The 56,314-nt window shown below is 67.1% G+C and carries 52 protein-coding genes (2 of these 52 only partly in view); 33 read left to right on the forward strand and 19 right to left on the reverse strand.

Annotated features, from left to right (window positions below; translation table 11 throughout):
• Both C7411_RS15745 and C7411_RS15750 read left to right on the forward strand, forming a co-directional pair.
• A protein-coding gene (locus tag C7411_RS15745; protein WP_042265159.1) for an NAD(P)-dependent alcohol dehydrogenase crosses the window boundary here: on the forward strand, positions 1-786 show its 3' portion. 267 nt of this gene lie to the left of the window's left edge; the window shows 786 of its 1,053 coding nt (coding positions 268-1,053); its start codon lies beyond the left edge, outside the window; it ends in the stop codon at positions 784-786.
• 301 nt (positions 787-1,087) lie between these two features.
• Positions 1,088-2,050 (forward strand): LysR family transcriptional regulator, encoded by a 963-nt coding sequence (locus C7411_RS15750; protein WP_110385192.1) that lies wholly within the window; start codon positions 1,088-1,090, stop codon positions 2,048-2,050.
• A gap of 11 nt (positions 2,051-2,061) precedes the next feature.
• Here the strand turns inward: C7411_RS15750 and C7411_RS15755 are convergent, their stop codons facing one another.
• Entirely contained in the window at positions 2,062-2,703 is a 642-nt protein-coding gene (locus tag C7411_RS15755) for a C39 family peptidase (RefSeq protein WP_221206965.1), read from the reverse strand.
• 322 nt (positions 2,704-3,025) lie between these two features.
• Between C7411_RS15755 and C7411_RS15760 the strand changes: the two genes are divergently transcribed.
• Positions 3,026-3,880 carry a helix-turn-helix domain-containing protein gene (locus C7411_RS15760; RefSeq protein ID WP_110385193.1) on the forward strand — a complete coding sequence of 285 codons (855 nt, stop codon included), beginning with the start codon at positions 3,026-3,028 and terminating at the stop codon, positions 3,878-3,880.
• A gap of 111 nt (positions 3,881-3,991) precedes the next feature.
• On the opposite strand, the gene C7411_RS15765 is transcribed toward C7411_RS15760, so the two are convergent.
• Positions 3,992-5,833, reverse strand: coding sequence for an ATP-binding response regulator (locus tag C7411_RS15765; RefSeq protein ID WP_181431344.1), 1,842 nt, complete (start codon positions 5,831-5,833; stop codon positions 3,992-3,994).
• A 52-nt stretch (positions 5,834-5,885) separates the two neighbouring features.
• Positions 5,886-6,419 carry a putative pterin-binding protein gene (locus tag C7411_RS15770; RefSeq protein WP_110385194.1) on the reverse strand — a complete coding sequence of 178 codons (534 nt, stop codon included), beginning with the start codon at positions 6,417-6,419 and terminating at the stop codon, positions 5,886-5,888.
• Between the two features lie 286 nt (positions 6,420-6,705).
• On the opposite strand from C7411_RS15770, the gene C7411_RS15775 reads away from it, so the two are divergent.
• Entirely contained in the window at positions 6,706-7,653 is a 948-nt protein-coding gene (locus C7411_RS15775) for a phosphoribosyltransferase (RefSeq protein WP_110385195.1), read from the forward strand.
• Positions 7,654-7,664: 11 nt separating this feature from the next.
• Here the strand turns inward: C7411_RS15775 and C7411_RS15780 are convergent, their stop codons facing one another.
• On the reverse strand, positions 7,665-9,341 hold the full coding sequence (locus C7411_RS15780; protein WP_110385196.1) for an ATP-binding domain-containing protein: 1,677 nt from the start codon (positions 9,339-9,341) through the stop codon (positions 7,665-7,667).
• Positions 9,342-9,557: 216 nt separating this feature from the next.
• On the opposite strand from C7411_RS15780, the gene C7411_RS15785 reads away from it, so the two are divergent.
• Both C7411_RS15785 and C7411_RS15790 read left to right on the forward strand, forming a co-directional pair.
• Positions 9,558-10,184 (forward strand): glutathione S-transferase family protein, encoded by a 627-nt coding sequence (locus C7411_RS15785; protein ID WP_110385197.1) that lies wholly within the window; start codon positions 9,558-9,560, stop codon positions 10,182-10,184.
• 57 nt (positions 10,185-10,241) lie between these two features.
• Positions 10,242-10,871 carry a Fur family transcriptional regulator gene (locus tag C7411_RS15790; RefSeq protein ID WP_110385198.1) on the forward strand — a complete coding sequence of 210 codons (630 nt, stop codon included), beginning with the start codon at positions 10,242-10,244 and terminating at the stop codon, positions 10,869-10,871.
• Positions 10,872-10,984: 113 nt separating this feature from the next.
• On the opposite strand, the gene C7411_RS15795 is transcribed toward C7411_RS15790, so the two are convergent.
• Positions 10,985-11,395 carry a response regulator gene (locus C7411_RS15795; RefSeq protein ID WP_042265144.1) on the reverse strand — a complete coding sequence of 137 codons (411 nt, stop codon included), beginning with the start codon at positions 11,393-11,395 and terminating at the stop codon, positions 10,985-10,987.
• A 622-nt stretch (positions 11,396-12,017) separates the two neighbouring features.
• Positions 12,018-12,746 (reverse strand): TetR/AcrR family transcriptional regulator, encoded by a 729-nt coding sequence (locus tag C7411_RS15800; RefSeq protein WP_110385199.1) that lies wholly within the window; start codon positions 12,744-12,746, stop codon positions 12,018-12,020.
• A 97-nt stretch (positions 12,747-12,843) separates the two neighbouring features.
• On the opposite strand from C7411_RS15800, the gene C7411_RS15805 reads away from it, so the two are divergent.
• Entirely contained in the window at positions 12,844-14,442 is a 1,599-nt protein-coding gene (locus tag C7411_RS15805) for an MDR family MFS transporter (protein WP_110385253.1), read from the forward strand.
• 298 nt (positions 14,443-14,740) lie between these two features.
• A complete protein-coding gene (locus tag C7411_RS15810) occupies positions 14,741-16,045 on the forward strand; it encodes an MFS family transporter (protein WP_110385200.1) in 1,305 nt (434 codons plus the stop codon).
• Between the two features lie 18 nt (positions 16,046-16,063).
• Here the strand turns inward: C7411_RS15810 and C7411_RS15815 are convergent, their stop codons facing one another.
• Entirely contained in the window at positions 16,064-17,482 is a 1,419-nt protein-coding gene (locus C7411_RS15815; RefSeq protein ID WP_110385201.1) for an aminotransferase-like domain-containing protein, read from the reverse strand.
• 122 nt (positions 17,483-17,604) lie between these two features.
• Here C7411_RS15815 and C7411_RS15820 point away from each other — a divergent pair, with 122 nt between their 5' ends.
• The 4 genes from C7411_RS15820 (at position 17,605) to kch (ending at position 21,339) form a co-directional block, all read left to right on the forward strand.
• On the forward strand, positions 17,605-18,528 hold the full coding sequence (locus C7411_RS15820; RefSeq protein ID WP_110385202.1) for a DMT family transporter: 924 nt from the start codon (positions 17,605-17,607) through the stop codon (positions 18,526-18,528).
• Positions 18,529-18,613: 85 nt separating this feature from the next.
• The gene (locus C7411_RS15825; protein ID WP_110385203.1) at positions 18,614-19,150 is read left to right on the forward strand and encodes a GNAT family N-acetyltransferase; all 537 of its coding nucleotides are present in this window, start codon (positions 18,614-18,616) and stop codon (positions 19,148-19,150) included.
• Positions 19,151-19,273: 123 nt separating this feature from the next.
• Positions 19,274-20,161: a mechanosensitive ion channel family protein gene (locus C7411_RS15830; protein WP_110385204.1), complete on the forward strand. Its 888-nt coding sequence runs from the start codon at positions 19,274-19,276 to the stop codon at positions 20,159-20,161.
• The gene (gene kch / locus C7411_RS15835) at positions 20,158-21,339 is read left to right on the forward strand and encodes a voltage-gated potassium channel protein (protein WP_110385205.1); all 1,182 of its coding nucleotides are present in this window, start codon (positions 20,158-20,160) and stop codon (positions 21,337-21,339) included. Before C7411_RS15830 ends, kch begins: the two co-directional genes overlap by 4 nt.
• An 18-nt stretch (positions 21,340-21,357) precedes the next feature.
• Here kch and C7411_RS15840 read toward each other — a convergent pair whose 3' ends face one another.
• Positions 21,358-21,939 carry a putative glycolipid-binding domain-containing protein gene (locus C7411_RS15840; RefSeq protein WP_110385206.1) on the reverse strand — a complete coding sequence of 194 codons (582 nt, stop codon included), beginning with the start codon at positions 21,937-21,939 and terminating at the stop codon, positions 21,358-21,360.
• 531 nt (positions 21,940-22,470) lie between these two features.
• Between C7411_RS15840 and C7411_RS15845 the strand changes: the two genes are divergently transcribed.
• The 4 genes from C7411_RS15845 (at position 22,471) to C7411_RS15855 (ending at position 25,933) form a co-directional block, all read left to right on the forward strand.
• The gene (locus C7411_RS15845) at positions 22,471-23,910 is read left to right on the forward strand and encodes a cytochrome ubiquinol oxidase subunit I (RefSeq protein ID WP_110385254.1); all 1,440 of its coding nucleotides are present in this window, start codon (positions 22,471-22,473) and stop codon (positions 23,908-23,910) included.
• A gap of 36 nt (positions 23,911-23,946) precedes the next feature.
• Entirely contained in the window at positions 23,947-24,951 is a 1,005-nt protein-coding gene (gene cydB / locus C7411_RS15850) for a cytochrome d ubiquinol oxidase subunit II (RefSeq protein ID WP_110385207.1), read from the forward strand.
• Positions 24,926-25,081 (forward strand): hypothetical protein, encoded by a 156-nt coding sequence (locus tag C7411_RS37530; RefSeq protein ID WP_165822818.1) that lies wholly within the window; start codon positions 24,926-24,928, stop codon positions 25,079-25,081. The genes cydB and C7411_RS37530 overlap by 26 nt, the downstream gene beginning before the upstream one ends.
• A gap of 72 nt (positions 25,082-25,153) precedes the next feature.
• Complete coding sequence (locus C7411_RS15855) at positions 25,154-25,933, forward strand: hypothetical protein (protein WP_133253661.1); 780 nt, start codon at positions 25,154-25,156, stop codon at positions 25,931-25,933.
• Positions 25,934-25,949: 16 nt separating this feature from the next.
• Here the strand turns inward: C7411_RS15855 and C7411_RS15860 are convergent, their stop codons facing one another.
• Both C7411_RS15860 and C7411_RS15865 read right to left on the reverse strand, forming a co-directional pair.
• Entirely contained in the window at positions 25,950-26,627 is a 678-nt protein-coding gene (locus C7411_RS15860; RefSeq protein ID WP_110385255.1) for a methyltransferase family protein, read from the reverse strand.
• Between the two features lie 73 nt (positions 26,628-26,700).
• Complete coding sequence (locus C7411_RS15865; RefSeq protein WP_110385256.1) at positions 26,701-27,567, reverse strand: arylamine N-acetyltransferase family protein; 867 nt, start codon at positions 27,565-27,567, stop codon at positions 26,701-26,703.
• Positions 27,568-27,877: 310 nt separating this feature from the next.
• Between C7411_RS15865 and C7411_RS15870 the strand changes: the two genes are divergently transcribed.
• From C7411_RS15870 to C7411_RS15895, 6 genes are all read left to right on the forward strand, one after another.
• Positions 27,878-29,392, forward strand: a complete 1,515-nt coding sequence (locus tag C7411_RS15870; RefSeq protein WP_110385209.1) for a carbohydrate porin — start codon at positions 27,878-27,880, stop codon at positions 29,390-29,392.
• Positions 29,393-29,486: 94 nt separating this feature from the next.
• Positions 29,487-30,647 (forward strand): NHL repeat-containing protein, encoded by a 1,161-nt coding sequence (locus C7411_RS15875; protein ID WP_110385210.1) that lies wholly within the window; start codon positions 29,487-29,489, stop codon positions 30,645-30,647.
• 2 nt (positions 30,648-30,649) lie between these two features.
• Positions 30,650-31,957 carry an iron uptake transporter deferrochelatase/peroxidase subunit gene (gene efeB / locus C7411_RS15880; RefSeq protein ID WP_110385211.1) on the forward strand — a complete coding sequence of 436 codons (1,308 nt, stop codon included), beginning with the start codon at positions 30,650-30,652 and terminating at the stop codon, positions 31,955-31,957.
• Positions 31,958-31,988: 31 nt separating this feature from the next.
• Positions 31,989-33,008 (forward strand): iron ABC transporter substrate-binding protein, encoded by a 1,020-nt coding sequence (locus tag C7411_RS15885; protein ID WP_110385212.1) that lies wholly within the window; start codon positions 31,989-31,991, stop codon positions 33,006-33,008.
• Between the two features lie 25 nt (positions 33,009-33,033).
• Positions 33,034-34,707, forward strand: a complete 1,674-nt coding sequence (locus C7411_RS15890) for an ABC transporter permease (RefSeq protein WP_110385213.1) — start codon at positions 33,034-33,036, stop codon at positions 34,705-34,707.
• Positions 34,708-34,722: 15 nt separating this feature from the next.
• Positions 34,723-35,772 carry an ABC transporter ATP-binding protein gene (locus C7411_RS15895; RefSeq protein ID WP_110385214.1) on the forward strand — a complete coding sequence of 350 codons (1,050 nt, stop codon included), beginning with the start codon at positions 34,723-34,725 and terminating at the stop codon, positions 35,770-35,772.
• Here C7411_RS15895 and C7411_RS15900 read toward each other — a convergent pair.
• Complete coding sequence (locus C7411_RS15900) at positions 35,760-36,629, reverse strand: LysR family transcriptional regulator (protein WP_042265108.1); 870 nt, start codon at positions 36,627-36,629, stop codon at positions 35,760-35,762. The two genes, C7411_RS15895 and C7411_RS15900, sit on opposite strands and share 13 nt — an antisense overlap.
• A 128-nt stretch (positions 36,630-36,757) precedes the next feature.
• Here C7411_RS15900 and C7411_RS15905 point away from each other — a divergent pair, with 128 nt between their 5' ends.
• A complete protein-coding gene (locus tag C7411_RS15905; protein ID WP_110385215.1) occupies positions 36,758-37,684 on the forward strand; it encodes a DMT family transporter in 927 nt (308 codons plus the stop codon).
• A 20-nt stretch (positions 37,685-37,704) separates the two neighbouring features.
• Here C7411_RS15905 and C7411_RS15910 read toward each other — a convergent pair whose 3' ends face one another.
• A complete protein-coding gene (locus C7411_RS15910) occupies positions 37,705-39,006 on the reverse strand; it encodes an MFS transporter (protein WP_110385216.1) in 1,302 nt (433 codons plus the stop codon).
• A 217-nt stretch (positions 39,007-39,223) separates the two neighbouring features.
• Between C7411_RS15910 and C7411_RS15915 the strand changes: the two genes are divergently transcribed.
• The 8 genes from C7411_RS15915 to mdcH are packed head-to-tail and all read left to right on the forward strand — an operon-like array spanning position 39,224 to position 46,226.
• Complete coding sequence (locus tag C7411_RS15915) at positions 39,224-40,015, forward strand: GntR family transcriptional regulator (RefSeq protein ID WP_110385217.1); 792 nt, start codon at positions 39,224-39,226, stop codon at positions 40,013-40,015.
• The gene (gene mdcA, locus C7411_RS15920; protein ID WP_110385218.1) at positions 39,999-41,672 is read left to right on the forward strand and encodes a malonate decarboxylase subunit alpha; all 1,674 of its coding nucleotides are present in this window, start codon (positions 39,999-40,001) and stop codon (positions 41,670-41,672) included. The genes C7411_RS15915 and mdcA overlap by 17 nt, the downstream gene beginning before the upstream one ends.
• Before the next feature lie 5 nt (positions 41,673-41,677).
• Positions 41,678-42,634 (forward strand): triphosphoribosyl-dephospho-CoA synthase, encoded by a 957-nt coding sequence (locus C7411_RS15925; RefSeq protein WP_110385219.1) that lies wholly within the window; start codon positions 41,678-41,680, stop codon positions 42,632-42,634.
• Positions 42,622-42,924: a malonate decarboxylase subunit delta gene (locus C7411_RS15930; RefSeq protein WP_042265098.1), complete on the forward strand. Its 303-nt coding sequence runs from the start codon at positions 42,622-42,624 to the stop codon at positions 42,922-42,924. The genes C7411_RS15925 and C7411_RS15930 overlap by 13 nt, the downstream gene beginning before the upstream one ends.
• Positions 42,921-43,802, forward strand: coding sequence for a biotin-independent malonate decarboxylase subunit beta (locus C7411_RS15935; protein ID WP_110385220.1), 882 nt, complete (start codon positions 42,921-42,923; stop codon positions 43,800-43,802). The genes C7411_RS15930 and C7411_RS15935 overlap by 4 nt, the downstream gene beginning before the upstream one ends.
• Positions 43,799-44,614, forward strand: coding sequence for a biotin-independent malonate decarboxylase subunit gamma (gene mdcE, locus C7411_RS15940; protein ID WP_110385221.1), 816 nt, complete (start codon positions 43,799-43,801; stop codon positions 44,612-44,614). Before C7411_RS15935 ends, mdcE begins: the two co-directional genes overlap by 4 nt.
• Positions 44,614-45,291 carry a malonate decarboxylase holo-ACP synthase gene (locus tag C7411_RS15945; RefSeq protein ID WP_110385257.1) on the forward strand — a complete coding sequence of 226 codons (678 nt, stop codon included), beginning with the start codon at positions 44,614-44,616 and terminating at the stop codon, positions 45,289-45,291. Before mdcE ends, C7411_RS15945 begins: the two co-directional genes overlap by 1 nt.
• Positions 45,288-46,226, forward strand: a complete 939-nt coding sequence (gene mdcH, locus C7411_RS15950; RefSeq protein WP_110385222.1) for a malonate decarboxylase subunit epsilon — start codon at positions 45,288-45,290, stop codon at positions 46,224-46,226. Before C7411_RS15945 ends, mdcH begins: the two co-directional genes overlap by 4 nt.
• Positions 46,227-46,363: 137 nt before the next feature.
• Here mdcH and C7411_RS15955 read toward each other — a convergent pair whose 3' ends face one another.
• Positions 46,364-46,960, reverse strand: coding sequence for an alpha-ketoglutarate-dependent dioxygenase AlkB family protein (locus C7411_RS15955; RefSeq protein ID WP_110385223.1), 597 nt, complete (start codon positions 46,958-46,960; stop codon positions 46,364-46,366).
• A gap of 171 nt (positions 46,961-47,131) precedes the next feature.
• A complete protein-coding gene (locus tag C7411_RS15960; RefSeq protein ID WP_042265088.1) occupies positions 47,132-47,467 on the reverse strand; it encodes a hypothetical protein in 336 nt (111 codons plus the stop codon).
• 446 nt (positions 47,468-47,913) lie between these two features.
• On the opposite strand from C7411_RS15960, the gene C7411_RS15965 reads away from it, so the two are divergent.
• Both C7411_RS15965 and C7411_RS15970 read left to right on the forward strand, forming a co-directional pair.
• Positions 47,914-49,071, forward strand: coding sequence for a metallophosphoesterase (locus tag C7411_RS15965; protein WP_110385224.1), 1,158 nt, complete (start codon positions 47,914-47,916; stop codon positions 49,069-49,071).
• Positions 49,072-49,174: 103 nt separating this feature from the next.
• Positions 49,175-50,266 (forward strand): AI-2E family transporter, encoded by a 1,092-nt coding sequence (locus tag C7411_RS15970; RefSeq protein WP_110385225.1) that lies wholly within the window; start codon positions 49,175-49,177, stop codon positions 50,264-50,266.
• A gap of 30 nt (positions 50,267-50,296) precedes the next feature.
• Here C7411_RS15970 and C7411_RS15975 read toward each other — a convergent pair whose 3' ends face one another.
• The 5 genes from C7411_RS15975 to C7411_RS15995 form a co-directional block, all read right to left on the reverse strand.
• On the reverse strand, positions 50,297-51,736 hold the full coding sequence (locus C7411_RS15975) for a heavy metal sensor histidine kinase (RefSeq protein ID WP_110385226.1): 1,440 nt from the start codon (positions 51,734-51,736) through the stop codon (positions 50,297-50,299).
• Positions 51,733-52,422: a heavy metal response regulator transcription factor gene (locus tag C7411_RS15980; protein WP_042265081.1), complete on the reverse strand. Its 690-nt coding sequence runs from the start codon at positions 52,420-52,422 to the stop codon at positions 51,733-51,735. The genes C7411_RS15975 and C7411_RS15980 overlap by 4 nt, the downstream gene beginning before the upstream one ends.
• 119 nt (positions 52,423-52,541) lie before the next feature.
• Positions 52,542-54,065: an efflux transporter outer membrane subunit gene (locus C7411_RS15985; protein WP_243413183.1), complete on the reverse strand. Its 1,524-nt coding sequence runs from the start codon at positions 54,063-54,065 to the stop codon at positions 52,542-52,544.
• 2 nt (positions 54,066-54,067) lie between these two features.
• The gene (locus C7411_RS15990) at positions 54,068-55,315 is read right to left on the reverse strand and encodes an efflux RND transporter periplasmic adaptor subunit (protein WP_110385227.1); all 1,248 of its coding nucleotides are present in this window, start codon (positions 55,313-55,315) and stop codon (positions 54,068-54,070) included.
• 19 nt (positions 55,316-55,334) lie between these two features.
• Positions 55,335-56,314, reverse strand: partial view of an efflux RND transporter permease subunit gene (locus tag C7411_RS15995; protein WP_110385228.1) — the 3' end only. Its footprint extends 2,230 nt past the window's final position; the window shows 980 of its 3,210 coding nt (coding positions 2,231-3,210); its start codon lies off the right edge, out of view; its stop codon occupies positions 55,335-55,337.

The following is a 56,314-nucleotide window of genomic DNA, read 5'->3' on the forward strand; positions in this document are numbered from 1 at the left end:
CTCGTCGACTCGTGCCGCACCTGCCCGAGCTGCGCCGAAGGCCTCGAACAGTATTGCGAGAACGGCTGGGTCGGCACCTATAACGGCGCCGACCGCGTGAGCGGCGACATCACCTACGGCGGCTACTCCACGCAGCTCGTGGTGGACGAAGCGTTCGTGCTGCGCGTGCCGGAAAACCTCGATGCCGCCGCAGCCGCGCCGCTGCTGTGCGCGGGCATCACCACGTACTCGCCGCTGCGCACGTGGGGCGCGGGCCCCGGCAAGAAAGTCGGCATCGTGGGTCTCGGCGGCCTCGGCCATATGGGCGTGAAGCTCGCGCATGCCATGGGCGCGCACGTGGTGCTGTTCACCACGTCGCCCTCGAAGATCGAAGACGGCAAGCGGCTCGGCGCGGACGAAGTGGTGATCTCGAAAGACCCGGAGCAGATGAAGGCGCACGCCAACAGCTTCGACCTGATCGTGAACACCGTGGCCGCGCAGCACGACCTCAACCCGTTCATCGAGCTGCTGCGCCGTGACGGCACGATGACGCTGGTGGGCGCGCCCGAGCACGATCACCCGTCGCCGCAAGTGTTCAACCTGATCATGAAGCGCCGCCGTCTGGCGGGCTCGCTGATCGGCGGCATTGCAGAAACCCAGGAAATGCTGGACTTCTGCGGCAAGCATGGCATTACGTCGGATATCGAAATGATCAAGATGCAGGACATCAACAACGCCTATGAGCGCATGCTCAAGAGCGATGTGAAGTACCGCTTCGTGATCGACCTCGATTCGCTGCGCAAGTAACGCGCACGCCGCGCAGGCAACAAGACCCGCGCATCCTGACGTAACGCCCTGCCCCGCCGGGCCATCCCCTTCCGGATGGCCCGCCAGCCCTTCCCCTTCGAGGCCTCCTTTTTTGGCCTCCCGTAGTCGAGCCGGCGCCCGCGTGCGCCGCCATCCAATCGTCATCGCCGTTTAACCGCTGAGCGTCGCTTTCCGCGAGACGCCCGCACCGCGAAGCGCTTTCGTCGCGACGCGGCTCACCCTTTTTCTGCAGCAGCGCGGATTTCGTTCAAGCCTCAAGCCCATTCTCAGGAGCTCGCCCGTGATCGACCGCATCCAGGCGATGCGCACGTTCGTGCGCATCGTCGACACCAATAGTTTCACCAAGGCCGCGCAGTCGCTCGATATGCCGCGCGCCAGCGCCACCACGCTGATGCAGAACCTCGAATCGCTGCTCGGCACGCAATTGCTCGTGCGCACGACGCGGCGCCTTTCGCTCACGCCCGAAGGCGCCGCGTACTACGAACGCGCCTCGCAGATCCTCGCCGACATCGACGATGCCGAGGCGAGCGTGCGCCAGTCGCCCGGCGCGATCGGCGGCCGCTTGCGCGTGGAGATGCCGGGCCTCATCGCCAACGCGATCGTGCTACCCGCGCTCGACGCCTTCCACGCGCGCTATCCGCAGATCGAGCTCGCGATCGGCGTGAGCCTGCGCAACGTCGATCTCGTCGGCGAAGGCGTGGATTGCAGCATCCAGCTCGGCGAACTGCCCGACTCGGGACTCGCTGCGCGGCGTCTCGGCGTGCTGGAGCACGTGACCTGCGCGAGCCCCGCGTACCTCGAGCGGCACGGCGCGCCGCAAACGCTCGACGATCTCGCGCAGCATCCGGTCGTCAACTTCCTCTCGCCGCTCACGGGCCGCCCGTTCGAGTTCGACTTCGAGGTGGACGGCAGTCCGACCAAGGTAAAGGTGGATGGGTTCGTGCATGTCTCAGACGAGTTCGCCTACCTTACCTGCGGTCTGCAGGGCTACGGCCTCATCCAGCCGCCGCTGCTCGCGGCGCAGCCGTACCTCGACAGCGGTGCGCTGCAAGAGGTGCTGCCGCAGTGGAAGCCGCTGCCCACGCCAGTATCGGTGGCGTTCGTGAAGTCGCGCCAGCTGTCGCCGCGCGTGCGCGTATTCGTCGACTGGCTCGCGGAGCTGTTCGAGGACGCGGGCGCGATCAACCGCGATCTCTCGCGGGTGAGGCAGCTGCTGGAGGGGCTGCAGCCGGCGACGGCCTGACGCCAGCGCCTTCAGCGCGGCCGGGCAAGCGCCATGCCCCGCCGCGCGTGAAACCGCGCGACCGTCTCATAAGGCAGCCAGGCATCCGCCTGATACGGCGCGATGCCCGACGGATTGTGGAACCAGACGCCGCCGTCGCCGCGCCCGTGCAGCAGGATCAGGTGGCCGCCCTGGCCGGGGTGCGTCCGCTCGGGGTAGCGGATCTCGGGGCTCACGGACACGATGGCGAGCGTATCGGCATTGATGCGCGCGGCGCTCGCCTCGATGCCCTCGTCGGTCATCACCTCCACGCGCACGCCGAACGCGGCCTCCACCCATCCGGCGAACGGGCGGTAGATCAACCCGTCCACGCCGCCATCTTCGCGCACGCGATACACGCCGTGCCGCAACGCCTCTTCGAGCATCTGCGCGCGCGGCGCATGCGCGACGCCCCAGTAGTCGAGCGCCGATTCGAGGCAGGTCAGGCCGCACAGACGCCTGGCCCAGAAGCGATAGGCGTCGGCCTCGGTGAAGCCGCTCGCGCGCCAGTGCGGGTCCTCGCACGGGTCGGCGCCGCGCTCGACGATGGGTGCCACCCAGTCGGCGCTGCCCCACTGGCTGTAATACGGCACGCCTTCATGCCGCCATGTCCCTTCGTTGCGCACATCGTCCAAGCGATACCCCTCTACGCAGTATGGTTGATCTTTCGCGCGCGAGCGCACGGCGTTCAAAATCGTGCATCTTCGCAGCCGCGCGTCGTCCCCGCAATGCCGCGAATATCGCAAGCTGGGTGTAAACGAAGCCGGATAGACGCTTACATTCCCGTTTTTCGGCGCCGCATTACATTTAGCTAAAATAGCGCCGCCATTGGCGTTTTATGCGTTTAGAATATCGTGCTCCCGTGCGCAGGCCGCGCGAGGTCCGGTTGTACCGGCCCCGCGGCGCCACGGCATGATCAATCAGAAACTGAATCCACGAATTCCCCCTTTGAGCAGTATGTCGAACGTTGCATACACAACCGACTCAGCCTCGGTGGCGGAGCGCGTACGCGAGTTGATGAGCCGTCACGGCATCGGCAAGCGTCAGCAAACTACCGAGCTGTGCCGGATTCTTGACCTGAGCTTTTCACAGGGGCACCGCAAGCTGCGCGGCAACAGCCCGTGGACGCTCGCGCAGATCAAGAAAGTGGCCGAAGCGTTCGGCGAACCCGCGGGCCAGTTGTTCGGCGCGCAGTTGCTCGACCCCGGCATGGTCGGGGCGAGCGCTCAGGAGGCGATACTCTGCGTGAGCGCCGCCGAACTGCCATGCACCGCGTGGATCGGCGCGCCGGTCGAGGCGGGCAGCCGCCCCGATTTCGTCGCCTATGAAAAGCAGGGCCAGTGGCGCGTGGTGCGCCCGGACGGCGCGCTCTACCAGAACGCACGGGAAGTCCACAAGATCGAGATCTACCCGCGCCGCGCCGAGTCTGACAAACCGCTCATCGCCGTCGTGGACGACGACCGCTCCTCCGCCGACAACCTGCGCGACTACCTCGAACACAGCGGCTACACGGCGCTCGCGCTCTACGGCCTCGCGGCATTCAACGAAGCGCTCGAGAACAACGTGTTCGACGGCGTGGTGATCGACTGGCTGTTCGGCAGCCAGACCGCCGCCGAGGCGATCCGCAGCGTGCGCGCCTCCGAAAACCCCGACGCGCCTATCTTCGTGCTCACCGGCGAACTGCTGACCGGCAAGGCCAGCGAGTCGGAGATCAGTCTGGTCGTGCGTCATTACAACGTCGCGTGCTATGAAAAACCGGCGCGCATGGCGATTCTTGTCGCTGATCTTTCGAAGCGGCTCAATCGAGGGTGAGGGGTGCCTGGCGCGGGGCGTTGTTGTGCTGGTTTCTTGCCGCTTTGGCCTTTTCTTGAATTCGCGTCCCGACGCGAATTCAAGAAAAGGCCAAAGCGCCAGGAGGCACAGTCAAGCCGCCGCCCGCGGCACACTCAACGCCCGCTGCAGCGCCGCACGCAGCACCTCATAATGCACCGGCTTCGTAAGCCGATCAAAAAACAGCGCACCCTCGCCGCCCAGCGCGTCCTCAGGCAGCGCCGCAAGTCCCGCCACATCGGCGCTCACCGCAATCACGCGCGGCTGCGCAAGCACGTCCTGCGCGGTTTCGAGCCCCGCCACGAAGTCGTAGCCGTCGCGCCCCGGCATATGCAGGTCGAGCAGCACCACGTCGCACGCCTCGCGCGCGAGCAGCGCGAGCGCGCTGTCGGCGTCGCCGGCCGCGAGCGCGCGGTAGCCCATGTGCGCGACCATCTCGCACAGCGAATCGCGCACGAGCGGGTTGTCGTCGACCACCAGCACCTGCGGCACCGTCCGCGCGGACAGCGCCGCTTCGGCCACGGCCGCGGGCGCCGGCGGCTCGACTGGCGTGACAGGGATGCGCACAGTGAAGGTCGTGCCTTTGCCCACGCGGCTTTGCGTCTCGATCGTGCCGCCGAACAGTTCGACGAGGCCGCGCACGATCGCAAGCCCCATCCCCGCGCCCTCGTAGCGCCGCGAGCGCGACGTGTCGAGCTGCGTGAACTCCTTGAAGATGAGCGGAATCTGGTCCGGCGCCACGCCAGGCCCCGTGTCGCCGACGACGATCACGAGCGTGTCGCCGCCACCGGGCTTCGGCGCGCCTTCCTCGTCCTGCGACGGCCGCGCGTCCCTCGCGGGCGCCTGCAGCCAGAACTCGAGCCGCACCTTGCCACGCTCCGTGTAGCGGATCGCATTCGTGACGAGGTTGCCGGCGATCTGGCGAATACGATGCGGGTCGGCCACCACGCGCCGCTGCGCTCCCACCCACGCATGCTCGAACACAAGCCCGCGCGAGCTCGCCGCCTGCTCGTTCTCGTCGACGATCGACTGCAGCAGTTCGCGCGGCTCGAACTCTTCCTGCCGCAATTCGAGCTTGCCCGCGCCGAGACGCGCGTAATCGGTCAAGTCCTTCGTCTGCGCTTCGAGCTGGCGCGCGGCGGTCTCGAGGCGCTGTATCACTTTGCAGTCGGCTTCCGAATGCGAGTTGAAGCCGAGCAGTTCGATCGACGAAACGATCGCGTGCAGCGGCGTGCGCAGTTCGTGGCTGATCATGCCGAGGAAGGCGTCCTTCGCCATGCTCGCCTCGCGCGCGGCGCGGCTCGCCTGGTGCTCGGCTTCGAGCGCCGCGCGCTGCTGGTGCAGCAGGCGCGTGCGCCGGTAGCCGTTCATCACGAGCAGCACGCCCGCTGCCGCCGAAAGCACGAGCAGCACGAGCCCGGACGCGAATAGTTCGCGGCGTTTGGCGATGAAGTCGTGCCGGATCGCTTCGCGCTCGGTCACGTCGGCGAAACGCCGGTTCAGCGCCAGATCGGTCACCTGGGTCCAGTGCAGGTCGAGCGCCATGAGCATCGGCGCCGCGCGTTCCGGGTTGTCCGCGAGCGTGGCGATTTCCGCGTCGAATGGTGCGATCGTCGCGTAGAGAATAGCGAGATCGGCGTCCTGGCGCTGCTTCAGGCCCGGCGTCGAGTCGAGCGAGAGCGTCGAGCCCTTCATCACATTGAGCTTCGACTGCAGCACCTCATAGCGCAGCCGCACCTTGTCGAGATCGCGGTCGATGCCATCAGCGAACATCAGCAACTGGCTCTCGAAGCGCGCATAGGCGATCTGGAGCTGCGCGGCGTCCCAGTACAGGCCGTCGTAATTGCTCGTGATGCGCTGCACGACCTGCGGATTGAGCAGGTTCGCATAGAGCAGGTAGCCGACTGCCACCACGGGCGGCGCGAGCGCCGCCATCCAGATGATCGCCTGCAGCAGGCGTCGCAAGGGACGTTGTATCACCCGCTACTCACCGCTTGATCGTCATCGACTTGATCTGCCACGCGAACTTCGCGTCGCCAGCCGGGCCGTCGAGCTCGAGCGGATGCTGGTCGCGTGGGTAGATCAGAAACAGCGGGCCGAAATCGCTCACCTTCAGCCGCTGGCCGTTCATCGCATAGGCGACCACCACGCCGTAGCGCGCGGCGTCGGCAACGGGCACGACGCAGGTGTAGTCGTCGAGCGTGTGGATCTCGATCTGGCTGCCGTAGGCGCCCACGGCCTTGAGCACGTCCGAAAGCAGCGGGCCCGTGAAGGTCGAGCGCGGCGTCCACGTCGTGGCCGTCGTGATCGAATGGGCGGGCAGCGCGAGCAACTGCGCCTCGCTGAAGTGATATGCCGTGTGGGACGCGTTGTTGGTCACGCGCACCTCGCCATCGACGTCGAGCGAGAGCGAACTCACAGAACCCGCCGCCTGCGCCGAGGGTGCAAAAAACGGCGCCGCGCCCGCCAGCGCGAACCCCGCCACGGCGGCCCAACGCCGCCGCCAGCCTGGCCATCCCATCCAATGCCACATCTTGCCCGAGCCCTTTCGCGCGATGATTCGCGTCGTTGTCGTGTGTCTTCGTGCAGCGGCTGCGCCGCTTTTCCTGCTGCTTTTCCCGCGATTTCCCGCAACCTCCACGCGCCATGCCAGCAGGCGCGGGGGAGCATAGGCATAATATCGTCAAACATTGGACTGACCATAGCCGTCTTTTTCCCGTATTCCGCTATCGGAAACGCGCGTTGCGCATTCGCCGCGCATTCGCCGCGCTTTTGCCGATTACGCGTTTCGTCACCCATTTCAACCCATGGATAAACCTGTCGTTCCGCTCACCTACGAACAGCTCGATCACTGGGTCGAGACGCTGCAACCGGCGCTGATCGCGGAGGAATTCGACCTCGTGGTCGGCATCCTGCGCGGCGGAGCGCCGCTCGCGCTGATGGTTTCGCACGCAACGGGCGCGGGTGTCGCCTTCCTGCGCTACGACCGCGCCACGCGCGAAGTGCGCTGGGACTCCACGTTGCCGCTGCCCGAACCGGGCTCGAAAGTGCTGCTCTGCGAGGACATCGCGGGCCGCGGCCATACCCTTGTGGACTGCATCGCGTTCCTGAGCGAGCACGGGCTCGTCGTGCGCACGCTCACCGGCGCCTACGACGACCTCAGCCGTTTGCGCCCCGATTATTCGATCGACGCAAGCGGTTATTTCGCGCTCTTCCCGTGGGAGCGCCAGGCCTACACCGACCGCTATCGCGCCGACTGGATCCGCGAGGGCGAAGGCGAAGGCACGCGCATGGCCGACGACCACGAGTACGCCGTCTACGCGATCGATCTCGACGGTGTCCTGCTCCCCGATATTCCCGTCTCGCGCTACGACGAAGACCTCGTCGCCGCGCTCGCCGAGCGCGATGAGCTGGTGCCGTTCGAGCGCTTGCCCGGCATCGACATCAAACGCACGCGCGCGATCATCACGGGCCGTCCGGAGATCGACCGCGAACGCACGCTCGCCTGGCTCGAACGCCACGGCTTCGGGCACCTCGAACTGATCATGCGCGCGCCGGACGCGCACGACGACACGGCCGCGGCCGTGGCTGCGCACAAGGCCGCGGCGGCGATCCGCAGCGGCGTCACGCACTTCATCGAGAGCGATCCGGTGCAGGCCATCCTGATCGCCCAGACCGCGCCGCTCCTGCGCGTAATCTGGTGGAACGCCCAGGCGCGCACGGGCACGCTGATCGGCGCCTCGGCCTGGAGCTGAGCGAGCAGCGCTCAGACGCCGCCGCGCTGGCCCTCGATGAACCGCGCGGCGCGCGGCGACGCCACCACGATCAGTTTCATGGCCGCACGCGTCGCGCCGACAAAAAGTTTGCGCGCGGCGCGCTCGTCGAATGACTCGAAGTCCACCTCGGTCAGGATCACGCACGGCGCGGACTGTCCCTTGAAGCGGTAGATCGAATCGAGCAGCACGTCGCCCTCGCGGTACTGCGGATTGCCGAACAGGTCGTATTGACCCGTGAAGCTGCGCAGCCGGTGCGGGCCGAGCTGATCGAGCGCCGTGAACAGCGAATGCTCGCGCCCGCGATAGGAAAGCACGACGATGTCCTGCTTGCGAAAGCCGAGCGAGAGCGCCTGCGTGATCGCGCGTTTGGTCGCCAGAACGACGCCCGGCTCAGCGCCGGGTTCGTTTTCATGCTCGTCCCAGCTCGCCACCGTCACGTCGGAGCCGTCGAACGGACTCCCCGCAGCGAGCTGCGCGATGGCGGGCACGGTCGGTCCGGCCACGTCGCGCAGAAACGCGAGGATGTCGCGCGGGCTGCGGTAGTTCGTGTTCTCGCGCAGCACGGTCCAGCCCGCCAGCGCGAGCGGCTCGCGCACGTACAGGTTTTGCAGCGGATCTTCCAGCCACCACCATGCCGCGTCCGGCCGCAGCAGACGCGCGAGTGCGCCGACCCACGGCTGCTGGAAGTCCTGCCCTTCGTCGATGATCAGCACATCGAACTGCCAGCGCCCGGCAATCGGCATCTCGCCGAAGCGCCGCACGAGGTCGTCGAACGCGCCAGGGCTCCCGAAGTCGGGCACGTGGCCGCCGTCACGCGCGACCCAGTCGCACAGCTGATGATAGGTCGCCACCTTCGCCCCCGGCGGCGCAAGCTGCGCGATGTGATCCGCGAGCGGCCGGTTGAAACACACGTAGAGCGTGCGTGCGCCGCGCGCCACCGCGTCCTTCATGACCTGCACGGCCAGTTGCGTCTTGCCCGAGCCCGCCGTGCCGATCACGCGCAGCCGGAACGGGGCGAATTCGAGCCGCCGCGCCCATGTAGCGAGCCCGCCCGCGAGCCGCGTGACGAGCGTGCCGGCCGCGCCAAGCAGCGCGCTGGTGTCGGGCGTGAGCGACAGCTCGTCGGCGAGGAAGTGATGGATCTTCGCGGCGCACGGCAGGCGCGGCTCGTCGGCGGGCATGGCTTCGAGCACGATGGCGGCGAGCTGCGTCTTGCGCGTGGCGTCGACGATCCGCGCGGGATTCACGCCCGCGATGGCGGGCTCGCGCACCACGTGGTCCGGGCAGTAGAACAGCTCTTCGAGCACATAGGTGCCCGCGCCGAACGTGGCGGTGAAGCGCCGGTGCAGCCCTTCGACCGTGCGCGCCAGCGCGATCGCCACGTTGCGCTCGGTTTGCATGTACGCCTTGACGAGCCCGCCCGGCGTTTCGCGCAAAAAACCCGTTTTCTGTTCGACGATCATCACGCGCCCGGCCGGACTGACGATCACGAAATCGGCCTCGCCGAAGACCGAAAACCCTTCGGAAAGCCGCGTCCAGTGCACGCCGTGATAGACGGTGTAGCCGTTCGGCAAACCGCGCGCGAGCGCGGCGAGCGTTTCGCGCTCGCGCGCGGCGGCGCCGGTGGCTTCGAGATGCTGCCAGTCGTCGGGGACAATACGGGCCATGGGCGAGTCTCGGGCGAAGGTTGAGGTTCGTGGCGGCCGCGCTGGCAATCGAGGGAGCGGTGCCGCACGAAGCGGGCGCGGCGGCGGAACTCCCGGCGCCGCGCAGCGCCTATTCTACGAAATGCCTGGCTGCACAAAAAACCGCGCGAGAATCGTGTATCGTGGCGACCTGCGCCAGGCTTGACCCTTTTTCCCCTTGCAAGGAGTACGCGCCAGATGATCACGATCTGGGGACGCGCCAATTCGGTGAATGTCCAGAAAGTCCTGTGGTGTTGCGATGAGCTCGTGCTGCCGTTCCAGCGCATCGACGCGGGCGGTCCGTTCGGCCATCTCAACGAGCCTTCCTATCTCGCCATGAATCCGAACGGCAAGATCCCGACGATCACCGACGGCACGTTCGTGCTGTGGGAGTCGAACGCGATCCTGCGCTATCTGGCGATGGAGTATGGCCCCTCGAGCCTGCTCTACCCGACCGACCCGAAGGTACGCGCCGCGATCGAGCGCTGGCTCGACTGGTCGATCGGCACGCTCGCGCCCGCCGAGCGCCCCGTGTTCCTCGCGCTCGTGCGCACGCCGCCCGAACAGCGCGACACGGCGAAGATCGCCGCCGATTTCGATCAGTTGACGCCGCTTTGGAGGCTGCTCGACCACCATCTGCAAGGCCGCTTCTTCCTGGAAAACGAGCGCTTCTCGCTCGCCGACATCGTGCTCGGCGCGTACGCGCGGCGTTGGTTCGGGCTCGAAGGCGTGGAGCGCGAGCCGCTGCCGAATCTCGAGCGCTGGTATCAGCGCATCGCGCAGCGCCAGGGTTTCCGCAAGTACATCGATCTGCCGCTCACCTGAGCCGTCGCGCCATGGCGGCGCGGGCGGCCGGGCGGCGCGCCCCGTATAATCGCAGGCATGAAGACAGCAAAACCGTCCCCGGACGCCCCGGGCTTGCACAGCGGCACGCACGGCGAGGTGCACGATCACGGCCACGCCCGCTCGCACGGCGGCGTAGAGCGCGCTTCGGTCGAGTCCGCGCTCGCGATGGCCGAGGCCTATTGCCGCGAGCGCGGCGAAAAGCTCACGCCGATCCGCCGCAAGGTGCTGGAGTTGCTGCTCGCCTCGGGACGCGCGACCAAGGCGTATTCCCTGCTCGACGAAATGCGCCAGATCCATCCGGGTTCGGCGCCGCCCACGGTCTACCGGGCGCTCGACTTCCTGCTGTCGGCGGGACTCATCCACCGCATCGAGTCGATCAACGCGTTCGCCGTGTGCCACGACCTCACGCAGTGTCAGCACGGCATTCTCGTGGTGTGCCAGCAGTGCGGCAACGTCACCGAGCTGCACGAGCCCAAGCTGCGCCAGGCGTTGGTCGCGCAGATCGAGGCCGCGGGCTACCGGCTCGCCGGCGACGGCATCGAACTCAAGGGTCTCTGCGCGCAATGCCAGGAGAGTCAGGCGAATTCGGCCGTCAAGACTGCACAGCCGGGCGCCGCCGGCACGCCCGAAGCCGCCGCGCAGTCCTCGTCCGTTATCGTCCGTTAGCTAGCCGTCTTTGCCCGCCGTTCAGCGCAGGCAACAGTTCCGCATGCGCCGCATGCCGCGGCGCTTCAGTCCATCTGCGCCCGCACCTTTCCCGCCGTGCCACGCGCGCCGCGTCACAGCGACTGGCGCGCGTCGATCGCGTCGCTCAGCAGCGTCACCAGATCTTCCGGCCGGGCCGGCTTGGTCATGAAGTGCTGGAAGCCCTCGCCGATGCTGCGCAAACGCCAGCTTTCGTCGGTATGGCCCGTGAGCGCGACCGCAACGGTCGGGGCGTGATCGCCGCGAATTTCGTAGTCGCGCAGACGCTGGATCAGGTAGAAGCCGTCCATGGCCGGCAGGTCGAGATCGCAGACCACGGCGTCGGGGTGCAGGCTCAGGGCCGCTTCGACGCCCGTTTCGGCGTCTTCGACCGCCACGACATGCGCACCCTCCGCCTCGAGCAGCGAAGTCAGTGACGCCCGGCTGTGCGGGTCGTCTTCGACCAGGACGATGGTCGTCCGGTCGAGCTTGTGTACTGCATTCATTGTTTGCTTACATGCCTTTCTGTCTGTCAGGCCGAGTGCCGCAAGGCTACGAGCCCGGAGTCACGCCGGGCCCACGGCAACGCGGGCCGTCCTGATAGAGCAATCTTGATGCCGTCCGGTTCCTGCGTGCCGCGCGAGCGCTCATCCGCGCCGCGCACGATAGCCGCATCACAAGACAGCCCGATGACGGCCTCGCTCGTGCTTTGCCGCCCTGTTTTGCGCTCTGCTTCGGGCCCTGCCGCGAAGCGCCGAGGCCCTTGACTCTGCCGGTTTGTGCATAGGCTTCGAGTGCGCGCCGGCGCGCCAGTTCATGCTCGACGACAGGGGTGGCCCTGCAGCACCGGATTGAAGATGCGCAAGTACGGCGCGGCTTCCTCGCCTGCGGGCCGGGCGCGCGAGGAGCCAGGCCGAGCGCGTCGAGTTTCGATGCGTGTCGGGTAAGACCTGCTGGCAGCGATTGAAAAATCAACAGAAGCAGGCCGCCGCCGCACGCAGCCTGCGCGAGCGCGGGAAGAAGCAGGAGAAGAACGCAGACCGGACCTCGACCGGGGAACATCCGCGCGGCACAGCGCACGGACCGTGCCGCAAAGGTCACGGAGCGTACCACGGCGCAAGTCGGCCGCTAATCGGTATCGATGCCGGTAGCGGCGCGTGCGTCGATGCGCTTTGGCCCCACGCCCTCGGTGATGAGCGCGACCGCATGGCGCGCGATCGCCTCGACCCCGACGTGAGGCTGCCGCGCATCGCCGCGCCACATCTGGCTGGTGGCGAGCGGGAGCAGCGTGAGACCCATCAGCGACTGGAACAGCAGCGAAGGCTCCAGCGCCGCGTTGAGCCGGCCCTCGCGCTGCCAGCGCGCAATTGCCATGTGAGCCTGTTCCTGGTGCTCGCGGCCGAGGCGCTCGAGCATGCGCTGGCGCAGCACGCCGCCCTCGCTGATGACGTCGCGCACCCACAGCGGCGGAAACCACGGATTGCGCTGCCCCAGCGCCACGAAGCGCTGCACCAGCGCGGTGAGCGCCGCCACGGGATCGTCGGGATGCTCCGCGAAGACGTCGCCAAGCGCCTCGCGCAGCGGCACGAAACGCTCGTCGATCAGCACGTCGATCAGCTGATCGCGCGTCCTGAAGTAGTAATGGACCATCGCGGGCGTCACGCCTGCCTCGCGGGCGATGGCGGCAAGCGAGGTGTCAAGGATGCCCCGGCGCGCAAACAACGCAAGTGCGGCTTCGATCAGACGCGCGCGCTGTTCCGCCCCGCCCACGCCGCCGCTCGGCCGGCCGGGACGACGTCCGGCGCCCCGGCCTGGCGTGCCGCCTGCGCTGTCGAGGGTGGATTCTGGCACTTTCATAGGCGTTTTATCGGGTAACGAAATGAATTTTGACCAACTGGAATAATTATCCTAATATTAACCTCCGAATTAATTAATTTCAAGACAGATGGCCATGATGGAATCCAGCACGAAACACCCTGTGCCCGCTACGGCGAGGGCTGGCGCTCGCGCGAAAGCGGCGGCGCCGGCGTCGGGCCCGGCGGCTGCCGATGCCGGCGGCGACCCGCGGGGCGGCCATCCGCGGGGCGGCCACCCGCCGATCCGGCTGCTGTTTCCGGCGCTCCTGCTCGTCATGCTGCTGGCCGCGCTCGACCAGACCATCGTCTCGACGGCGCTGCCCACCATCGTCGGCGAGCTGGGCGGGCTCGACCGGCTCTCGTGGGTCGTCACGGCCTACCTGCTCACCTCGACGATCGTCGTGCCGCTCTACGGAAAGTTCGGCGACCTGTTCGGGCGCAAGGTCGTGCTGCAGGCCGCCATCGTGATCTTCCTGATCGGTTCGGCACTTTGCGGCGTGGCGCAGGACATGGAGCAGCTCATCGTGCTGCGCGCCCTGCAGGGCATCGGCGGCGGGGGCCTGATGGTCGTGACGATGGCCGCCATCGGCGATGTGATCCCGCCCGCGCAGCGCGGCAAGTATCAGGGCATGTTCGGCGGCGTATTCGGTATCGCCACGGTGATCGGGCCGCTGCTCGGCGGCTTTCTCGTCGAGCATCTGTCGTGGCGCTGGATTTTCTACATCAACTTGCCGTTAGGCGCGATCGCGCTCGTGGTGATCGGCGCGGTGTTCAAGCCGCGCGCCGCGCACGTGAAGCACGTGATCGACTACATGGGCGCGGGCTGGCTCGCCGCCGCCCTCACCTGCCTGATCCTTTTCACGAGCGAGGGCGGCTCGCTGCTGCCGTGGACGTCCCCCACGCTCTGGCTCACGCTGCTGCTCGGCATCGTCGCCGTGGCGGGCTTCATCCACGAGGAAAAGCACGCCGCCGAACCCATCATGCCGCTCGAACTCTTTCGCGAGCGCACTTTCGTGCTCGCGAGCCTGATCGGCTTCATCGTGGGCGTGTCGCTGTTCGGTTCGGTCACCTTCCTGCCGCTCTATCTGCAGGTGGTGAAGGGCTCGACGCCTTCGCAGGCCGGCATGCAGATGCTGCCGATGATGGGCGGCGTACTCGTCATGTCGATCATCACGGGCCGCATCATCAGCAAGGTCGGCAAGTACCGCATGTTCCCGATCGCGGGCACGGCGCTCGTGGCCGTGGCGATGACGCTGCTCGCGCGCCTGCAGATCGATACGCCCATTCACCTCATGTATCTTTACATGGGCCTGCTCGGCTGTGGCCTCGGCATGGTGATGCAGGTGCTGATCCTCGCCGTGCAGAACGCCGTGGAGTTTCGCCACATGGGCGTGGCCACGTCGGGCGCGACGCTGTTCCGCTCGATTGGCGGCTCGGTCGGGGTGGCCGCGTTCGGCGCCGTGTTCTCGCATGGGCTGCACGCGCGGCTAGAAAAGGGGCTTGCCGCCGGCGTGGAGTTGCCCCAACCGCTCACGCCCGACGTGATCCGCCATTTGCCGCCCACGCTGCACGCGCAGTATCTCGATGCATTCGCCGGCGCGCTCCACACGGTTTATCTCGCGGCTGCGGTCGTGGTGGTGTTTTCGTTCGCGCTGTCGTGGCTGTTGCGCGACGTGCCGCTGCGCAAGCAGCATTGAGCGCGTTTCCCCTGCTGTTTCCCCTGCTGTTTTCCCTGCTGTTTTCCCTGCCGTTTCCCCTCCGGCCGGCGGCTCCCCGCTGGCCGTTCCTGTGCCTCGCGAACTGGCGTCACCTCGGCCCGATGTGGCCAGTTCGGAATCTTTTCGCGCCACTATTACATTTTCCACACATTTAATTACAGTTAGCTAAAATCGCGGGCATCGCGCGCCGGGACCCGGCGGCACGCGTTGCAACTCCCACGACGGCTGCGCGACGGCCGCTCGCCACAAAACACACAAACCAGGAGAACACCCGCCCATGGACGTCCAGATCGACCCAACCACGCTATCCGCGCAAGACACGAGGCGACGCGTATTCGCCATCGTCGGCGCCTCGTCGGGCAATCTCGTCGAGTGGTTCGACTTCTACATCTACTCGTTCTGCGCGCTCTATTTCGCGCCCGCGTTCTTCCCGAGCGGCAACACCACCACGCAGTTGCTCAACACCGCCGGCGTGTTCGCCGCAGGCTTCCTCATGCGGCCCATCGGCGGCTGGCTGTTCGGCCGCATCGCCGACCGCCATGGCCGGCGCAGCGCGATGATGATCTCGGTGCTCATGATGTGCGGCGGCTCGCTCGTGATCGCCATGCTGCCCACCTACGCGCAGATCGGCGCGTTCGCCCCGTTCCTGCTACTCGTCGCGCGGCTCTTCCAGGGGCTTTCGGTGGGCGGCGAATACGGCACGAGCGCGACCTACATGAGCGAGGTCGCGCTCAAGGGCCGGCGCGGCTTCTTCGCGTCGTTCCAGTACGTCACGCTGATCGGCGGCCAGCTCTGCGCGCTCCTCGTGCTCGTGATCCTGCAGCAAACGCTGTCCACCGAAGAACTGAAGGCCTGGGGCTGGCGCATTCCGTTCGTGGTCGGCGCATGCGCCGCGCTGATCTCGCTCTATCTGCGCAAATCGCTCGACGAAACCTCGACGAGCGAGTCGCGCCACAAACGCGATGCGGGCACGATACGCGGCGTGTGGCAGCACAAGGGCGCGTTCCTCACGGTGGTCGGCTTCACGGCAGGCGGCTCGCTGATCTTCTACACGTTCACGACCTACATGCAGAAGTACCTCGTGAACACGGCCGGCATGCACGCGAAAACCGCCAGCAACGTGATGACCTGCGCGCTCTTCGTCTACATGCTGATGCAGCCGGTGTTCGGCGCGCTGTCCGACAAGATCGGCCGCCGCACGTCGATGATCCTGTTCGGCGCCTTCGCGGTGATCGGCACGGTGCCGCTCATGCATGCGCTCAAGGACGTATCGAGCCCGGTGGCCGCGTTCGCGCTGATCACGGTGGCGCTCGCGATCGTCAGCTTCTACACGTCGATCAGCGGCCTCATCAAGGCCGAGATGTTTCCGCCCGAAGTGCGCGCGATGGGCGTGGGCCTCTCGTACGCGGTAGCCAACGCGCTGTTCGGCGGCTCGGCCGAATACGTCGCGCTGTGGTTCAAGTCGGCCGGCAGCGAGTCCACGTTCTACTGGTACGTGACCGCCCTGTGCGCGATTTCGCTGATCGTGTCGTGGCGCATGCGCGATCCGTCGAAGGAAGGCTATCTGCGTCACGAACCGTGATACGCGGGCGCGGCGGCTTCATGCAGGCTGCGCCACCCGCTCCATCGCACGCTGCAATGTTTCGTAGACCTTCGGACGATTGCACTGCGAAACATTGAAGCGCAGAAAATCGCTCGCGCTGCGCGACACGCTGAACACGTTGCCCGGCGCGAGCACCACGCCTTCCACCAGCGCCTCGCGCGCGATCTGCGCGGCGTCCAGTCCGTCCGGCAATTGCGCCCATACGAAGAGTCCCGCCTGTGGACGCGTCCACGCGCTCAGGCCCAGCGCCGCGAGCCGTTGCAGCGTTTCGCCCATGGCGTCGGCGAGCTTCGCGCGCAAGCCGTCCAGGTGCCGCCGATACGTGCCGTCCACGAGCAGGCGGTGCACGAGTTCCGCCACCATCTCCCCATTGCCGAACGAGACCGCGAGCTTGAGATCCACGAGCGGCTCGATCCAGTCTGCGCGCGCCGCGATGAAACCGCAGCGCGCGGCTGCCGACATCGTCTTCGAAAAGCTGCCGATCGTCACCACGCGCGCGAGCCCGTCGAAGGCCGCGAGGCGCGGCGCGGGCTCGATCTCGAAGTCGGCGAAGATGTCGTCCTCGACGATCAGGAGGTCGTGTTGCTCCGCGAGCTTGAGCAGGCGATGCGCGACGGCGGGCGCGAGCGTCGCGCCAGTGGGGTTGTGGACCGCCGAGTTCGTCACGTAAAGGCGCGGGCGCGATTCGGCCAGCGCGCGCTCGAACGCGGCGAGATCGGGGCCCGTCGGCGTGTACGGCACGCCGACCACGCGTACGCGATGCGCGCGCAGCAGCGCCTGGAAATTGAAGTAGCACGGATCGTCCACGAGCACGGTGTCGCCCGGCTCCAGCAGAAAGCGGCACAGCAGGTCGAGCGCCTGGGTGCCGCCGTCGGTCAGCACGATCTGCCCGGGCGCGGCCTCCACGCCGTGCTGGCCGAGCCGCCATGCCAGCTGCTGACGCAGCGCCGGCAAGCCGGGAGGCGACGCGTAATCGGTGAGCGGCGCGCGCGGGTCGCGTGCGAGGGCGCGCAGCGCGCGCCGCACGGCGTCCTGCGGCAGCCACGAGGCGGGCAGCCAGCCGCAGCCGGGCCGCAGCGCGTCGGCCTCGGTCTGCAGCGACTGGCGCGTGAGCCAGAGCGGATCGATCTCGCGGTCGAGCTGCGGCCCGAGCGCGGCGAGCGCGAGCGGCGGCGCGTGCCCGGCCACGAAAAATCCAGCGCCGCGCCGCGCGGCGAGCACGCCTTCGGCGACGAGGCGCTCGTAGGCCTCCACCACCGTCGAATTCGACACGCCAAGCTGCTCGCTCATCGCCCGGATGGACGGCACGCGCGCGCCCGCAGCCAGCGAGCGCGCGGCAATGCGCTCGCGCAGCGCCTGCATCACCCGCTCGACACGCGTCATGGGCAGGGCTTGTGTCCTCGCTCTGTCTTTCATCTGTACTGCTCCGTGTTCAATACAGTTTGAACAAATTGTACTGATCTGTAGCTTACCCTCGAGCGGTGCGGCACGCATCATCATGAAGATCGATCCCCGATGTTTTCCCTCGACGAAACCCCATGCGCAAAACGCTCGATTCCACTACCGACGGCTGGCTCTGCGGCCTCGCAGGCGTCCTCATCTTCAGCGGATCGCTGCCCGCCACGCGGCTCGCCGTGCTCGGCCTCGACCCGGTGTTCCTTACCGTCGCGCGGGCGAGCATCGCAGGCGGCCTTGGCGCGCTGCTGCTTCTCGGGCTGCGCGCGGCGCGGCCGGCGCGCGCCGAGTTCTGGCCGCTCGTCATCGTTGCGCTCGGCGTGGTGGTCGGCTTTCCGCTCCTGACGGCGCTCGCGCTCCAGCACGTGAGTTCGGCACACGCCATCGTGTTCGTCGGCCTGCTGCCGCTCGCCACGGCCATATTCGGCGTGCTGCGGGCGAGCGAGCGTCCGCAGCCGGCCTTCTGGATCTTTTCCGCGGTGGGGAGCGCCGCCGTGGTGGCATTCGCGCTGCGCCACGGCATCGACGCCTCGCCGCTTGGCGACACGCTCATGCTCGGCGCGATCGTCGTGTGCGGGCTCGGCTATGCGGAAGGCGCGCGGCTCTCGCGGCGCCTGGGCGGCTGGCAGGTGATCTGCTGGGCACTCGTGATCTCGCTGCCCGTGATGGCGCCGCTCGCGTGGTGGCTGCGGCCCGCGTCGTTCGCCGCGGTGGGCGCGGCCTCGTGGTGGGGGTTCGCCTATGTGTCGCTCTTCAGCATGCTGATCGGCTTCGTCTTCTGGTACCGCGGGCTCGCGCTCGGCGGCATTGCGGGCGTCGGGCAGTTGCAGTTGCTGCAGCCGTTCTTCGGCTTCGTGCTCGCGGCGCTGCTGCTGCACGAGTCCGTGCCGCCCGCGATGATCGCCGTCACCGCCGTGGTGATCGCGTGCGTGGCAGGCGCGCGGCGCTTCGGGCGCGCGAGCGGCGCTTCCGCTGTCGCGAATCGCGCGGGCACGCAGCGCGTCTAGGTCGGGATTTTTGGCGCGCTTCAAAAGCGCGCCGGCGCGAGGCATAGTGAGGGATGCAAACCTCCTTCGTGCCTCGCTTTAATCGATGAACCCGCATTCCGACGCGCACGTGCGCGACGCCACCGCCGACGACTTTCCCGCCATCGCCGCGATCTACGCACACCACGTGCTGCACGGCACGGCGTCGTTCGAGGAGACGCCGCCTTCGCTCGACGAACTCCTGCGCCGCCACGCCGCCGTGCGCGAACACGGCCTGCCCTGGCTCGTCGCCGAAATCGACGGCCGCGTGACGGGCTACTGCTACGCCACGCCCTACCGGCCGCGTCCGGCGTACCGCTTCACGATCGAAGACTCGATTTATATCGACGAGGCTTTTCGCGGCCGCGGGCTCGGCCACACGCTGCTCAACGCGCTGATCGAGCGCTGCGAGGCCGGCCCGTGGCGGCAGATGATCGCCGTGGTCGCCGACCCGCGCGGCGGTTCGCTCAAACTGCACGAGCGGCTGGGCTTCGCGCTGACCGGCACGCTGCGCGGCGTGGGCTTCAAACACGGCGAGTGGCGCGACACCGCGCTCATGCAGCGCACGCTCGGGCCGGGCGCTCATACGCCGCCCAAGGGCTGATGCGTCTCCCTTAAAGGCGATTCGGCGCGGCACGCGCTCGCCGCGCGCGAAACGCCGCTCGTACAATACGTCCTTTCGCCACGGAGCCAGACCCAAGGCTCCGAAGACAAGGACCGATTCGCCATGCAAGCCCTCCTCGAACATCTGCACCCGTCCAACTGGAGCTTCCTGTGGGACGCGCTCTCCGCGCTTGCGCTGCGCTTGTGCGCGGCCTTTGCGATCCTCTGGTTCGGCTGGTGGCTCTCCCGGCGCGTGGGCAACTGGATCAAGCGGCGCGGCGGCGGCATCGACCCCACGCTGCGCCCCATCGTGCGCGACACCGCCGTGTGGGGCGTGCGCCTCGTCGCCGTGATCGGCGCGCTTTCGCAGATCGGCATCCAGACCGCCAGCATCGTCGCAGTGCTCGGCGCGGCCGGTCTCGCCATCGGCCTCGCGCTGCAGGGCACGCTGCAGAACATCGCGGCCGGCATCATGCTGTTGCTGCTGCGGCCGTTCAAGGTGGGCGACTATATCGACGGCAGCGCCGGCGCCAGCGTCGCGGGCACCGTCGAGGAAGTGAACCTCTTCACCACGCGTCTCACGAAACCGGACGGCATTTGCGAATACGTGCCGAACAGCGCGTTGTGGAGCAATTCGATCCGCAACTACAGCCGCAATCCCACGCGCCGGCTCGACCTCGAAGTGGAAGTATCGGTGCGCGACGACGTGACCCGCGCGATCGACGCCCTGCGCGCGCTCGCCGCCGCCGACCCGCGCGTGCTGGCCTCTCCCGCGCCTCAAGTGATGGTGGCGCGCTTCGACGACAGCACCGCCGTGCTCAACATTCGTGTGTGGTCGAACATCGACACATTCTGGGAGATGCGCTGGGAGCTGTCGCGCCAGGTGCGCCAGGTGCTCAACGACGCGCACTGCTCGCTGCCCCTGCGCACGCGCGAGCTGCACATCGTGCAGACGCAACCGGCGGAATCCGAACAACCGGCGCAGCCGACGCAACAAGCGCAGCAGCAATGAACGCGTATGCGCGCCGCCTGCGCGGCTATGCCGGAGGGCTCGCGCCGCACGGCTACCTGGCCGTGCTGCTGGTGATCGACGGCCTGCTGCTGGTGCGCCCGGTCGCGCAGAAAGCGCTCGAACACGCGCGCGGCAGCTGGTTCGACGACTGGATCACGCTCATCAACGCGTTCGGCGTGCTCGCGCTGCCCCAGGCACTCGTTGCGACCGGCCTCACGATGATGTCGTTCGGCATCGCGCTGCGCGCGCGCGTGGCGTGGGTGCTGTCACTGGTGCTGCTCGCCGGCGCTGCCAGCATCTGCCTGTGGGGCGACTATCGCAGCCACGCGCTCGCCGGCTTCTCGCTCGCACTCGCCTGCGCTCTCATCTATTACTGGCGCCACTTCGATCGCGCGAGCGTCGCCGCGGGATCGTTGTTCGCATTCCTGAGCATTGGCTCGTTGGTCGTCTATGCGGTGTTCGGCTCGCTGTATCTCGGCGGCGATTTCGAACCGCCTATCGGCAATCTCGTCACGGCGTTCTACTTCTCGATCGTGTCGATGTCCACGGTCGGCTACGGCGATATCGTGCCGCGCTCGGACACCGCGCGGCTTTTCACGGCCTCGATCATCGTGCTCGGCATCACCGTGTTCGCGACGTCGATCAGCGCCGTGATCGGGCCCGTGATCGGCGGCCATTTGAAACGCATCGTGAAGGGAGGCATTTCCAACGTGACCCGCAAGAACCACTATCTGATCGTCGGCGCGTCGCCGCTCGCGCATAGCGTATACGCGGGGCTCATCAAGCGCGGCTACGCGGCGACCGTGATCGTCGCGCCGAACACCCCGCACAATTATCCGCCGCAGGCCGATCTCATCGTCGGCGATGCGAGCGACACCGCCACGCTGCACAGCGCGGGCGCCGAAACCGCACTCGCCGCGCTCGCGCTGCGCTCGGACGACGCCGAGAACGCCTTCGTGATTCTCGCCATCAAGGAGATTGCGCCGAAGGTGCGCACCGTGGCGCTCGTCAACGACAGCCGCAACCTGCAGCGGCTGCGTCTTTTGCAGCCGGATATGGTGTTCTCGCCGCAGCTGCTCGCGGGCGAACTGCTCGCGCGCACGCTCAACAACGAAACCATCGACAACACGCTGGTCGAGCAATTGCTGTTCGGCAAGAGCGCGGGCGGCGCGGCGTAAGCGTCTTGTCGCCGCGTCCTACCGGTCCGGCGGCGGCAGGCGCCGGAACAGCGTGGGATAGTCGATCACGAGCCCATCTTCGTCCACGCGCAGGTTCGCCGTGAAGTCGCGAAAGATGCCCTCGTAGCGATACTCGCGGTCGCGCTCGATGCACACATAGGCCTGCTCGGCGGGCTTGGGCTCCAGTTCGGGCGCGGCGATGTACGCCACGCGGATCGGCTGGCGCTCGCCGCGCGCGAGACCCAGACGCCGGATCGGCAGCGTGTTCGTATACGGCGTCGCGGCGATGTCGATATCGATGCAGCCGTTGAGCGCTTCCAGCGCGCTCCCCTCGCCGTCGGTCCAATGGCCCTTGCCGTCGCTGTGGAGCACGAGCGAACGGCCGCCCATCACGCGAAACGCCGCCCAACGCACGCGCCAGTGCGCATCGCACTCGATGGCGTAGCACAGGCCGTAAGCATTGCCGTAGCGCTCGCCGATGACCACGCTTTCCGCGCGGATCGTGTCGCCTTCCTCGCCAAACTTCGGGCCGCAATGCGCATCGAACGCCAGATGCTCGATGCCCTCGCCCGTCTCGGATGCCCAACGCACTTCACGCATCGCTCGCCCCCTGTTTCTGGATGACCACCGGAACCGCCGTGCGCATATCGTAACCCGGCGACAAACAGCAACTATCCACTCACGCGCATGCGCGCGACGGTCTGCATCGCCTATGCTCGCACGGGGGCCGCACCCGCACGCCACGCCTTCGTCATGTCGGCCCGATTTTCCGCCGCTTCCGGCGCCACTCCCCGGTCCACCGATACCGCCGCCATTGGCGCGCTTTTGCGCAGCCTCACATTGCCACACCCCATGCGGCTGCGCGGTGTATTGACGCAGCGCAATACCCTGCGCACGCCCCCTCTGCCCAACGAGCGCTTAATCTAAATTGATCTGTATCAATGCGTTAGCGCATGTTTTCGTCTCGTTGATATTGACGGCTGCGACACGCTGGCGCACGTCGCAGCGCAGCAAAACCTTCGCCGTTCCCCTACGCTTACGTCCATCGCACGAGCAGCGCAGCGCCCCCACTGCCACGCCGTGCAACGTTTCTTCCGCGCTTTTCCCGGCAAGCAAGCAACAGGCACGCACATGCACACGTCACTTTCCGCCTTCGACCTGGCCCGGCTGCAGTTCGCCTTCACCGTTTCATTTCATATCGTCTTTCCGGCGCTCTCCATCGGCCTCGCGAGCTTCATCGCCGTGCTCGAAGCCTGCTGGCTCAAATCGCGCCAACCGTTCTACAAGGACCTCTGCCTGTTCTGGTCGAAGGTCTTCGCCGTGGCCTTCGGCATGGGCGTCGTGTCTGGCGTCGTCATGAGCTACGAGTTCGGCACCAACTGGTCGGGCTTTTCGTCGTTCGCGGGCCCCATCACCGGACCGCTGCTGATGTACGAAGTCATGACCGCGTTCTTTCTCGAAGCGGGTTTCCTCGGCATCATGCTGTTCGGCTGGAACCGCGTGAGCCCGCGCGCCCACTTCGGCGCGACGCTGATGGTCGCCATCGGCACGCTCATTTCCACGTTCTGGATCCTCGCCTCGAATAGCTGGATGCAGACGCCGCAAGGCTTCAAGGTCGTCGATGGCCACGTCGTGCCGGTGGACTGGTTCAAGGTCATCTTCAATCCGTCCTTCCCGTACCGTCTCGCGCACATGGCGATCGCCGCGTTCATCGTGGCGGCGCTCGTGGTGGCTGCGAGCGGCGCATGGCATCTGCTCAAGGGACGGCGCGACCCCGCCATCAAGAAGATGTTTTCGATGGCGCTCGGCCTGCTGCTCGTGCTCGCGCCGGTGCAGGCCTTCGTGGGCGATGCGCACGGCCTGAATACGCGCGAATATCAGCCCGCCAAGATCGCCGCGATCGAAGGCATTTGGGACACGGAACAGGGCGGCACTGCGCTCAATCTGTTCGGCATTCCCGACATGCAGGCCGAGACGACGCGCTACGCCGTTTCCATTCCGCACCTGGGCAGCCTGATCCTCACGCATAGCTGGGACGGCGAGATCAAGGGACTCAAGTCCTTCCCCGCCGACGAGCGGCCCAATTCGACGCTGTTGTTCTGGAGCTTCCGCGTCATGGTCGGCTTAGGCATCCTGATGATTCTGCTCGGCGTGACCGGCTGGGTGCTGCGCCGCCGCGGCACGCTCTACGAATCGCGCGGTTTCCAGCGCTTCGTGCTCGCCATGGGACCGACGGGCTTCATCACGCTGCTCGCAGGCTGGGTCACCACCGAAGCCGGCCGTCAGCCCTGGGTGGTCTATGGCGTGATGCGCACGGCGCAAGCGGTGTCGCCGCTCACGACGCAACAGGTGGGCGTTTCGCTGATGGCGTTCGTGGCGGTGTACTTCCTCGTGTTCGGCACGGGCATTTACTACCTGCTCAAGCTTCTGCGCAAAGGTCCTGCGCTGCCCGAGACCCAGGCACATCCTCCCCAGGCGCCGCGTGAACCGCGCGTGGCCCACCCTGCGCTCGCGGCGAGCCAGACCGCGCGCCGCCCCATGTCCGCCGCCGATCAGCTGATCGACGCCTGAGGCTCCCGCATTCATCGTTACGAGGCTAGCAAGCAAATGGATGTCACCGTCATCTGGGCCGCGATTATCGCGCTCGGCGTTCTTCTCTACGTGGTGCTGGACGGCTTCGATCTCGGCATCGGCATCGTGTTTCCGCTCTTTCCCGACGAGGATGAGCGCGATCTCATGATGAATACGGTCGCCCCCGTGTGGGACGGCAACGAGACCTGGCTCGTGCTCGGCGGCGCGGGGCTGTTCGCCGTGTTCCCCGTGGTGTACTCGACCGTGCTTTCCGCGCTCTACCTGCCGCTCGTGTTCATGCTTGCGTGCCTGATCTTCCGCGGCGTGTCATTCGAGATTCGCGCCAAGGCCAATCGCACGAAGCATTTGTGGGACCTCGCGTTCATTGGCGGCTCGACGGGCGCGGCGTTTTTCCAGGGCATCGCGCTCGGCGCGTTCCTGCAAGGCATTCCGATGGACGGCGGCCGGTTCGCCGGCGACGCCTTCGGCTGGCTCACGCCCTTCAGCCTGCTCTCGGGTTTCGGGCTCGTCGCGACCTATGCGCTGCTCGGCTGCTGCTGGCTCGTCGCGAAGACCGAGGGCGACCTGCAGCGCCGCCTGCGCAAGCTCGTCTGGCCGCTCACGGTCATGCTGCTCGGCTTCATCGCGCTCGTGAGCCTGTGGACGCCGCTGCAGGACCCGGCCATCGCCGAACGCTGGTTCCGCTCTGGCCTCTTCTGGCGTCTCGCGCCGGTGCCGATGCTCGTGCTCGCCTGCGCCGCGTGGATGCGCTGGGCCGTGCATGCGCGCCATCACAGGACGCCCTTCATCGCGGCCATCGGGCTCGTGCTGCTCGGCTACGCGGGCCTGCTCGTGAGCCTGTGGCCCTACGCGATTCCGCAGGGCCTCACGCTCTGGGAGGCCGCCGCGCCGCGCGAGAGCCAGATGTTCACGCTCGCGGGCGCAGCGTTCATTCTGCCGATCATCCTCGCCTACACGATGCTCGGTTACTGGGTCTTTAGAGGCAAGGTGCGTCATGGCGACACCCATCACTACCACTAAGACAGCGCGCCGCGCGCTGCCCGGCTGGCTCTGGTTCGGACTCCTCTGGTGTGCGGGCGTGGGCGCGGCCGTGTCGCTCGGGTTCGTGTTCAAGGTCTTCATGAACCTCACGCTGTTCGCCGTGAAGTGAGTTGCACGAGCGTGCCCGATTTCACGGCGCCGCGTTAGACTGTAGGCTCTTTGTTACCCGTGCGAAAACTTCATGCAACAGATGACCTTCATGGAATGCGTCAAGCGCGCATGGGCCAGCGCCTGGCAGGCCGCCGTGCAAATGCCGGTTCTCCTTGCGGGGACGTTTGTGATCTATGCGGCGCTCGGCTGGTTCGGCCTCGCCGGACGGCCCGTGCCGGCCGAAGGCGCGGCGCCCTCCGGCGGGCTCGTTTTGCTCGGCAATCTCGCCTCGCTCCTGAATTCGCTTCTCTACCTCTGGTTCACGCTCAAGATTTCGCGCTTCGTGCTGCTCGGCGAGCGCAGCGCGCCGCTCATGCCGGCCGGAGCCAAACCGTTCCTGCGCATTTTTGCGGTCGGCCTCATTCTGGCGGTCGCGCTCGGCGCATTCGCGCTGTTGCTCTGGGTCGTGCTGCGGCCTCAGTACCAGGGCGGTGCGGCGTTCCTCTTTCTGGTGGTCATTGCGATCTGGATGTTCGTGGCGGTGCGCCTCTCGCTGCTCTTTCCGGCGCTCGCCGTCGGCAGCCCGATCGCCTTCGGCGCCGCCTGGCGCGACAGCCGCGGACACTTCTGGAGCCTTTTTGGTGTCACCTTCGTCGCCGCGCTGCCCATTGCAGTGTGCGGCCTGCTGGTGCTGATCGGGATGGGCCTCGCGGGCGTCACGCCTGAAATCGTGCGGCAGCCGGGTTGGCTCACTGCGCTCGCCATTGCCCAGAGCATCGGCAATATCGTGTTCGCGCTGCTCACCACCACGGCGCTCGCCTGGCTTTATCGACGTTACGCGCAGGCCCTCGTCTCGCCTGCCGCGCGGTAGTCTGCACGACCTCTCGCTACCAGATGCCGGGCACGAAACGATAACGCACGCGCGCCAGATACTCGCGGTAGCCGGGCAAATTCTCCGCGAGCGTGCGCTCCTCCCGCACCGCTCGATAGCCGATCCCCACGACCATAATGGGCACGCAGGCAAGGCCCCACCACGAACCGAGCATGAGCGGCGTGCCGGCGAGAAAGAGCAGCGCGAAACCATACATCGGGTGACGTACATAGGCATACGGGCCGGTGTCGCTGACCGTATGTCCGCGTTCGCTCTGAATCTTCACCACGGGCGCTGCAAAGCGGTTCGCCGCGAAGACGGCGCGCGTCGCGTAGATATCGACGAAGATGAAGACGGCGCCGAGCACGCTGAGCCACAGCGGCACGCGCGACCAGCCCATGCGCACGGCGTCGATTCCCATCAGGCACAGCCACGCGCAAAAGCCCACCGAAACGCACAGCATGAACACGCGGTCCCACGGCTGCTGCGTGCGTTGCGCGAACGGCGCGAGCCGCTCGACGAGGAGCCCCGGATCTTCGCGCCCGAGCCACAGGCCAATCCACACGCCGCACAACGCCCACTCGATGAGCCACAACCACGCCGCCGTCCACGCCAGCGTGCCCGCCGAAACGAACAACAGCACGCCCATCAACCCGAACCAGACCACGACTTGCACGAACAGCTTCGCCATCAGCGCTTTCGTCATTTTCAGCTCAGTCACGATGCCCTCCTTGCGCGCGGGGACGCCGACTCGCGTTTGCTCGCGCCTACTGTGTGGCGCTGTGCGACGTCATGCGCGCATAGAGCGCGTCGGCGTCGATACGCTGCGCCGCGTCGCCGTGCGCGAGATCGATGCCGAAGCGTTCGCACAGACACTGCGCGAGTTCCGCTCCATTTGCGAGCGTACGCTCCTCGCTCACCTGGCCTTGGGCGTCGCGCTCGGTAAAGCGCTCGTTGAACAGGATCGCGCGGCCGCCTTCGCGCGCGATGCACGCGATCAGGCTGAACGTGAAAAAGGACTCGGGCGACGCCGACGTGTACCAGTTCGCCACTTCGTAATCGACCCACTCCGCCGGCGTCAATTCGAAGCGATAGAGATCGAACCACTTCTCGCCATCGTGTAATTGCAGCTTGCGCTCGTTGGCGGACAACGTCACGATGCGCGCCGGTTCGTGCGGCGTCGGCTGCTCCGCATCCGTCGAGAACGAGAGCGGCGCGCGCAGCGTCGCGGCACCGAAGCCCCCGTCGACGAGCCACGCATCGCCCTCCACCTCCACCCGCAGCAGCATATGCGTGCGCGGCGTGCGCGCGTCGGGTTCACGCCCGTACAGCACACGTGCGGCGAGCGGGGTCACCTCAAAGCCCAGTTGCATGAGCACGTGCGCGAGCAAGGTGTTGTGCTCGAAGCAATAGCCGCCGCGGCGCTGCGTCACGAGTTTCGCGACGACGTCCGGGAGCTTGATCGACACACGCCGCCCCGCCAGCGGATCGAGATTCTCGAAGGGAATGGCAAGCGGGTGCAGACGGTGCAGTTCGCGCAGCACGGCGAGCGTCGCGGCGCGCGGACCGTGGTAGCCGATGCGGGCGAAGTACGCATCGAGATCGAGTTCGTAGCGTGTCGTGAGGTCTGTCATGAAGCCTGCTTCTTTGAAGAGTGGTTTGGTGAAACGTAGGCTCACGCCTTTGATGATAAGCGACTTCACTGGTCTGACCGATTAGCCGGAAACTGACTATCTGTAATGTCGCATGGCACCAAAGACAGCAAATCGCAAGCATTGTGCTGACGCAGCGTAAGTCAATTGCGAATCATTCTCGTTTTTGTTGACGCTTGCATTCGCTGTTAGTACGATGGCGCGGTCTGGAGATGTCGGGTATTCAGCGGTTTGCGAATCACAAACGCCAATGCGCTCAATCCAGCAAACCTTTCAATAAGTAAGGAATACGATGAAATCGACCCGAACCGTCCGCGTGCCTGCGCTAGCCTGCTCGCGCAGCGCAGGGCCGGTCCGCCCGGTGCGTCGGCGCACACCGGCGTTGCGCGCCATTGCCGCGCTGGCCGCAAGTGCGACTTTCGCGTGCGGCGCCGCCCGCGCACAGAGCAATGCGAACCCCGACGCCGCCCCTGAAGCACCGGAAGCCGACCTCGCCATTCAGGCGCAGCCGTCGAACTTCTGGACCGGCTTCTGGACGCGCCAGACCCTGCTCGGCGACATGGGCGGACTGCGGCCGTGGCTCGGCAAGTACGGCGTGACCTTCCAGCTCACGGAAACGAGCGAGTACCTCGCGAACCTGCGCGGCGGCCTCAAGACCGGCGGCGCATACGACGGCCTCACGACGGCGACCGTGCAGGTCGACACCAGCAAGGCGCTCGGCATTCCGGGTGGTCTGTTCAACGTGAGCGGCCTGCAGATTCACGGCACCAACCTGAGCACGTCGAACCTCGGCACGCTGAATACCGCAAGCGGCATCGAAGCGACGCCGGCCACGCGCCTCTGGGAACTGTGGTATCAGCAATCGTTCCTCGACAAGCGCCTCGACGTGAAGATCGGTCAGCAGAGTCTCGACCAGGAATTCATCACGAGCCAGTATGCGGCACTCTTCATCAACACGATGTTCGGCTGGCCGGCGCTGCCATCGTACGACATGCCCTCCGGCGGCCCGGCCTATCCGCTCGCCGGTCTTGGCGTGCGCGTGCGCGGGCAGATCACGCCTTCGTTGACGGCGCTCGCAGGCGTGTTCGCGGGCGATCCGCTCGGCAACGATCCGAACAACCTTAGTGGTACGAACTTCAATCTGCACAACGGCACGTTGTGGATCGGCGAACTGCAGTACGCCATCAACCAGCCGTCCGAAGGCCAGCTCGTCAGCGCGGACAATCGCAGCCTGCCTGGCACCTACAAGCTGGGCTTCTGGTACAACACCAACTCGTTCGCCGATCAGCGCTTCGACAACACAGGGCTTTCGCTCGCGAATCCGGCTTCGACCGGCGTCCCGGCGCAGCACCGGGGCAACTACAGCTTCTATGCAGTGGCCGATCAGATGATCTGGCGTCCCGACCCGGACGAGCCGCGCAGCATCGGCGTATTCGCACGCGTGATGGGCGCGCCCGGCGACCGCAATCTCGTGAGCCTCGCAGCCAACGTAGGCATTGTGATGAAGGCGCCGTTCAAGGGCCGCGACAACGACAGCGTGGGGCTCGCCGCCACCTACATCAAGGTCGGCAACAACGTGCACAACCTCGACCTCGACCAGCAGATGTTCACCGGCGGTCCTTACGGCGTGCGCACGCAGGAAACGGCGCTCGAAGCGACCTATCAGTATCAGGTCACGCCGTGGTGGATTCTCCAGGCCGATGCGCAATACACGTTCAACGCGGGCGCCGGCCAGAATCCGCAGGACCCGACCGCGCCGCTGCGCAACACGTTCGTGGTGGGCGTGCGAACCAACATCACGTTCTAAGCCCGACCAGGCGCAACCGACCCATGTACAACCCCAAGTCCTCGCGCGTTCCCTGCCGCACGCGCTGCGGCCGCGCGAGGCACGGAGATTCAGTATGAAACACGCTACGCGCACGCTCCTGCAATGCACGGTCCACGCGGTCCGCTCGGCGCTTGCGCTTGCCGCCGCGGCGGCGCTCGCCGGCGCGCCGCTCGCCGCACACGCCGACCCGCAGGGCCTGCTCGAGACCGTCAAGCACCACACCACGCTCATCAACACCGTGCCCGACAACGGCGACCAGAACCCGTACGCGATCTTCGTTGCGCCGGTTTCCTCCGGCACGGTGAAAGAAGGCGACGTGCTGGTCGACAACTTCAACAACGCGGCCAACCTGCAGGGCACCGGCAGCACCATCATCGACTATCACCCCGATACGAAGCAGATGTCGCTGTTCGCGACGATTCCGCGCGATCTCAAGGAATGCCCGGGCGGCGTCGGCCTTTCGACTGCGATGACGATGCTCAAGTCGGGCTGGGTCATCGTGGGGAGCACGCCGAGCAACGACGGCACCACCGGCACCAAGGGCGCGGGCTGCATGATCGTACTCGACAGCAGCGGCAAGATTGCCAAGGTCATCAGCAGTCCGAACATCAATGACCCGTGGGGCAACATGGCCGTGGTCGACAACGGCGACCACGCCACGCTGTTCGTGAGCAATGCGGGCTTCGGCGTGGGCGGCGCGGACGGCAATCCGCCTGTGTTCAAGCAGGCCACGGTGCTGCGCCTCGATCTCGACATCCCGAGCGGCCAGACGCCGGTCGTGAAGCGCGAAACCGTGGTGGCGAGCGGCTTCGGCGCGCAGGCGGACAAGGGCGTGTTCCTCGTCGGCCCGACTGGCCTCGCGCTTTCGGCGGACAACAAGCGGCTCTACGTGTCCGACGCGATCGGCAACCGCATCAACGTGATCGAAGACCCGCTCACGCGCGACACGAGCGCGGGCGTGGGCCGCCAGCTCACCGCCGACGGCCTGTTGCACCGTCCGCTCGCCATGGTCACCACGCCGCAGGGCCACCTGCTCGTGACGAATGCCCTGAACGGCCAGGTCGTCGAGATCGACCCGGCCGCGGCGAAACAGCTATACGCGCGCTGGATCGATACCGACAAGGCGCAAACTCCCCCGGGCAACGGCGACCTTTTCGGCATCGCGCTGACCCCGGCAGCCGACGGCTTCTACTACGTGGAAGACGACGTGAACACTCTCGTGCTGGCTAAATAATCATGTCCTCCGACAATCCCTCCAGCCCACCCTCGCGCCCCGCGCGGCGCGGCTTTCTGAAAGCCGGTGCCGTGCTTGGTGCGAGCCTCGGCGCAGGCGCGGCTACAAGCGGCCTCGCCCAGGCCGCCGAGGCGAAGCACCATGCGATGCCCGCCGACCCGATGCTCGCCGTCGAGCCGTTCTACGGCGCGCACCAGGGCGGCATCGTGACGCCGCAACAGGCACACACGTATGTCGCGGCCTTCGACCTCACGACGACCTCGCGCGACGACGTCATCGACCTGCTGCGCAAGTGGACCGAGTCCGCGGCGCGCATGAGCCAGGCGCAGCCGGCGGCCTCGCTGGACGGCACGGGCGACGACCACCCCGCGCCCGACTCCGGCGACGTGCTGGGCCTCGGCCCGGCGGGCCTCACGGTCACCTTCGGCTTCGGCCCCGGCCTCTTCGCGTCGCAGGACAAGGACCGCTATGGTCTCGCGCACAAGCGCCCCGCCGCGCTCGTCGATCTGCCGCGTTTCAACGGCGACCAGCTGATCGCGCAAAAGACCGGCGGCGACCTCTTCGTGCAGGCGTGCGCCAACGACGCGCAAGTCGCCTTCCACGCCGTACGCCAGCTCGCGCGCCAGGGCTATGGCATCCTGACGATGCGCTGGGGCCAGGCGGGCTTTCTCTCGGGCCCGCGCGCACAGACGCCGCGCAACCTCATGGGCTTCAAGGACGGCACGAACAACCCGCCGACCACGGACCCGAAGGCGATGAACCAGTTCGTCTGGGCCACCGCCGCCGATGCGCCGTGGATGCAGGGCGGCACCTACACCGTGGTGCGCCGCATCCGTATCACGCTGGAACACTGGGACCAGATGGAACTGGGCTTCCAGGAACAGGTGTTCGGCCGCCACAAGTACAGCGGCGCGCCTCTGGGCCAGAAGAAGGAATTCGACAACGTCGATCTCGACGCGCAAGACAAGGACGGCAATCCGCTGATTCCCGAGAACTCGCACGTACGGCTCTCGAACCGCGCGTCGAACAATGGCGCGCAGATCCTGCGCCGCTCGTATTCGTATAACGACAGCACGGACTTCTATATCGAGCGCTGGCCGCCGTGGCGCCAGGAAACCGAATACGACGCGGGCCTCATCTTCATCGCTCACCAGGGCGACCCGCGTACGGGCTTCATCCCGATCAACGAAAAGCTCGCGAAGTTCGACATGATGAACCAGTTCACGACGCACGTGGGCAGCGCGATCTTCGCGTGCCCGCCCGGTGCGAAGGCGGGCTCGTTCATCGGCGCGGAGCTGTTCAGTGCCTGAAACTCATCGATAACACGGATAACGAAGCAATATGAAAATTTCCCTGATGCGCACACCGCTGCGCGCCGCCGCCCTTTCGCTCGCGCTTTCGAGCATGCTCCCGCTCGCCGCCCACGCCGCGTCGATCACGCTCTACAACGCACAGCACGAGCAGGTCGCGAACCAGCTTGCGAAGGACTTCGAGCAGCAGACCGGCATCGACGTGAAGGTCCGCAGCGGCGAAGGTCCCGCGCTCGCGGCGCAGCTCGTCGCCGAAGGCGGGAAGACGCCCGCCGACGTCTACTTCACGGAGAACTCGCCCGAATTGATGCTGCTGGAAGAAAAGGGCCTGCTCGCCCCCGTGCAGCAAGCGACGCTCGCGGCCGTGCCCGCGCGCTTCAACTCGCCGCAAGGACAATGGGTGGGCGTGACCGCGCGCGAAAACGTGCTCGCGTACAACACGGCCAAGGTGCAGCCCGCGCAATTGCCGAAGTCGATTTTCGATCTCGCCAAACCCGAATGGAAGGGCAAGGTCGGCATCGCGCCGAGCGACGCCGACTTCCTGCCGCTCGTCGACGCCGTGCTCGCCGTGAAGGGCGAAGCCGCCACGCTCGACTGGCTCAAAGGTCTGAAGACCAACTCGCAGATCTTCGACGACGACGAAGGCGTGGTCGCTGCCGTGAACCGCGGCGCGGTCGCCACCGGCATCATCAACAACTATTACTGGGACCGCCTGCATGCCGAAATCGGCGACAAGAAAACACAGAGCGCGGTCGCGCATTTCGCCGATGGCGACGTGGGCGCACTCGTCAATGTTTCGGGTGCCGCCGTGACGAAGTCCGCGCACAATGTGGACGGTGCGCAGAAGTTCCTCGCCTACCTCGTGAGCGAGCGCGCGCAGAAGCTGATGGCGCAGGACCACATCAGCTTCGAGTACCCGCTGCGCCCCGGCGTGGCGAGCGATCCCATCAACAAGCCGTTCGACCAGTTGAAGCCGCCCGCGCTGACCATCCAGCAGCTCGGCGACGACAGCCAGGCGGGCAAGCTGCTGCGCCAGGCCGGCCTGCTGTAACCGGTATGGAGTTCGAAGCAAGATCGTGAGTGAAGCCGTTACTGCGGCGCAGGCCGTGCCGAAGTCTTCTCAAGCGGATGTCGCTGGGGTGCCGCCCCAACGCACGCGGCGGCGTGCGCCTCGCGCGCTTTTCGCCGCCGCCGCGCTCGGCCCGCTGCTGGTGCTGCTGCCGCTCGCTCTGACGTTCTGGCGCGCGCTATCCTTTGGTCTCGCCGACGCCGCCGAGCTGATCTTCCGGCCGCTGGTAGGCGAGCTGCTCGTCAACACGCTTTCGATCACCGTTTCGGCCACGCTCGCTTGCGCGGCGCTTGGCACTGCGGTGGCCTGGCTCGTCGAGCGCACCGACGTGCCGGGGCGGCGCGCCTGGGCGCTCCTCGCCGCCGCGCCGCTCGCCATGCCCGCGTTTGTCACGAGCTACGCGTGGGTCTCCCTGAGCCTCGATTTGCAGGACTTTCTCGGCGCGTTCATTGTCATCACGACGGCCTATTTCCCGCTCGTCTACCTGCCCGTGGCCGCCGCGCTGCGCGGCCTCGACCCCGCGCTGGAAGAATCGGCGCGCGCGCTCGGCTGCAACCGCTGGGCCGTTTTCGTACGCGTCGTGCTGCCGCAATTGCGGCCCGCGCTGTTCGGCTCGATGCTGCTCGTCGCGCTCGGCGTGCTCTCCGAATTCGGCGCATTTACGCTGCTGCGCTTTCGCACGTTCACCACCGAGATCTATGCGGAGTACCGCACGAGCTTCGACGGCGGGGGCGCCTCGCTGCTGGCCTGCGTGCTGATCCTGCTCTGCCTCGTGTGTCTCGTGCTCGAGTTTCGCGTGCGTGGACGTTCGCGCTATGAGCGCGTGGATCGCGGCGCGCGCCGCGCGAGCGCGCGACATGCGCTCGGCCGCTGGCGCTGGCCCGTCGCGGCGGGTTTCGTCGCGCTCAATGTGGCGACGCTCGGCGTGCCGCTCGCGATGATCGGCTACTGGCTCACGCAGCCCGGCGCGGCAGCGATCACGCCCGCCGATGTCTCGCCTGAGTTGCTGGTTTCAACCACCTTCGCCTCGCTGCGCCTCGGCCTCACCGCCGCGTTTTTCACCGTACTGCTCGCGCTGCCGCTCGCGTACCTGCTTGCGCGCTATCCCGGCCGCGCCGCCACCTTTCTCGAACGCACGGCCTTCATCGCGCAGGGCGTGCCCAGTCTCGTCATCGCGCTGGCCATCGTCTCGCTCGCGGTGCGCGCGCTCGAACCGCTCTACCAGGGCACCACCCTGCTGATTACGGCGTACGCGATCCTCTGTCTGCCCCTTGCGCTCGTCAGCGTGCGCGCGGCGCTCATGCAAGCGCAGCAGCGCCTCGAAGAGACGGCGCGCGCGCTCGGCCTGGGATGGTTTGCAACGCTGCGCCGCGTCGTGCTGCCGCTCGCGGGTCCCGGCCTCGGCGCCGCGGCCTCGATGGTGTTCATCTCGGTGGTCACCGAACTGAACGCCACGCTGCTGCTCGCGCCGATCGGCACACACACGCTCGCCACGCAGGTCTGGACCGATACCTCGACCCTCGCATTCGCGGCCGCCGCGCCCTATGCCGCGCTGCTCACCGCGCTTTCGCTCGCCGCTTCCGGCCTGCTGTTCGCGTTTGCCGGCCGTTCCGCGCTCCCGGGCCATGCGACGGTCAACGTGCCGGTCGATACGATCAACGCGCCGCCCGACGACGCCTGAGCCTCACTGAGTCCCATGAGCACACTTCGCATTTCCGGCCTCCAGAAGGCCTTCGACGGCCATCCGGTCCTGCACGGCATCGATCTTTCCGTGCGCTCGGGCTCGCTCGTCGCACTGCTCGGACCTTCGGGCAGCGGCAAGACCACGCTGCTGCGCGTGTTGTGCGGCTTCGAGCGCGCCGACGCCGGCACGATCGAGATCGACGGCCGCCGCGTCGCAGGCGACCGGCTGCATCTGCCGACCGAGCAGCGTCATATCGGCTACGTGCCGCAAGAAGGCGCGCTCTTTCCGCACCTCACTGTCGCCGAGAACATCGTGTTCGGCCTGCCGCGTGCGCAGCGGCGCGCGCGCCATCGCGTGGCCGAATTGCTCGAACTCGTCGGTCTTCCGCAATCCTATGCGTCGCGCGCGCCGCAACAACTCTCGGGTGGCCAGCAGCAACGCGTGGCGCTTGCCCGCGCGCTCGCGCCCTCACCCGGCCTCGTGATGCTCGACGAGCCGTTCTCGTCGCTCGACGCCGCGCTGCGCATCGAAACGCGCGAAGCCGTGGCGCGCGCGCTGGCCGCCGCAGGCGCGACCGCCGTGCTCGTCACGCACGACCAGGCCGAGGCGCTTTCGCTCGGCCACGAGGTCGCCGTGCTGTGGCGAGGCAAGCTGTTGCAGAGCGGGCCGCCGCAAACGCTCTATCGCCGCCCGGCCACGCGCGAACTCGCGGCCTTCATCGGCGAGGCGGTGCTGCTGCCGGGTAACGTCGCCAACGGGCGAGCGCATTGCGTGCTCGGCGCGCTGCCGATCCAGCAAGACCAGCATGCGCAAGAAGGCGCCGTGGACGTGATGCTGCGCCCTGAGCAGATCGACGTGCTGCCCGAATCCGCGCAATCCGGCGGCGCGCTGGAAGCCGTGGTGCGCGCCGTCACCTTCCAGGGTCAGGACGCCGCGCTCACGCTGCAGCTGATCGATGCGCACGCAACGGTCCGCGCGCGCGTGCCAGGCTATCGCACGCCTCGCGAAGGCGAGCGCGTGCGGCTTGCGGTGGGCGGCGAAGTGAGCGTCTACCCGCGCTGACGCGGCACCGAAAGGTCCTGCACCATCTGCTGCGCGAGATAATCGCAAGTCGGCCGGTTCGACTTGACGCTGCGCGCCACCACGATTTCCAGCGGCTCGATCTTCGGCAGGCCCTGCGCCTCGCCGAGGATCGCGAAGCGCGCCGGCACGCTGCAACGCGTGAGCGCGACGATCGCAATGCCCGCCTCCACCGTCGCCGTCAAACCCATCAAACTCGCGCTGCTATACGCGGCGCGGTAGCGGATGTGCGCGCCGTCGAGCGCCGCCACGGTATGCGCGCGCGCCACGCTGCCATGCTCGTAGAGCCCCACCGGCAGCGGCGACATGGCCAGCGGCGCGGGGTCGGTGGCGGACCCGACCCAGACCATCTCCTCGGCGCGCACGAACTCGCCGCGCATCTTGCGGTCGCGCGTGACGAACGCGATATCGATCTTGTTGTCCGCCAGCATCGGCCCAAGCGCGACGCTCTGCGCGCAGACGATCTCGATCTCCACGTGCGGGTAGAGAGTCGAAAAACGCCGCAACACCGGCGAAAGCAGCGACGCCATATAGTCGTCGGGCGCGCCGAGCACCACGCGCCCCGTCACCTCGGGCCGCACGAGCGCGGCCCACGCCTCCTCCTGCAGGTCGAGCGCGCGCCGCGCATATTCGAGCAGCGTGTTGCCGGGGCGCGTGAGCGCGAGATTGCGCGTGTCGCGCGTGAATAGCGTGGTGCCGAGCATCTGCTCGAGCCGCTTGATCTGCATGCTCACGGCCGCCTGCGATCGATGCACGGCCACAGCGCCCTTCGTGAAGCTGCCCGCATCCGCCACGGCGGCGAAGGTGCGCAGCAAATCGATATCGAATTCGGGGTTCATATGCGGCCGGGGAAACGATTTATAAGCTGCGTTGATGGAATTCTTCAATTTAATTCGTTTGCCCGCGCTCCGCAACTGGCGAATACTGAGCCTGTCTCCAACCCGCTTTCGATTCCCCCGCTCCGGCCATGCAACCCGAACATCACGGCAACCGCCAGCAAGGCGTCCTCATGCTCGCGGGCGGCGGCCTCCTGATGGGCACGATCGGCGTGTTCGTCGAGGAGGCGCGCCTCGGCGCCCTCACGCTCGTATTCTTCCGCTGCTTTTTCGGCATGCTCGCGCTCGCCGGGTACTGCGCATACAAAGGCTGGCTCTCGCCGCGGCAGTTCACGCGCCGCACGCTCGCGCTCGCGGTGATTTCAGGTGTGCTGATGGTCACGCAGTGGGTCGCTTTCTTCGACGCGATCCATCGCACGAGCATTGCCGTTTCGACGGTCGTGTTCCATGTGCAGCCGTTCTGGGTCGTGCTGATGGGCGCGGCGCTCTTTCACGAGCGGCTCGGCGCCGACCGGCTGGGCTGGATCGGCATTGCGTTCGTGGGGCTCGTGCTTGCTTCCGGCGTGCTCGTGGAGACCCACGTGGCCGATCGCACGAGCTACATGATCGGCATTGGCGAGTCGCTGGGCGGCTCGGTGCTCTATGCGAGCGTCACGCTGATCGCCAAGAGCCTGCGCAACTTTCGCCCGCATCTGCTCACGCTTACGCAATGTGTGGTGGGTTCCGTGTGCCTGCCGCTCATCGCGCCGCTTTTTGCGCCGCTCGAACTCGCGCATATTTCCGCCACGCAGTGGGGATGGCTAGTCGGCATGGGGGTGTTGCACACCGGGCTTTCTTACGTGCTGATCTATGGCGCGCTGCCGATGTTGACGACACCCGTGATCGCCGTGCTGCTGTTCGTGTATCCGCTCACCGCGATCGCCGTCGACGCGATCGTCTACGGTCGTGCGCTGAGCGTGCCCCAGCTTGCGGGCATGGCGCTGATCGTGGCGGCGAGCCTCGGGGTCAATCTCGGCTGGCGCCTGCTGCCGCCGAGGCTCGTGAAGGCGCGGCGCTAACCGACGCGCCGCATAGGGGGTCAGGAGGGCAGCGTTTGACCCTTCGTTTCCGGCGCGAACGGAATGATCAGGAGCCCGAGCACGAAGGCCAGCGCCGTGAGCGCGACCGGCACGCCGAGCGTGTGCATATGCAGCACGGCCGCGCCCAGCAGGAAGTTCACGCCCGCGCCCACGAAGCGGCCAAACGACGTGCAGAACGCGAACGCCGTCGCGCGTACACGCGTTTCGAACTGTTCGGGCAGCCAGAGGCTGAACAGCGCGAAGTTGCCGCCAAAGAAGCCCAGCACGAAGAGCAGCGCGATGAACGGCACGAGTCCGTTCTCCAGGTAGAACGCCCAGCCGAAGCTCGCCGCGATCGTCACGGCCATGCCCGCGAAATAGACGGCGAGCGTCCACTTGCGGCCGATGCGCTCGGCCATGGGCGGCAGTGCGAGGCACCCAAGAATCGTGCCGATCGACAGGATGCCCGTGGCGATGGAAGCGGTGCGGATCGCCTCGGCCTTGTTCGCGCCCGCCTTCGTCGCCAGCTGGATCACCGCGGACGGCTCATAAACCGCGCCTGCCCACAACCCGATGATCGCGATCGTCAGCAACGCGCACGCAACCACGGTACGCAGGCGATACACGTCGCCGAAGATTTCACGCAGCGGGCTGCCGCGATGCACGTGGCTCGCCTCCGACTTCTGCCACTTGGCCGGTTCCTCCACGCGCGTGAGCACGAGAATGGCCACCACCACCGGCAACGCACCCGTGAGGAACATGGCGCGCCAGCCGAAGTGCACGCCGACCGTGTAGTTGAGCGCGGCCGCAATGAAGAAGCCCGCGTAATACCCGGTCTGCAGGTAGCCCGCGCCCATCTTGCGGCGGTCTTCGGGCCAGGATTCGGCCACGTAAGTGCCCGCGAGCGCCCACTCGCCGCCGATCCCCACGCCCGCCAGAAAGCGGTAGATGCCGAGCGACCACACGCTCTGCGCGGTGGCCGAAAGCCCCGTGAAGATCGCAAACATGAAGATGGTGCCGGCCAGCACGCGCGTGCGGCCGAAGCGGTCTGCGAGCGGCCCCCAGATGAACGACAGCCCCCAGCCCACGAGGAAGAGCGCGAACAGGATCGAGCCGGCAAGCCCGACGTTCGCCGCGCTCGCCTCGTAGCCCGAACGCGGCAACAGTTCCGTGAGCGCGGGCGTGAGCACGAGTGCGTAGATGAACGAGTCCATCCCGTCGAGCGTCCAGCCGGCCCAGGCGCCCCAGAAACCGGCGATCTGCGACCGGTTGAGCGGTGTCTTGGTGCGAGTTCGCCGCGCGGACTCGGTGATCGAATTCATGATGCTCCTCTCTCCTTTGATGCCTCGCCAGCCCGCGCAGCACGATGCGCACGCACGCCGCGAAACGCGGAAATGCAGGCCGCGGCAATGCCGGCCCTCTTCAGGAACTCCCTGTCAGCCCCCGTTCTTCTTACCCGTCTATAGTGAAACCGGTGTTGCTGTGTTGCGGGTTTTCGAGGCTTTCGCCTTGGTCGTTTTATATATAATATTTGATCTCATGAGCGACGCAACGAATGGTTTTCCCCTGGAAGGCGCTGCTGCGCCCCGCACCAGCACCTCGCGCATGATCGCCGACGCCCTGCGCAGCGCGATCGTCGAGGGCAAGCTCGCGCCCGACGCGCCGTTGCGCCAGGACGCGATCGCGCGGCATTTTTCGGTTAGTGCGATCCCCGTGCGCGAGGCGCTGCGCCAGCTCGCGAGCGAGGGCTGGGCGAAGATCGAGGTCAACAAGGGCGCGAGCGTGGCCTCGCTCTCCGCGGACGAGGCGCGCGAAATCTATGAAATCCGCTCCGCGCTCGAAAGCCTCGCGCTCGGCCTCGCCATTCCGAATCACACGGGCGCCACGCTGCGCGACGTGAGCGCGCTGGCCGCCGCCGCGAAGCGCGAGCGCGATCCGTCGCTCTATGTCGCGCGCAACGAGGCCTTTCATATGAGCCTCTACGCGCCCGCCGGCCGCCCGCAGCTGATGGAGATGCTCACCGCGCTGCATCGTCGCGGCGAACGTTATCTGCGCCTGAAATTCGGCTTTCCCGAATACAAGGGCGAATCCGATAGCGAGCACACCGAAATTCTCGCCGCCGTCAAGCGCGGCGACGTGCCCGCCGCGCAAAAGCTCGTGGCCGAGCACCTGCTCGGCACGGGCGAACTCATCTACCGTTTCCTGACCGAGCGCGCCGCGCTGCCCGCGGCGGCAACCTCAGCGCCGTCTTCGGCACACACTGCCGCCGCGAAGCCGCGCGCCGCCTCTTCCCGCTCACGGAGCCGAACTGCCGATGAAGCCTCAAGCTGATACGCCAACCTCGCCCGACCTCGCGCCGCGTTCGTGGACCACGCGCCGCGACGAGAAGGCCCGCCGCCTCGCCGCCGTTTCGGGCTGGCTCGAAGACGGCGTCCTGCCCGCCTCGCGCATGACCGATGCGCTCGAACTGCTGATCCGCCCGGGCGACCGCGTCGCGCTCGAAGGCGACAACCAGAAGCAGGCCGACTTCCTCTCGCGCGCGCTCGCCAAGGCCGATCCGGCCAAGGTCAACAACGTTCATCTGCTGATTTCGAGCATCAGCCGCCCCGAGCACCTCACGCTATTCGAGCGCGGCATTGCGCACCGCGTGGACTTCGCGTTCGCGGGGCCGCAGAGCCTGCGCGTCGCGCAACTGCTCGAAGACGGGCAGCTCGAAGTGGGCGCGATCCATACCTATGTCGAGCTGTACGCGCGCATGTTTGTCGACCTGATTCCCCAGGTCGCGCTGCTGTGCGCCGAAAAAGCCGACCGCCACGGCAATCTCTACACCGGCCCGAACACCGAAGACACCCCGACCATCGCCGAAGCCGCTGCGTTCAGCCAGGGCATCGTGATCGTTCAGGTTAACGAAATTGTCGATGAACTGCCGCGCGTGGACATTCCCGGTTCCTGGGTCGACGTGGTCGTGCAGGCCGACCGGCCGTTCGCGGTCGAGCCGCTGTTTACGCGCGATCCGCGCCACATCGGCGACTTGCAGGTGCTCACCGCGATGATGGTCATCAAGGGCATTTACGCGCCCTATGGCATCGCCGCGCTCAATCACGGTATTGGTTTCGACACCGCCGCGATCGAGTTGCTGCTGCCCACGTACGGTGAGTCGCTCGGCCTGAAAGGCAAGATCTGCCGCAACTGGACGCTCAATCCGCACCCCACGCTCATTCCCGCCATCGAATCGGGCTGGGTGGAAAGCGTGCATTGCTTCGGCAGCGAAGTGGGCATGGAAGCCTATATCGCCGCGCGGCCCGATGTGTTCTTTACCGGCAGCGACGGCAGCCTGCGCTCGAACCGCGTGCTGTGCCAACTCGCGGGGCAATATGCCGTGGATCTCTTCATCGGCTCGACGCTGCAGATCGACGCGGACGCGAATTCGTCCACCGTCACGCGCGGCCGGCTCGCGGGCTTTGGCGGCGCGCCGAACATGGGCCACGATCCGCGCGGCCGGCGCCATGCGAGCGAAGCCTGGCTCAAGCTGCTCAAGGATAACGGCCCCGTTTCGCGCGGCCACAAGCTCGTGGTGCAACTGGCGGAAACGTGGAAGAAAGGCGGCGAGCCGACTTTCGTCGACGAACTCGACGCCATCGCCGTGGGCCAGAAAAGCGGCATGCCCGTCGCGCCCGTGATGATCTACGGCGACGACGTGAGCCATGTCGTGACCGAAGAGGGCATTGCGCACCTGCATCGCGCGGAGGGCATCGACGAGCGCCGCGCCGCGCTCGCGGCCGTGGCGGGGGTGACGCCCATCGGCCTGCGCGCGCAGCAGCAGAAAACCGACGAACTGCGCCGGCGCGGCATCGTGCAGTTCCCCGAGGATCTCGGCATCTTGCGCGGCGAGGCCAAGCGCTCGCTGCTCGCGGCGCGCAGCATCGACGATCTGGTGACGTGGTCGGGTGGGCTTTATACGCCGCCCGCCCGTTTCCGCAGCTGGTAAGCGCGATGCGTACGCTTGCTCTTACGGCGCTTGCCGAGGGCTCGGCGGGTCTCGCGCGGCGTGCCGCGTACGCCGGCGACGCGCGGCTCGCCTCCTCCGACGCGCAGCTCGCCCGCTTCGCCCGCGACGCGCTGATCGAAGAGGCGCGCCTCACGCCCAAGCCCGCGCTCGTGGACGCGCGCGGTAGTGGCGCGCACGACGATCTCGATCTGGCGACGATGCTGCGTTCGGCGCACGCGCTCGAACCCACGTTCGCAGCGCTCGCGCGCGCTTCGCGCGGGGCCGCGCCCGGCACGGCGCTGCGCACCGATCTCGCGCGCATCGGCCGCGCCGGCGAAGCCGCCATGATGCGCGCGACGCAAGGCAGCAACGCGCATCGCGGCGCGATCTGGATTGTCGGGCTGCTGGTGGCGGGCGCAGCGATCGTGCATACACCGCAAGGCAGCGACAGCGAGTGTGTGCACGCGGCGCACATCTGCGAAACGGCCGCGCAGATCGCGCGCTTCGACGACCTGCTCGCGCAGCCCGCGCAGAGCAACGGCGAGCGCGTGCGTCAGCGCTACCACGTAGGCGGCGCGCGCAGCGAAGCGCAAGAAAGCTTTCCGCACGTCGTGCGCGTGGGCCTGCCCGCCCTGCACGCCGCACGCGCGCAAGGCCGCGAAGAAGCCCACGCGCGCGTGGACGCCCTGCTCGCGATCATGGCCTCGCTCGACGACACCTGCGTGCTGCATCGCGCGGGGCTCGCCGGGCGCGAGGCCGCGCAAACGGGCGCGCAGCGCGTGCGCGACGCTGGCGGCCTCGCCACGCAAGCCGGCCGCGCCGCGTTCGACGCGCTCGAACGCGGCCTGCTCGCACTCAACGCATCGCCGGGTGGCGCGGCCGATCTGCTCGCCGCGACGCTTTTCATCGACAGACTGCTTCAGCACCGCATGGGCGGGAGGACGGTTTCATGGAACAACTGACATTCGACTATCCGGCGCAGCGCGCCGTGACGACGCGCGCCCACGTGGGCGTGGTGGGCTCGGGCGATCTCGAAGTGCTGCTGCAGCCCGCGAGCGACATGCAGGCGCGCGTGGTCGTGCATACGAGCGTGGACGGCTATAGCCACATCTGGAAGAGCGTGCTCGACCGTTTCTTCACGCGCTACGACGGCGCGGCGCTCATCGAGATCAACGACTTCGGCGCCACGCCCGGCGTGGTGGCGCTGCGGCTTGCGGAAGCCGTGGAAGCCGCGCAGGAGGCGCAGTCATGAGCAGCACGAATCCCCTGATGCCGGCCACGCTGCTGCGCGAGAGCTTCATCGAATTGAGCGCGCGCGAACGCGCGGCCGCCGTGCTGGACGCGGGCACGTTCCGCGAGCTTCTCGGGCCGTTCGACCGTATCGAATCGCCGTGGCTGCCGTTGCAGGGCATCGTCTGCCAGGCCGACGACGGTGCCGTGATCGCACGCGGCACCATCGACGGCGAGCCCGCCGTCGTCGCCGCGATCGAATCGGCCTTCCAGGGCGGCAGCATCGGCGAAGTGTCGGGCAGCAAGATCGCCGCCGCACTCGAGCTGGCGCTCGCCGACTGCGAGCGCGGCAAGATCGTGCGGCCCGTCATCCTGTTCGAGACCGGTGGCGTGCGCTTGCAGGAGGCCAATCTCGGCCTCGCCGTGATTGCGGAGATCCAGTCGGCCATCGTCGCGTTGCGCGCGCACGTGAACGTGGTCGGCGTGATCGCGGGCATGGTGGGCTGTTTTGGCGGCATGTCGCTCGCGGCCGCCCTGTGTTCGACGCTCGTGATGACGAAGCAGGGCCGCCTCGGCATGAACGGTCCGGAGGTGATCGAGCAGGAAGCCGGCATCGAGGAACTCGATTCGAGCGACCGCCGCCACGTGTGGCAATTGATCGGCGGCGAGCAGCGCGCGCGGACAGGTTTCGCCGATGCGCTCGTCGAAGACGCCGTGGACGACGTGCGCGCTGCCGTGCGCGCAGCGTTTGCACAAGGCGCGCCGCACACGCCGCGCTCGGCGGATGTGGATGCCACACTCGCGAAACTCGCGCAGATCGATCCCGCGAGCGTCACCCCTGAAACGATGCGTGCGGTCTTCACCGCTTCGCCCCTGAACCCGAGCGGAGAAAACGCATGAACGACACGACGACGAGCCGGGGCTCACGCTGGCTGCGCGCCCTCGCGGGCGCGGACATGCAGGGCGCGTGTGTGCAATACGCCGATGCGCCGCTCGGCAACGAAACCGCGCGCTTCATCACCGTCGCCCCCGATCCCGCGAACCGCTTTCCACGCGCGCGAGAGAACGTGGTGGGCCTCGAACAAGGCTGGCGTCTCGCGAAGGCCGTGCGCGAAGCGATGACCGAAGACGCCGCGAGCGGCATGCGCCGCCCCATCATCGCGATCGTGGATGTGAAGAGCCAGGCTTACGGCTATCGGGAGGAGATGCTCGGCATTCACCTCGCCTGCGCCTCGGCCGTGGACGCCTACGCAAGCGCGCGCCTCGCGGGGCATCCCGTCGTGGCGCTGATCGTCGGGCCCGCCATGTCGGGCGCGTTTCTCGCGCACGGCTATCAGGCCAATCGCATCGTCGCGCTCGACGCGCCCGGCACCATGGTCCACGCCATGGGCAAGGAAGCGGCGGCGCGCGTCACGCGGCGCAGCGTCGAGGACCTCGACGAGCTGGGCGAAAAGATCGTGCCGATGTCGTATTCGATGGCATCGTTCGCGAAGCTCGGTCTCCTCGACGAGTTGATCGAGGGCGTCGATGCGGACGCGCCGGGCGAAGCGCAGATCGCACGCGTGCGCGACGTGCTCGCACAGAAGGTGCGGGAAGCACGCGGCGACAGGAGCGGGCTTGCGCATCGACTGCGGGGTGAATCGGCGCAGCGTACGCGCGCGGCGTCGATCGAGGTGCGCAAGCGCCTCGCGCAACAGTGGGACGCCAGCTGATGCACGTGTGCGCCGCCCTGCCGTTCGCTGTCGATGCGCCGCGCGTGGACGATGCGCGCTGGCGCGCGCACGACCTGCTTCGCATCGCGCACCATACACCATCGGGCGACGAACCGGACTGGGTACGCGCAGCGCTTGCCCGCGCGCCCTGGGTGGTCGTGCGGCGCACGCGCGCGGCGGCGGGCTTCGTGGCGGTAGGCGTGCGCGGCAGCGTTCGCCCGGAGCGTTTCGGTACATGGCTCCATACTGAGGACATCGAATCATCCTTCGCTCCGGAGGATTTGCCCGGAGTCGAGCCGCTTCGCACACGGCGCGCACTGCCCGCGTTCATCGCGCTCGCCGCCCTGCGCACAAGCGCTGCGCCGCTGCGCAATTACGTTTGGGGCCCGACGGGCAGCGCCGGCTTCGAACTCGCTACCGGCGTTCCCACACTCACGGCATCGAGCGATCTCGACATCCTGATTCGCCTGCCGCAGCGCGTCTCACGCGCGGCCATCGACGCGCTGGCGCAAACGCTCGCGCAAGCCGCCAGCCGCTGCGGCACACGCATCGATGCACAACTCGAAACGCCCGCAGGCGGCGTCGCGCTCGCCGAGCTCGCGGCGCACAAGCCGCGCGTGCTGGCGCGCGCGTCCAGCGGCGCGCAACTCGTCGCCGACCCGTGGCAAGCGGCATGACGCTCGCCCTGCTCTTTCCAGGCCAGGGCGCGCAAAGCGCTGGCTTCCTCCACAAGCTGCCGCAGCACGACGCCGTGCGGGCGACGCTCGACGAGGCGTCGGCGGCACTCGGCTTCGACGTCCTCACGCTCGACAGCGACGGCGCCTTGCGCTCCACGGTTGCCGTGCAGATCGGCCTCACGGTCGCGGGCGTCGCCGTGGCGCGCGCGCTTGCGCACGAAGGACTCGCGCCGCAATTCAGCGCAGGGCTTTCCGTGGGCGCTTATGCGGCTGCGGTAAGCTGCGAGGCTCTCGCGTTTGGCGACGCGCTGCACATGGTGCGCAAACGCGCCGAGCTGATGGAAAACGCGTGGCCCTCGGGCTATGGCCTCACGGCCGTCGCGGGGCTGACCGAGACGCAGGTGGAAACGATCGCCGATGCGCATGCACGCGAAGGCGGCGAGCGAGTGTACGTGGCGAACGTCAACGCGCCGCGCCAGATCGTCCTGGCCGGCGCCGACAGCGCGCTCGAAGCCTTCGCGGCCCGCGCGCTCGCCGCGGGTGCGCGCAAGGCGCAACGGCTCGCCGTGGCTGTTCCTTCGCATTGCGAACTATTGTCCGACGCCGCCGAAATGCTCACCGAGTGGGCACGCGACATACCACTTCGCGCGCCGCGCGGCGTCTATATCGACAATCGCGGCGGCAGGCCGCTCTACAGCGCCGACGCCATCCGTGCCGATCTCGCCACCAACATGCGCTACACGGTGCGCTGGTACGACGCGCTCACGGTCGTGATCGAGTCGGGCGCGAGCGTGCTGGTCGAAGCGCCGCCCGGCCAGGTGCTCACGGACATCGCGCGCGAGCACTATCCCGAGGTGACCGCGCTCGCGGGCTCGGGTTTGCCGCTGGAGCGCCTCGTCGCGATCGTGCGGCGCCGGCTCGGCGCGGACGCCTGATTGCTGCGCGCCAATGGCGACTTGGCGTTTATGCGCATAAATTCTTATTTGATTTTTAGCGCAAAGTGACTCCCGCGCGCGCGGCAAGCGAATCGAAGATCGGTGATTTATCGTCGATTTGGTAGCGATCTTGCCGCCTATTTCCGCAAAACCGGCGTTATCACACGAAACGTGAGATTCACGCGCTCGCCGCTCACCGCAGGCTCCTTCGGCACGCGATGCCGCCATTGCGCCTGGGTCTTTCCCCGCATCACGAGCAGGCTGCCGCTCGTCAGCCGAAAAGAACGCACCACGCCCGTCGCGTTGTGGCGCAAGTCGAAGCGCCGCGTCGCACCGAGGCTCAGCGAGGCGATCACCGGCTCGGAGCCGAGTTCGGGTTCGTGATCCGCGTGCCAGCCCATGCTGTCCGCGCCCGTGCGGTAGCGGTTGAGCAGCACGCTGTTGAAGCGCACGCCGCAAAGCGTCGAGATGGCGTCACGCAGCGCGGCGACCTGACTGCTCCACGGCTGCGGAATGTTTCGGATGCCTGAATAGACGTACACCGCGCCTTCGTCGCCCTGCCAGGCCGTGAGGCGCGGCTGGTCCACCCAGCCGCCGGGCGTGCGAATGCGTTCCTGGCGCCAGTCGGCCTCGGCGATGATGCGCGCAAGCGCCTCGGCGGCCGCCTCTGGCGCGAGCCACGACGGATGCCAGGCCACGTCTGGGGCAGGCGTATCGTCGAAAAGATCGAACATCGGGAATGCTTCTATCGAGCGGGAAAACACGCAGTTTCGCACGGCGCGGACCCGGCCGCCTCGCGTCCTCGCGTCCTCGCGTCCTCGCGTCCTCGCGTCCTCGCGTCCTCGCGTCCTCGCGTCCTCGCGTCCCGCAGGATAGCGAATCAATCGAAACTGCAGACAAACGAATCAGGTGAGCAGCGCGATGTAGAACACCGCCGCGCCGATGAGCGCGCCGACGAAGCAGAAGCCTTCGGCGGGTTCGTCGGTGGTGCGGGATCGCAGCCAGGCACCCAGCACGCCGAACATGCCCGCAATACCGAGCGCGACGAACACCATCACGACGTCGAATAACGCGCTTCGGCCAATTTCGAGAATATCGATGTGCTTGACCGCGATATACAGCGCGATGGCCATGATCGAGAGAACGACCATCGGCAGCATGACATGGCTGCCCTCGTACCCGACGTGACGACCATGCAAACCCTCATGCAGTCCATGCGCGACCGGCCGGATTCCTTTCATGATCGTCTCCCCCAGAGCGCCCGAAACCGCACGGGCCTCATTTCGAGCATAGTCCATCGCAGGGGCCGATTCAATGGACGTTTAATAGCGTGCGCCCGGCCCCACGAGAACATAGTGCGACGAACAGGATCGCGCTGGCAATCCAGGGAAATGCCGCACCGCCACACGCCTAGCCTGTCAAGCATCGAGGCCTATGCATACACGCATGCATGTATGTCCATGCGTAATCATGCATAATCGCCAGGCTCTTTCATGCCGCATTGCAGCATGCGCATCCGGAAACCGCCGCTGCCGAACGGCACGAAGTCTGCTGCGCCGGTAAAATGCAGCGCAGCCTACCTGTCCTGACCCGTCCACCGGTCGGCTTCGACGGTTGGGTTTTGCTGCGGCGCGCCGTACCCGGCGCGCCAGCCCACGCCGGTCCGCTCCCATCCGTTTGCGCCGCCATGCCCCGACTCTCGTTTCTTGTCCGCTTCATTGCCATCGGCGTGCTCCTGCATGCTTATGTCGGCTTTCGCCTGATTCCCGACCTGCCGGTGCCCGCCGCCGGCAAATGGCTCGCCGTGCTGTGGCTCGTCCTCTCGGTGCTGTTCATTCCGCCCGGCATGCTCGCACGGAGCTTCAGGCGCCAGCCGCTCGGCGACCGCCTCGCCTGGATCGGCATGCTCGCCATGGGCTTCTTCTCGTCGCTGCTGATGCTGACCGTCGCGCGCGACATCGCACTCGCCTCGGCCATGACCGTGGAGGCGCTGTGGCCCAAGGCCATCGATCTCGCCGGCTGGCGCACCGTGAGCGCCGCCGCGGTGATCGTGCTCGCGTTTCTCTCCTCCGGGTTCGGCTTCTTCAACGCCCGGCGGCGCGCGCGCGTGCGCAACGTCGAGGTGCCGATTCGCGGTCTGCCCGCGGCGCTCGACGGCTTCACCATCGTGCAACTGAGCGACATCCACGTCGGGCCGACGATCAAGCACGGTTACGTCGATGCCATCGTGCGCGCCGTGAACCAGCTCGATGCCGACGTGGTCGCCATCACGGGCGACGTGGTGGACGGCAGCGTGGCGCATCTCGCCGACCATACCGCGCCGCTCGGCAAGCTCAACGCGCATCACGGCGTGTATCTCGTGACCGGCAACCACGAGTACTACTCGGGCGCGGACGCCTGGATTGCCGAGTTCCGCCGCATCGGCCTCACGGTGCTGATGAACCAGCATGTGGTGATCGAGCGCGGCGGCGCGCGCCTCGTGCTGGCCGGCGTGACCGACTACACGGGCGGCCAGTTCGATCCCGCGCACCGCAGCGATCCGGCGCAAGCGCTGCGCGGCGCGCCCGCCGACGTCAACACGCGCGTCCTGCTCGCGCACCAGCCGCGCACGGCCCACGCCGCCCTCGACGCGGGCTTCACGCTGCAACTCTCCGGCCACACGCATGGCGGCCAGATCTTCCCGTGGAATTTTCTCGTGCGGCTGCAGCAGCCGTTCACGGCGGGCCTCGAAAAGCTCGGCAGCCTGTGGGTCTACACGAGCCGCGGCACGGGCTACTGGGGGCCGCCCAAGCGCCTTGGCGCGCCTTCGGAAATCACGCGCGTGCGGCTGGTGGGCACACGGTAACCCACCGGGCGCGCCGCGCCCGACGGCCCGCGCCGCCTTGCCGGTATCATCGGACGGTGCCGCCGATTGTCCGTCCCGCCGCTTTAACTGGAATTCATCGCACATGGAAGGCAACAAGCACCTTCACCAGACATCGTTCTATTTGCTGCTGTTCGCGGTGTCCATTGCGCTTTGCTTCATCCTCGCGCCGTTCTTCAGCACGGTGCTCTGGGGCGCCATACTCGCATTGATCTTCCAGCCCGTGCAGCGCCGGCTCGTCGCGCGCCTCGGGCGGCGGCGCAACGTTGCCGCGCTCATTACGCTCACCATCTGCCTCGTCATCGTGATCTTTCCGCTCACGCTGGTGACGGCCACGCTGGTGCAGCAGGTCGCCTTAGCGTATCAGCAGGTGCGCAGCGGCAGCCTCGACTTCGGCGCGTACTTCACGCAGATCGTCCATGCCATGCCCGAGTCGATTCAGAACCTGCTCGCGCGCTACGACCTCATGGATCTTCCGGGACTGCAGCAGCGCCTTTCGGCGGGCGCCGCGCAGATCAGCCAGTTCGTCGCTACGCGTGCGCTCTCCTTCGGGCAGAACACGCTGCAATTCCTGGTGAGCTTCGGCGTGATGCTCTATCTGTTCTTCTTCCTCGTGCGCGACGGCCGCGAAATTTCGCGGCTCGTGCGCGACGCCATTCCGCTCGACGAGCAGCACAAGCTGCATCTCATGCGCAAGTTCACGACAGTGATCCGTGCAACGGTGAAGGGCAACGTGGCGGTGGCGGTCGTGCAGGGCAGCCTGGGCGGCATCGCGCTCTGGGTGCTCGGCATTCAGGGCGCGCTGCTGTGGGGCTTCGTGATGATGCTGCTCTCGCTGTTGCCAGCCGTGGGTGCGGCGCTGGTGTGGGGGCCCATTGCGATCTACTTCCTCTCGACGGGCGCGGTGGCGAAGGGCGTCGGGCTGATCGTCTTCGGCTCCGTCGTGATCGGCACCGTGGACAACGTGCTGCGCCCCGTGCTCGTGGGCAAGGACACGCGGCTGCCCGACTGGGTCGTGCTGATCTCGACGCTCGGCGGCATTTCGCTCATCGGCATCAACGGCTTCGTGATCGGGCCGCTCGTCGCTGCGCTGTTCATCAGTTGCTGGGACTTGCTGCGCAAGGACCAGCACAACATCGAAAACGAAAGCGCGCCCGTGGAAGACGAGCCCGTGTAAGCGCCGCTTCAGGGCTGCCTGATGGCTGCATCAGGGCGATACGTGCAGCGGCAAGCCGGCGCGGCCCTGGCGTGCGATACCGGCAATGGGCGCTTCGGGCGCGTCGGCGCCGTCCACGGCCACCGAAAACCCGAACGTGTTGACGCCGTCCGCACTGCGCACGAACACCGTGCCGCCGTGCATTTCCGCGACGGCCTTGACGATCGAGAGTCCGAGTCCGTGGTTTTCGTGGCTGTTCGAGCGCGCCTCCTGGAGGCGGTAGAAGCGGTCGAAGATGTGCTCGCGCGTCACCGGATCGAGCGGCTCGCCGGGATTCGAAACGGCAATCTCGACGTGACCGTTCTGCGGCGCGACCGTGGCGCGCAGCGTCGTGCCGGGCTGCGAATGCTGGATCGCGTTGACGAACAGGTTGCTCATAGCGCGGCCGATCAGCGACGTATTCACCCATGCGCGCGCATCGCCTTGCACTTGCACGCGCAGCTGCGCCTCTTCGAGCGGCATTTCCAGAAAATCGAGCATGCGTTCGATCTCCGAGCGCAACGACACTTCCGCGAGGTCCGTCGCGCGTTCGCCGCGATCGCTGCGCGAGAGGAACAGCATGTCGTTCACGATCACGCGCAATCGTTCGAATTCCTCAAGATTCGACTGCAGTGTCTGTTGCAGCTGTTCGACCGAACGGTCACGCGTAAGCGCCACCTGGGTCTGGCCGATCAGGATGCTCACCGGTGTGCGCAGCTCGTGCGCCACGTCGGCGTTGAACGATTCGAGGCGCTCGTAGGCCTTGTCGAGACGCTCCAGCGCGCCGTTGAACGACGTGGCGAGTTCGTGCAGCTCCTCGGGCAGTTCGTCCGCGTGCAGACGCTGGCGCCGGTTCGACGGGCTCAACTGCGAGGCCTCGCGCGAGAGGCGCGTGAGCGGCGCAAGTCCGAAGCGCGTCACCGCGCGGCTCAGCAGCGCGACCGCGATGGTGGAAAGCGCGATCAGCACGCCGAGCGCAATGCCGAAGCGCCGCAGCATGCCTTCGGTGCGCACGCAGTCGCTGCCGACCACGAGTTTCACCTGGGGGCGGTCACCGCTCGCGGGCACGATGAAGGTCGTCGTAATGATGTCGTAGCTGCAGCCGGGCGGGCGCACGAGCACATGATTCGGGCCCACATCGCCGGTGACCTTGCCGACGATGGGCGTACCGAAACGAAAGCGCGGATCCGGGCCTTCGACGTAGTAATGCATGCGGCTATCCGCTGGCGAGAGATCGCGCAGCTTTTCCTGCACGAAGGCCCACTTCTGCACGTCCGGTGCATGCGAAACGATCAGGCTCGCAATGCGCGCGCGCGTGTCGAGCGTTTCGCGCAACTCGTTGAAGAGCTGACGCTGCATCAGGAAGAAGAGGCCCGCACCCGTGAGCGTGAACACGATGAGCGACACCGCTGCGAACATCGCCGAAAGCCGCAGCGAGATCGAGCGTTTCATGACGTCTGGCCTCCTTCCTCGCGCACTTCGAGCACGTAGCCCATGCCGCGTATGGTGTGCAGCAGTTTCGCCGCGTGCGGGCCGTCGAGCTTGGCCCGCAGCCGCTTGATCGCCGTTTCCACCACGTTCGCGTTGCTTTCGAAATTCACGTCCCAGACCAGCTCGGTGATGAGCGTCTTGGAGAGAATCTCGCCGCGCCGCCGCGCGAGCACCGAAAGCAGCTGGAACTCCTTCGCCGTGAGATCGAGGCGCACGCCGTCGCGCGTCGCGCGGCGGCTGATGAGGTCCACCTGCAGATCGCCCACCGATATCAGCGTGGATTCCTGCGTGCGTGCGCGCCGCGTGAGCGCGCGCAGCCGCTCGACGAGTTCGAGGAACGAGAACGGCTTGGTGAGATAGTCGTCGGCGCCGTCGCGCAGGCCGTGCACGCGGTCGTCCACGCGGTCGCGCGCCGTCAGCATGATGACCGGCGTGTCCTTCTTCGTGCGCACGGCGCGCAGCACGCCGAAGCCGTCGAGCTTCGGCAGCATGACGTCGAGCACGATCACGTCGAAGTCGTATTCCGTGGCCATCCAGGCGCCTTCCTCGCCGTCCATGGCGACGTCCACGACCCAGCCCTGCTCCGTGAGCCCGCTGCGCAAGTAGTCCACGACCTTGCGCTCGTCTTCGATTACCAGTACTTTCATGCCCGCCCTCCTCTTCGCGCGCTGCCCTGGCGGTGCCGGCCGACGGATTCGCGACCGCCGTTGCGCGCTTTTATCTACCCTGGTGTGGGCTCGCTCAAGCCCTCTTGTATGCCCCGCTTTCAGCCCTTGCCTGCGGCCTGGCTTCCGCCCTCGGCCTTCGGCACTTCGCGGCACGTGCCCGCGCCGCATGCCATCTCGCGATCGCCGGCGCTCCAGCCGCCGCCCAGCGCCTTCGCGAGAAAAACCACCGTGGCGACCTGCTGGCCGTGAATCTGCACTTCCTGGCGCTCGCTGGCGAGCAACTGCTGCTCCGCATTGAGCACGTCGATGAACGCGACGAGCCCGCCCTGATAGCGGTCGTTGGCGAGATCGAAGGCCTTGCGTGCGTCGTCCACGGCCGCCTGGCCGTCGCTCGAAGCGCGTTCCAGCACCGAAAGGCCCGTTACCGCATTTTGCACCTCCTGGAACGCGGTGAGCACGGTCTGACGATAAGACGCCTGCGCCGACTCGTAGCCGGCCTGCGCGAAATCCACGCCCGCCGCGCGCTTGCCGCCGTCGAACAGCACCTCGCTGGCCGTCGCGCCCACCGACCACATCAGGCTCGGCACGGAGAAAAGGCCGCCAAAACGCGTCGATTCCCAGCCGAAAGTGGGCGACAGCGTGATGTCCGGGAAGTACGCGGAGCGCGCCACGCCGATCTGCGCATTGGCCGCGGCCATCGCACGCTCGGCCGAGGCCACGTCGGGCCGCCGCTGCAGCAGCTCGCTCGGCAGCCCGGTGGGAAGCGCCGGCACCGGCAGCGGCGTGACCTTCTGCGCAAGCGTGAATTCGGGCGCGGACTTGCCGACCAGCACGGCAATGGCGTTCTGCTCCTGCTGCCGCTGGTTTTCGAGCAGATGCACCTGGGTTTGCGTTGCCGAGAGCTGGGCTTTTTGCTGCAGCAGCTCCAGACCCGAAACCGCGCCGAGATCGTGCTGCGCGGTCACGAAATCGAGCGCCTTTTGCTGCAGTTGCGCCGAGCGGTTCACCACGTCGATCTCGTTGTCGAGTTCGCGCATGGCGAAATAGTCGGTGGCGAGTTCGGCGGTGAGCACGAGGCGCGCGTTGGCGAGATCGTCGCCGGCCTGCTGCGTCGACGCCTGCGCCGACTCCACCATGCGCCGGATGCGCCCGAACAGATCCAGCTCGTAGCTCACGGTCGCGCCGATGTTGACCTGGTTCTGCACGGTCGACGTGTTGGGCGTCGCGTAGTTCGTGAGCGGCCGGTTCGCGGAAATGCGCTCGCGCGCGAGCCCCGCGTCGAGCCCGACCTGCGGGCTTTGCTGCGACGACACCGAAGCGAGCGTGGCGCGTGCCTGCGCGTAGTGCGCGACGGCCACGCGCAGCGTCTGATTTTCGGCGAGCGCCGCGGTTTCCAGACCGTCGAGCTCGGGGTTGTCGAAGGACTTCCACCATTGCGGATCGAGCGGCGCATGCGAAGGCTGCGCCGCGTGCCAGTACGAATCGGCGGAATCGACGCGCCACGCTGCGGGGCTTTGCGTTTGCGGCGCGCGGTAGTCGGGCCCCACCGTGCAGGCCGCGAGACCGATCGCGCCGAGCGCCGTGAACCAGACTAGCGGCCGTGGCCGCATGTTTCGCTGCATCGTCACGTCGCGCTCCGCCTGGCGGCCTCGCGTGCCGCTTCGGTCTTGTTCGGCGCGACCACGACGACGCTGTCGCCTTCCGCAATCGAATCGCTCGGGTTGAGCACGACGCGATCGGTCGGCGCGAGCCCGCGGCTGATTTCGAGCGTCTGCCCGAGGTCCTGCGCGATTTCCACCGCCTTGAGCCTGACCTTGCCATCCGCATCGACGACCGCGAGACGCGGGCCTTCCGAGCGGAACAGCAGCGTGTTGCCCGGCACCGTGAGCAAGCCCTTCGAATCGGTCTGCAAGGCGGCCTGCACATACGCGCCCGGCAGCAGCTTGCCGTCGCGATTGGGCAGCGAGATTTCGGCCTCCAGCGTGCGCGTGGCCACGTTGATGGCCTGCGCCGTGCGCGTGACGGTGCCGTCGAACGTGACGCCCGGCAATTCCTGCTCGGTCACGCTCACATGCTGGCCAACCGCCACCTGCTGCGCATAGGTCTGCGGCACGTCGAGATAGAGGCGCAGCGGGTCGGACTGCGCAATCGAAAAGAGCGCGTGCCCCGCACCGCCATTGCCCGCGTTCACGAGGTCGCCGATATCGACATTGCGCTGCGTGATGACGCCGGTAATCGGCGCGACGATGCGCTGAAACGATTTCATCTCCGTGAGGCGGCGCACGTTCGCATCGGCGGCGGCAAGATTCGCCTGGCCCGTGTTGAATGCGCCCTGGCGGTCGTCGAGTTCCTGCTGCGAGACCGCATCGCGCTGGCGCAGTTGCTGCGCGCGATCGAACGAGGTCTTCGCGAGCGCGAGCGTCGAGGCGGCCTGATCGCGCTGTGCCTGCGCCTGGGCGAGTTCCTGGTCGATCTCGGGCGTATCGATCTCCGCGAGCAACTGCCCTTGTTGCACGTGCGCGCCGATATCGGCGTACCAGCGCCGTACGTAGCCGTTCGCGCGCGAGTAGATCGGCGCTTCGACATAGCCGCGCAGCGTGCCGGGCAGCACGATGCGGCCGTCCGCGCCCGCCGGCACCGGTTGCACGACGCTCACGTACTGCTTGGCGTTCTGCTTCGTGACATCGGCGAGATGGTGCGCGTTCATGAGGTTCGAGACGATCGTGCGCGTCGCGCCCGCAGCGAGCAGCAGCGCGACCACGATCACCGCGAAGCGTGCGCGCTTGCCGGCCTGGCCGCGCGCCGGCAAGTCCATGCCCTGCTCGCCGCCGACCGTGATGTCGAGAGATGAATGGTGCTGAGGTTCGTTCATGTCTTCGGCCACTTTTGACTTAACGGGTATTGCCTCGTGCACCGCGGCGCTGCGCCTCGCGCTCGCGTTTCGCGGCGGCGCGGTGGGCGAGCCGCGTATGCACGGTCGCAAACATCAGGGGTACGAATAATAGCGTGGAGACCGTAGCGAACAGCAGGCCGCCGATCACCGCGCGCCCGAGCGGCGCGTTCTGTTCCGCGCCTTCGCCGAGGCCGAGCGCCATCGGCACCATGCCGATCATCATGGCGAACGCCGTCATGAGCACGGGGCGGATGCGGGTGGCGCCCGCTTCGAGTGCGGCGGCGAGCGGCGTAGCACCGGCAGACAGACGCTGGCGCGCGAACGAGACCACGAGAATGCTGTTCGCCGTCGCGACGCCCACGGTCATGATCGCTCCAGTGAGCGCCGGCACGCTCAGGTGCGTGCCGGTGATGAACAGCATCCACGCAATGCCGGCGAGCGCGGCGGGCAGCGCGCTGATGATGATGAGCGGATCGGCCCACGACTGGAAGTTCACGACGATCAGCAGATACACGAGCACGACCGCCATCGCAATGCCGACGCCCAGCCCCACGTACGACGAACGCATCGTGCCGATCTGGCCGCGCATGGTGATGGTCGTGCCGCGCGGCGCGTGCGCCTGTGCGTGCCGGATGATGTCGTTGATGTTCACGCCGACGGAACCCAGGTCGCTGCCCTCCACGCTCACGAGCAGGTCGATCACGGGGCGGATGTTGTAGTGCGTGATGATCGCGGGCCCGTTATGTGGCCTGAGCTGAACGAGATTGCTCACCAGTTGCAGCGGCGCATTGGCGTTCGTGCCACGTGCGGAAACCGGCGTGCCCATCAGTTCGTTCATCGACGTTTCGCGGTACTGCGGCGTTTGCACCGTGAGCGGATATTCCACACCGTTTTGCGGGCTCACCCAGAATGCGGGCGAAGTCTGCGTGCTGCCCGAGAGCGCGATCAGCACGTCCTGCGCAACGTTTTGCGGACTCA

Origin of the sequence: Paraburkholderia silvatlantica, from assembly GCF_003096715.1 — a bacterium.
GTDB lineage: Bacteria > Pseudomonadota > Gammaproteobacteria > Burkholderiales > Burkholderiaceae > Paraburkholderia > Paraburkholderia silvatlantica.

Bases quoted from the DNA above. Each gene is read 5' to 3' on its own strand.
- C7411_RS15805 (WP_110385253.1), top strand. From the start codon at position 12,844: ATGGAATCCAGCACGAAACACCCTGTGCCCGCTACGGCGAGGGCTGGC.
- C7411_RS15815 (WP_110385201.1), bottom strand. From the start codon at position 17,482: ATGAAAGACAGAGCGAGGACACAAGCCCTGCCCATGACGCGTGTCGAG.
- mdcA (WP_110385218.1), top strand. From the start codon at position 39,999: ATGAAGCCTCAAGCTGATACGCCAACCTCGCCCGACCTCGCGCCGCGT.
- C7411_RS37530 (WP_165822818.1), top strand. From the start codon at position 24,926: ATGGCGACACCCATCACTACCACTAAGACAGCGCGCCGCGCGCTGCCC.
- C7411_RS15900 (WP_042265108.1), bottom strand. From the start codon at position 36,629: ATGAACCCCGAATTCGATATCGATTTGCTGCGCACCTTCGCCGCCGTG.
- C7411_RS15785 (WP_110385197.1), top strand. From the start codon at position 9,558: ATGATCACGATCTGGGGACGCGCCAATTCGGTGAATGTCCAGAAAGTC.
- C7411_RS15775 (WP_110385195.1), top strand. From the start codon at position 6,706: ATGGATAAACCTGTCGTTCCGCTCACCTACGAACAGCTCGATCACTGG.
- C7411_RS15865 (WP_110385256.1), bottom strand. From the start codon at position 27,567: ATGACAGACCTCACGACACGCTACGAACTCGATCTCGATGCGTACTTC.
- C7411_RS15780 (WP_110385196.1), bottom strand. From the start codon at position 9,341: ATGGCCCGTATTGTCCCCGACGACTGGCAGCATCTCGAAGCCACCGGC.
- C7411_RS15965 (WP_110385224.1), top strand. From the start codon at position 47,914: ATGCCCCGACTCTCGTTTCTTGTCCGCTTCATTGCCATCGGCGTGCTC.
- C7411_RS15800 (WP_110385199.1), bottom strand. From the start codon at position 12,746: ATGAAAGTGCCAGAATCCACCCTCGACAGCGCAGGCGGCACGCCAGGC.
- C7411_RS15765 (WP_181431344.1), bottom strand. From the start codon at position 5,833: ATGGCGGCGCTCGCGCCGCCCGTGGTGGCAGTCGGCTACCTGCTCTAT.
- C7411_RS15975 (WP_110385226.1), bottom strand. From the start codon at position 51,736: ATGAAACGCTCGATCTCGCTGCGGCTTTCGGCGATGTTCGCAGCGGTG.
- mdcE (WP_110385221.1), top strand. From the start codon at position 43,799: ATGAACGACACGACGACGAGCCGGGGCTCACGCTGGCTGCGCGCCCTC.
- C7411_RS15990 (WP_110385227.1), bottom strand. From the start codon at position 55,315: ATGAACGAACCTCAGCACCATTCATCTCTCGACATCACGGTCGGCGGC.
- C7411_RS15905 (WP_110385215.1), top strand. From the start codon at position 36,758: ATGCAACCCGAACATCACGGCAACCGCCAGCAAGGCGTCCTCATGCTC.
- C7411_RS15895 (WP_110385214.1), top strand. From the start codon at position 34,723: ATGAGCACACTTCGCATTTCCGGCCTCCAGAAGGCCTTCGACGGCCAT.
- C7411_RS15875 (WP_110385210.1), top strand. From the start codon at position 29,487: ATGAAACACGCTACGCGCACGCTCCTGCAATGCACGGTCCACGCGGTC.
- C7411_RS15770 (WP_110385194.1), bottom strand. From the start codon at position 6,419: ATGGGATGGCCAGGCTGGCGGCGGCGTTGGGCCGCCGTGGCGGGGTTC.
- C7411_RS15960 (WP_042265088.1), bottom strand. From the start codon at position 47,467: ATGAAAGGAATCCGGCCGGTCGCGCATGGACTGCATGAGGGTTTGCAT.
- C7411_RS15985 (WP_243413183.1), bottom strand. From the start codon at position 54,065: ATGCAGCGAAACATGCGGCCACGGCCGCTAGTCTGGTTCACGGCGCTC.
- C7411_RS15820 (WP_110385202.1), top strand. From the start codon at position 17,605: ATGCGCAAAACGCTCGATTCCACTACCGACGGCTGGCTCTGCGGCCTC.
- cydB (WP_110385207.1), top strand. From the start codon at position 23,947: ATGGATGTCACCGTCATCTGGGCCGCGATTATCGCGCTCGGCGTTCTT.
- C7411_RS15915 (WP_110385217.1), top strand. From the start codon at position 39,224: ATGAGCGACGCAACGAATGGTTTTCCCCTGGAAGGCGCTGCTGCGCCC.
- C7411_RS15760 (WP_110385193.1), top strand. From the start codon at position 3,026: ATGTCGAACGTTGCATACACAACCGACTCAGCCTCGGTGGCGGAGCGC.
- C7411_RS15945 (WP_110385257.1), top strand. From the start codon at position 44,614: ATGCACGTGTGCGCCGCCCTGCCGTTCGCTGTCGATGCGCCGCGCGTG.
- C7411_RS15930 (WP_042265098.1), top strand. From the start codon at position 42,622: ATGGAACAACTGACATTCGACTATCCGGCGCAGCGCGCCGTGACGACG.
- efeB (WP_110385211.1), top strand. From the start codon at position 30,650: ATGTCCTCCGACAATCCCTCCAGCCCACCCTCGCGCCCCGCGCGGCGC.
- C7411_RS15885 (WP_110385212.1), top strand. From the start codon at position 31,989: ATGAAAATTTCCCTGATGCGCACACCGCTGCGCGCCGCCGCCCTTTCG.
- C7411_RS15795 (WP_042265144.1), bottom strand. From the start codon at position 11,395: ATGAATGCAGTACACAAGCTCGACCGGACGACCATCGTCCTGGTCGAA.
- C7411_RS15980 (WP_042265081.1), bottom strand. From the start codon at position 52,422: ATGAAAGTACTGGTAATCGAAGACGAGCGCAAGGTCGTGGACTACTTG.
- C7411_RS15935 (WP_110385220.1), top strand. From the start codon at position 42,921: ATGAGCAGCACGAATCCCCTGATGCCGGCCACGCTGCTGCGCGAGAGC.
- mdcH (WP_110385222.1), top strand. From the start codon at position 45,288: ATGACGCTCGCCCTGCTCTTTCCAGGCCAGGGCGCGCAAAGCGCTGGC.
- kch (WP_110385205.1), top strand. From the start codon at position 20,158: ATGAACGCGTATGCGCGCCGCCTGCGCGGCTATGCCGGAGGGCTCGCG.
- C7411_RS15970 (WP_110385225.1), top strand. From the start codon at position 49,175: ATGGAAGGCAACAAGCACCTTCACCAGACATCGTTCTATTTGCTGCTG.
- C7411_RS15830 (WP_110385204.1), top strand. From the start codon at position 19,274: ATGCAAGCCCTCCTCGAACATCTGCACCCGTCCAACTGGAGCTTCCTG.
- C7411_RS15790 (WP_110385198.1), top strand. From the start codon at position 10,242: ATGAAGACAGCAAAACCGTCCCCGGACGCCCCGGGCTTGCACAGCGGC.
- C7411_RS15925 (WP_110385219.1), top strand. From the start codon at position 41,678: ATGCGTACGCTTGCTCTTACGGCGCTTGCCGAGGGCTCGGCGGGTCTC.
- C7411_RS15810 (WP_110385200.1), top strand. From the start codon at position 14,741: ATGGACGTCCAGATCGACCCAACCACGCTATCCGCGCAAGACACGAGG.
- C7411_RS15845 (WP_110385254.1), top strand. From the start codon at position 22,471: ATGCACACGTCACTTTCCGCCTTCGACCTGGCCCGGCTGCAGTTCGCC.
- C7411_RS15855 (WP_133253661.1), top strand. From the start codon at position 25,154: ATGCAACAGATGACCTTCATGGAATGCGTCAAGCGCGCATGGGCCAGC.
- C7411_RS15870 (WP_110385209.1), top strand. From the start codon at position 27,878: ATGAAATCGACCCGAACCGTCCGCGTGCCTGCGCTAGCCTGCTCGCGC.
- C7411_RS15910 (WP_110385216.1), bottom strand. From the start codon at position 39,006: ATGAATTCGATCACCGAGTCCGCGCGGCGAACTCGCACCAAGACACCG.
- C7411_RS15840 (WP_110385206.1), bottom strand. From the start codon at position 21,939: ATGCGTGAAGTGCGTTGGGCATCCGAGACGGGCGAGGGCATCGAGCAT.
- C7411_RS15825 (WP_110385203.1), top strand. From the start codon at position 18,614: ATGAACCCGCATTCCGACGCGCACGTGCGCGACGCCACCGCCGACGAC.
- C7411_RS15955 (WP_110385223.1), bottom strand. From the start codon at position 46,960: ATGTTCGATCTTTTCGACGATACGCCTGCCCCAGACGTGGCCTGGCAT.